Source organism: Pseudomonas sp. NPDC088322, from assembly GCF_044740745.1.
GTDB classification, from domain to species: Bacteria; Pseudomonadota; Gammaproteobacteria; order Pseudomonadales; family Pseudomonadaceae; genus Aquipseudomonas; species Aquipseudomonas shirazensis.
Window position 1 is genome coordinate 115,344 of record NZ_JBIURK010000008.1, and the last position, 57,671, is coordinate 173,014.

At 63.6% G+C, this 57,671-nt stretch carries 45 protein-coding genes and 2 pseudogenes (2 of these 47 cut by a window edge); 18 read left to right on the plus strand and 29 right to left on the minus strand.

What is annotated here, in order from left to right:
* The 5 genes and pseudogenes from nthB to ACIOAU_RS20565 form a co-directional block, all read left to right on the plus strand.
* Positions 1–10: the 3' portion of a nitrile hydratase subunit beta gene (gene nthB, locus ACIOAU_RS20545; protein ID WP_401184300.1), read on the plus strand. The gene continues 653 nt to the left of window position 1, outside the view; the window shows 10 of its 663 coding nt (coding positions 654–663); its start codon lies beyond the left edge, outside the window; the stop codon is at positions 8–10.
* On the plus strand, positions 7–1,263 hold the full coding sequence (locus ACIOAU_RS20550; RefSeq protein WP_150571257.1) for a GTP-binding protein: 1,257 nt from the start codon (positions 7–9) through the stop codon (positions 1,261–1,263). The genes nthB and ACIOAU_RS20550 overlap by 4 nt, the downstream gene beginning before the upstream one ends.
* 349 nt (positions 1,264–1,612) lie before the next feature.
* Positions 1,613–2,275, plus strand: a pseudogene (locus tag ACIOAU_RS20555) (PAS domain-containing protein); the annotation flags it as partial.
* A gap of 30 nt (positions 2,276–2,305) precedes the next feature.
* Positions 2,306–2,560 (plus strand): annotated as a pseudogene (locus ACIOAU_RS20560) (methyl-accepting chemotaxis protein); the annotation flags it as partial.
* A 61-nt stretch (positions 2,561–2,621) separates the two neighbouring features.
* The gene (locus ACIOAU_RS20565) at positions 2,622–4,262 is read left to right on the plus strand and encodes an AMP-binding protein (RefSeq protein ID WP_401184303.1); all 1,641 of its coding nucleotides are present in this window, start codon (positions 2,622–2,624) and stop codon (positions 4,260–4,262) included.
* 155 nt (positions 4,263–4,417) lie between these two features.
* On the opposite strand, the gene dctA is transcribed toward ACIOAU_RS20565, so the two are convergent.
* Positions 4,418–5,725 (minus strand): C4-dicarboxylate transporter DctA, encoded by a 1,308-nt coding sequence (dctA, locus tag ACIOAU_RS20570; RefSeq protein WP_150572289.1) that lies wholly within the window; start codon positions 5,723–5,725, stop codon positions 4,418–4,420.
* Positions 5,726–5,827: 102 nt separating this feature from the next.
* Entirely contained in the window at positions 5,828–6,997 is a 1,170-nt protein-coding gene (locus ACIOAU_RS20575) for a mandelate racemase/muconate lactonizing enzyme family protein (RefSeq protein WP_181107836.1), read from the minus strand.
* Positions 6,998–7,097: 100 nt separating this feature from the next.
* On the opposite strand from ACIOAU_RS20575, the gene ACIOAU_RS20580 reads away from it, so the two are divergent.
* Positions 7,098–7,985, plus strand: a complete 888-nt coding sequence (locus ACIOAU_RS20580; protein ID WP_150572290.1) for a LysR family transcriptional regulator — start codon at positions 7,098–7,100, stop codon at positions 7,983–7,985.
* A 145-nt stretch (positions 7,986–8,130) separates the two neighbouring features.
* On the opposite strand, the gene ACIOAU_RS20585 is transcribed toward ACIOAU_RS20580, so the two are convergent.
* Positions 8,131–9,126, minus strand: coding sequence for a 5'-nucleotidase (locus ACIOAU_RS20585; protein ID WP_401184307.1), 996 nt, complete (start codon positions 9,124–9,126; stop codon positions 8,131–8,133).
* Between the two features lie 68 nt (positions 9,127–9,194).
* The gene (locus tag ACIOAU_RS20590) at positions 9,195–11,084 is read right to left on the minus strand and encodes a DUF262 domain-containing protein (protein WP_401184310.1); all 1,890 of its coding nucleotides are present in this window, start codon (positions 11,082–11,084) and stop codon (positions 9,195–9,197) included.
* Between the two features lie 872 nt (positions 11,085–11,956).
* Here ACIOAU_RS20590 and ACIOAU_RS20595 point away from each other — a divergent pair.
* Positions 11,957–12,325 (plus strand): hypothetical protein, encoded by a 369-nt coding sequence (locus ACIOAU_RS20595; protein ID WP_401184313.1) that lies wholly within the window; start codon positions 11,957–11,959, stop codon positions 12,323–12,325.
* Here ACIOAU_RS20595 and ACIOAU_RS20600 read toward each other — a convergent pair.
* Positions 12,322–13,173, minus strand: coding sequence for an exonuclease domain-containing protein (locus tag ACIOAU_RS20600; RefSeq protein WP_401184315.1), 852 nt, complete (start codon positions 13,171–13,173; stop codon positions 12,322–12,324). The genes ACIOAU_RS20595 and ACIOAU_RS20600 overlap by 4 nt on opposite strands.
* A 140-nt stretch (positions 13,174–13,313) precedes the next feature.
* On the opposite strand from ACIOAU_RS20600, the gene cysC reads away from it, so the two are divergent.
* Positions 13,314–13,877 (plus strand): adenylyl-sulfate kinase, encoded by a 564-nt coding sequence (gene cysC / locus ACIOAU_RS20605; protein WP_259078840.1) that lies wholly within the window; start codon positions 13,314–13,316, stop codon positions 13,875–13,877.
* A 42-nt stretch (positions 13,878–13,919) separates the two neighbouring features.
* Here the strand turns inward: cysC and ACIOAU_RS20610 are convergent, their stop codons facing one another.
* The 12 genes from ACIOAU_RS20610 to ACIOAU_RS20665 all read right to left on the minus strand — a co-directional run bounded on the left by ACIOAU_RS20610 (position 13,920) and on the right by ACIOAU_RS20665 (position 35,789).
* Positions 13,920–15,416 carry a TolC family protein gene (locus ACIOAU_RS20610; protein WP_401184318.1) on the minus strand — a complete coding sequence of 499 codons (1,497 nt, stop codon included), beginning with the start codon at positions 15,414–15,416 and terminating at the stop codon, positions 13,920–13,922.
* A 52-nt stretch (positions 15,417–15,468) separates the two neighbouring features.
* A complete protein-coding gene (locus ACIOAU_RS20615; RefSeq protein ID WP_401184321.1) occupies positions 15,469–23,370 on the minus strand; it encodes an Ig-like domain-containing protein in 7,902 nt (2,633 codons plus the stop codon).
* A 127-nt stretch (positions 23,371–23,497) separates the two neighbouring features.
* Positions 23,498–24,082 carry a phage tail protein gene (locus ACIOAU_RS20620; protein WP_101322212.1) on the minus strand — a complete coding sequence of 195 codons (585 nt, stop codon included), beginning with the start codon at positions 24,080–24,082 and terminating at the stop codon, positions 23,498–23,500.
* A 60-nt stretch (positions 24,083–24,142) separates the two neighbouring features.
* A complete protein-coding gene (locus ACIOAU_RS20625; RefSeq protein WP_401184324.1) occupies positions 24,143–24,631 on the minus strand; it encodes a GNAT family N-acetyltransferase in 489 nt (162 codons plus the stop codon).
* A gap of 173 nt (positions 24,632–24,804) precedes the next feature.
* Positions 24,805–25,788 (minus strand): sulfotransferase family protein, encoded by a 984-nt coding sequence (locus ACIOAU_RS20630; protein WP_401184327.1) that lies wholly within the window; start codon positions 25,786–25,788, stop codon positions 24,805–24,807.
* Positions 25,776–26,576, minus strand: coding sequence for an aspartyl/asparaginyl beta-hydroxylase domain-containing protein (locus tag ACIOAU_RS20635; protein ID WP_401184330.1), 801 nt, complete (start codon positions 26,574–26,576; stop codon positions 25,776–25,778). Before ACIOAU_RS20635 ends, ACIOAU_RS20630 begins: the two co-directional genes overlap by 13 nt.
* Positions 26,577–26,603: 27 nt before the next feature.
* Positions 26,604–28,700, minus strand: a complete 2,097-nt coding sequence (locus tag ACIOAU_RS20640) for a biotin/lipoyl-binding protein (protein ID WP_401184333.1) — start codon at positions 28,698–28,700, stop codon at positions 26,604–26,606.
* A complete protein-coding gene (locus tag ACIOAU_RS20645) occupies positions 28,697–30,010 on the minus strand; it encodes an efflux RND transporter periplasmic adaptor subunit (protein WP_401184336.1) in 1,314 nt (437 codons plus the stop codon). Before ACIOAU_RS20645 ends, ACIOAU_RS20640 begins: the two co-directional genes overlap by 4 nt.
* Positions 30,007–30,789 (minus strand): efflux RND transporter periplasmic adaptor subunit, encoded by a 783-nt coding sequence (locus tag ACIOAU_RS20650; protein ID WP_150571271.1) that lies wholly within the window; start codon positions 30,787–30,789, stop codon positions 30,007–30,009. The genes ACIOAU_RS20645 and ACIOAU_RS20650 overlap by 4 nt, the downstream gene beginning before the upstream one ends.
* Before the next feature lie 353 nt (positions 30,790–31,142).
* Positions 31,143–32,540 (minus strand): GABA permease, encoded by a 1,398-nt coding sequence (gene gabP / locus ACIOAU_RS20655; RefSeq protein WP_101322219.1) that lies wholly within the window; start codon positions 32,538–32,540, stop codon positions 31,143–31,145.
* Between the two features lie 507 nt (positions 32,541–33,047).
* Positions 33,048–34,415: a glucarate dehydratase gene (gene gudD / locus ACIOAU_RS20660; RefSeq protein ID WP_401184509.1), complete on the minus strand. Its 1,368-nt coding sequence runs from the start codon at positions 34,413–34,415 to the stop codon at positions 33,048–33,050.
* Positions 34,416–34,439: 24 nt separating this feature from the next.
* On the minus strand, positions 34,440–35,789 hold the full coding sequence (locus ACIOAU_RS20665) for an MFS transporter (protein WP_101322220.1): 1,350 nt from the start codon (positions 35,787–35,789) through the stop codon (positions 34,440–34,442).
* Between the two features lie 326 nt (positions 35,790–36,115).
* Here ACIOAU_RS20665 and ACIOAU_RS20670 point away from each other — a divergent pair, with 326 nt between their 5' ends.
* Positions 36,116–36,829 (plus strand): FadR/GntR family transcriptional regulator, encoded by a 714-nt coding sequence (locus ACIOAU_RS20670; RefSeq protein WP_101322221.1) that lies wholly within the window; start codon positions 36,116–36,118, stop codon positions 36,827–36,829.
* A 144-nt stretch (positions 36,830–36,973) separates the two neighbouring features.
* Here the strand turns inward: ACIOAU_RS20670 and ACIOAU_RS20675 are convergent, their stop codons facing one another.
* The 4 genes from ACIOAU_RS20675 to ACIOAU_RS20690 form a co-directional block, all read right to left on the minus strand.
* Entirely contained in the window at positions 36,974–37,984 is a 1,011-nt protein-coding gene (locus ACIOAU_RS20675) for an NAD(P)-dependent alcohol dehydrogenase (protein ID WP_150571272.1), read from the minus strand.
* 40 nt (positions 37,985–38,024) lie between these two features.
* Positions 38,025–38,615, minus strand: coding sequence for an HAD family hydrolase (locus ACIOAU_RS20680; RefSeq protein WP_150571273.1), 591 nt, complete (start codon positions 38,613–38,615; stop codon positions 38,025–38,027).
* Complete coding sequence (tesB, locus tag ACIOAU_RS20685) at positions 38,612–39,481, minus strand: acyl-CoA thioesterase II (protein WP_101322224.1); 870 nt, start codon at positions 39,479–39,481, stop codon at positions 38,612–38,614. The genes ACIOAU_RS20680 and tesB overlap by 4 nt, the downstream gene beginning before the upstream one ends.
* 96 nt (positions 39,482–39,577) lie before the next feature.
* Complete coding sequence (locus ACIOAU_RS20690) at positions 39,578–40,147, minus strand: GNAT family N-acetyltransferase (RefSeq protein ID WP_401184342.1); 570 nt, start codon at positions 40,145–40,147, stop codon at positions 39,578–39,580.
* 126 nt (positions 40,148–40,273) lie between these two features.
* Here ACIOAU_RS20690 and ACIOAU_RS20695 point away from each other — a divergent pair, with 126 nt between their 5' ends.
* Both ACIOAU_RS20695 and ACIOAU_RS20700 read left to right on the plus strand, forming a co-directional pair.
* On the plus strand, positions 40,274–41,188 hold the full coding sequence (locus ACIOAU_RS20695; protein ID WP_150571274.1) for a histone deacetylase: 915 nt from the start codon (positions 40,274–40,276) through the stop codon (positions 41,186–41,188).
* A 152-nt stretch (positions 41,189–41,340) separates the two neighbouring features.
* Positions 41,341–42,579, plus strand: a complete 1,239-nt coding sequence (locus tag ACIOAU_RS20700; RefSeq protein ID WP_401184345.1) for a TIGR03862 family flavoprotein — start codon at positions 41,341–41,343, stop codon at positions 42,577–42,579.
* Between the two features lie 46 nt (positions 42,580–42,625).
* Here the strand turns inward: ACIOAU_RS20700 and ACIOAU_RS20705 are convergent, their stop codons facing one another.
* The 3 genes from ACIOAU_RS20705 to ACIOAU_RS20715 all read right to left on the minus strand — a co-directional run bounded on the left by ACIOAU_RS20705 (position 42,626) and on the right by ACIOAU_RS20715 (position 45,454).
* Positions 42,626–43,957, minus strand: a complete 1,332-nt coding sequence (locus ACIOAU_RS20705) for a DEAD/DEAH box helicase (RefSeq protein WP_103435085.1) — start codon at positions 43,955–43,957, stop codon at positions 42,626–42,628.
* A 210-nt stretch (positions 43,958–44,167) separates the two neighbouring features.
* Positions 44,168–44,647, minus strand: a complete 480-nt coding sequence (locus tag ACIOAU_RS20710) for an NYN domain-containing protein (protein ID WP_101322228.1) — start codon at positions 44,645–44,647, stop codon at positions 44,168–44,170.
* A gap of 54 nt (positions 44,648–44,701) precedes the next feature.
* Complete coding sequence (locus tag ACIOAU_RS20715) at positions 44,702–45,454, minus strand: DUF2076 domain-containing protein (RefSeq protein ID WP_181107854.1); 753 nt, start codon at positions 45,452–45,454, stop codon at positions 44,702–44,704.
* A 153-nt stretch (positions 45,455–45,607) separates the two neighbouring features.
* On the opposite strand from ACIOAU_RS20715, the gene ACIOAU_RS20720 reads away from it, so the two are divergent.
* The 3 genes from ACIOAU_RS20720 (at position 45,608) to ACIOAU_RS20730 (ending at position 48,048) form a co-directional block, all read left to right on the plus strand.
* On the plus strand, positions 45,608–46,264 hold the full coding sequence (locus ACIOAU_RS20720) for a YciC family protein (RefSeq protein WP_401184350.1): 657 nt from the start codon (positions 45,608–45,610) through the stop codon (positions 46,262–46,264).
* Between the two features lie 65 nt (positions 46,265–46,329).
* A complete protein-coding gene (locus ACIOAU_RS20725) occupies positions 46,330–47,427 on the plus strand; it encodes an endonuclease/exonuclease/phosphatase family protein (protein WP_150573697.1) in 1,098 nt (365 codons plus the stop codon).
* Between the two features lie 108 nt (positions 47,428–47,535).
* Positions 47,536–48,048, plus strand: coding sequence for a hypothetical protein (locus ACIOAU_RS20730; protein ID WP_401184353.1), 513 nt, complete (start codon positions 47,536–47,538; stop codon positions 48,046–48,048).
* 10 nt (positions 48,049–48,058) lie between these two features.
* On the opposite strand, the gene hrpB is transcribed toward ACIOAU_RS20730, so the two are convergent.
* Positions 48,059–50,587: an ATP-dependent helicase HrpB gene (gene hrpB / locus ACIOAU_RS20735; protein WP_401184355.1), complete on the minus strand. Its 2,529-nt coding sequence runs from the start codon at positions 50,585–50,587 to the stop codon at positions 48,059–48,061.
* 116 nt (positions 50,588–50,703) lie between these two features.
* On the opposite strand from hrpB, the gene ACIOAU_RS20740 reads away from it, so the two are divergent.
* Complete coding sequence (locus tag ACIOAU_RS20740; RefSeq protein WP_101322234.1) at positions 50,704–51,123, plus strand: polyribonucleotide nucleotidyltransferase; 420 nt, start codon at positions 50,704–50,706, stop codon at positions 51,121–51,123.
* A gap of 22 nt (positions 51,124–51,145) precedes the next feature.
* Positions 51,146–52,015: a cation diffusion facilitator family transporter gene (locus ACIOAU_RS20745; RefSeq protein ID WP_401184358.1), complete on the plus strand. Its 870-nt coding sequence runs from the start codon at positions 51,146–51,148 to the stop codon at positions 52,013–52,015.
* 178 nt (positions 52,016–52,193) lie between these two features.
* On the opposite strand, the gene ACIOAU_RS20750 is transcribed toward ACIOAU_RS20745, so the two are convergent.
* Entirely contained in the window at positions 52,194–53,018 is an 825-nt protein-coding gene (locus ACIOAU_RS20750; RefSeq protein ID WP_181107859.1) for a DUF6515 family protein, read from the minus strand.
* 390 nt (positions 53,019–53,408) lie between these two features.
* On the opposite strand from ACIOAU_RS20750, the gene ACIOAU_RS20755 reads away from it, so the two are divergent.
* Together ACIOAU_RS20755 and ACIOAU_RS20760 are read left to right on the plus strand one after the other, a co-directional pair.
* Positions 53,409–53,885: an Lrp/AsnC family transcriptional regulator gene (locus ACIOAU_RS20755; protein WP_101322237.1), complete on the plus strand. Its 477-nt coding sequence runs from the start codon at positions 53,409–53,411 to the stop codon at positions 53,883–53,885.
* Positions 53,886–53,940: 55 nt separating this feature from the next.
* Positions 53,941–54,144, plus strand: a complete 204-nt coding sequence (locus ACIOAU_RS20760; RefSeq protein ID WP_101322238.1) for a DUF2788 domain-containing protein — start codon at positions 53,941–53,943, stop codon at positions 54,142–54,144.
* 18 nt (positions 54,145–54,162) lie between these two features.
* Here ACIOAU_RS20760 and ACIOAU_RS20765 read toward each other — a convergent pair whose 3' ends face one another.
* The 3 genes in view from ACIOAU_RS20765 to ACIOAU_RS20775 are tightly spaced (at most 58 nt apart) and all read right to left on the minus strand, a layout consistent with a single transcriptional unit that may run on beyond the window.
* Positions 54,163–54,795: a pseudouridine synthase gene (locus ACIOAU_RS20765; RefSeq protein ID WP_101322239.1), complete on the minus strand. Its 633-nt coding sequence runs from the start codon at positions 54,793–54,795 to the stop codon at positions 54,163–54,165.
* Positions 54,796–54,801: 6 nt separating this feature from the next.
* Positions 54,802–56,289 carry an AMP nucleosidase gene (gene amn / locus ACIOAU_RS20770; protein ID WP_178080798.1) on the minus strand — a complete coding sequence of 496 codons (1,488 nt, stop codon included), beginning with the start codon at positions 56,287–56,289 and terminating at the stop codon, positions 54,802–54,804.
* Positions 56,290–56,347: 58 nt separating this feature from the next.
* A protein-coding gene (locus tag ACIOAU_RS20775; RefSeq protein ID WP_401184363.1) for an acyl-CoA dehydrogenase family protein crosses the window boundary here: on the minus strand, positions 56,348–57,671 show its 3' portion. Its footprint extends 329 nt past the window's final position; the window shows 1,324 of its 1,653 coding nt (coding positions 330–1,653); the start codon falls outside the window, past its right edge; the stop codon is at positions 56,348–56,350.

The following is a 57,671-nucleotide window of genomic DNA, read 5'->3' on the forward strand; positions in this document are numbered from 1 at the left end:
GCACGCATGACTGCCGGCGCCCAGGCAGGCCGACTGCCGGTGACGGTCCTTTCCGGCTTCCTCGGCGCAGGCAAGACCACCCTGCTCAACCATATCCTGCGCAATCGCCAGGGTTTGAAAGTGGCGGTGATCGTCAACGACATGAGCGAGGTCAACATCGACGCCGCCGAGGTCCAGCGTGATGTAACGCTGCACCGTGGCCAGGACGAGTTGATCGAGATGAGCAACGGCTGCATCTGCTGCACCCTGCGCGCCGACCTGCTCGAGCAGATCAGCGCGCTGGCGCGCCAGCAGCGGTTTGATTATCTGCTGATCGAGTCGACCGGCATTTCCGAGCCGATGCCGGTGGCCGAGACCTTTGCCTTTCTCGACACCGAGGGCTTCAGCCTCAGTGAACTGGCGCGGCTGGATACCTTGGTCACCGTGGTCGATGCCAGCCAGTTTCAGGCCCTGCTCGACTCGCCGGCAACCGTCGAGCGGGCCGACGCCACTGCGCCGCGGCGCCCGTTGGCTGACCTGCTGATCGAGCAGGTCGAATACGCCAACGTGATTCTGGTGAACAAGTGCGACCTGATCGACGACACGCAATACCAGACGCTGCGGGCGGTGCTGGCCGGGCTCAACCCCGGCGCGCAGATCCTGCCGATGGTCGCTGGCAATGTTGAACTGTCCACCATCCTCGGCACCCAGCTGTTCGACCTGCCCAGCCTGGCCGCGGCGCCCGGTTGGATGAAGCAGATGGACGCCGACGACACTCCCGCCGCCGAGTCGGACACCTACGGCGTGACCTCGTGGGTCTATCGCGAGCGTGCCCCGTTTCACCCGCAACGCTTGCTCGAATTTCTCTCCCGCCCCTGGAGCAATGGCCGCCTGCTGCGCAGCAAAGGCTATTTCTGGCTGGCCAGCCGCCACCGCGAAATCGGCCTGCTGGTGCACAGCGGCAAGCAGTTCCAGTGGGATTACGTCGGCCACTGGTGGAACTTCATCGACCCCTCGCAGTGGCCGCAGGACAAGTACCGCCTGCAAGGGATCATGGCCAAGTGGGACAGCATCGTCGGCGATTGCCGGCAGGAGCTGGTGTTCATTGGCCAGGACCTGGACACCGCAACGTTGCAACGCGAGCTCGACCACTGCCTGTTGAGCGCAGACGAAATCGCTACCGGCCCGTCGGCCTGGCCAGCACTGCCCTGGGCGAACGCCTTCGACAGCCTTGCCTTGTCGACCAGCCAGACGCCGCCATTACCGGCTGCTGCCGCTATCTAGTTGGAGATGTAGCATGCTGTTTTTCAATCGCACCAGCCGCTGGGTACTGGCCCCACTCGCCGACCGCCTCGACCAGCCCGATCAGCCGAGTACGCCGCTGTCGTCGCGCAACCCGCTGCTGCGACGCATCCTTACCGGCGTCGAGCAGTTGCTGCAGGAGCGGTGCACGCTCAAGGAGCAGGCTCGCGAACTCGCCGCGCAGGTGCGCCAACTGCAACAGCGCCTGGCTGAGCGCGACGAACAGGCGCAGCAGTTGCAAGCGCGCTGGACGCTGGTCACCGAAGGCGCCGATGAGTTGTTCTGGCAACTGCATTTGCCTGCCTCAGGCACGCCTGCGCCAGACTGCGCGATGGAGTGGACGGGCTCGGCCGCGATCCATGCACCACATCTGCCTGAGCTAGGCCAGTGGCACGAACAGCTGCATCCGGCTGATCGCCACGCCCATCAGCAAGCCCTCGCCCGGCACCTCGCCGACCGCAGCGGGCGCACACCGTTTGCGCTGGACCTGCGCATGAAATTCACCGCCGGCGGCGACTATCGCTGGTGCCGGGTCAGCGGCAGTTCGCTGCGTGACGCCAACGGCGTTGCCATCGCCACGGCGGGCACCCTGCGGGACATCCACCAGCAAAAGTTGCACATCCAAGAGCTTGAGCTGGCCGCCGAGCGTTTCGACATTTCCCGCGAAATGCTCCACGACGGCCTGTGGGATATCGAAGTCGTCGCCGGCGACCCGGCCAACCCGAGCAACACCATCTGGTGGTCGTCGCAGATGCGCAGGCTGCTCGGCTGCAGCACCGTCGAAGAATTCCCCAACACCCTGGAAAGCTGGACCTCCCGCCTGCACCCCGACGACAGCGCCCGCGCCATCGCGGCGTTTGTCGCCCATGTCGACGATCGCAGCGGCAACACCCCGTTCGATGTCGAGTATCGCCTGCGCCACCAAAGCGGCGCCTACCGCTGGTTCCGCGGCCGCGGGCAAACCCGGCGTGCTGCTGATGGCGCGCCGTTGCGGGTAGTTGGGGCTATAACTGATATCCATGCCCGCCATGAAGAAAGCACCATCCGCGAGGCGCAGGCGCAACAACACCAGGTGATGCAGGAGACCCTGGGCAAACTGACCCACATCGTCGCCACCATCCAGGGCATCGCCAGCCAGACCAACCTGCTGGCCTTGAACGCCGCCATCGAAGCGGCCCGCGCAGGCGAAGCCGGGCGTGGCTTTGCGGTGGTGGCCGACGAGGTGCGCAAGCTGGCCACGCGCACCAGTCAGGCAACGCAACAAGCAGCGCAGATGATCGACAGCTAACCCAGCGCCAGCGCGGCGTTAAAGATTCCAAACAATAACAATCAGGTACTTTATGCGCGATTACGACTCAGCAGTGACCTCCTTCAATTACCACCAGTTGGCCGCGCAAGACCTGCACGGCGAGCTGGCCGCGATGAACGCCTGCATCGAATGCTGCGACCGCCACGCCTACAGTGACGCGGTGGCGTTGTACTGCGAAACCCGCGATGGCCGTGCTACCCAGCACACCTTCAGCGAGCTGCAGATTCAGGCCTCGCAATTCGGTAACTTCCTGCGCAGCCAGGGCGTCAAGCCCGGCGACCGCGTCGCCGGGCTGATGCCGCGCACCGCTGAGCTGTTGATTGCCATCCTCGGCACCTGGCGCATCGGCGCGGTCTATCAGCCGTTGTTCACCGCGTTCGGCCCCAAGGCCATCGAACAACGCCTGAGCTGCTCGAAGGCGCGCTGGCTGCTCACCGACCCGCACAACCGCTCCAAGCTCGACGAGATCGCCGACTGCCCGAACATCATCGTGGTTGGCGCAGACCGGCTGGACCTGGACGACTTCGATTTCTGGGACGTGCTGTCCCAACATTCGGCTGACTGCCCGCCGGCGCTGCTCGACGGCAACGCGCCGTTTCTGCTGATGTGCACCTCCGGCACCACCGGCCCGGCCAAACCGCTGGAAGTGCCCCTGCGCGCCATCCTCGCGTTCAAGAGCTATATGCGCGACGCGATAGAGCTGCGCGACGACGACCGCTTCTGGAACCTCGCCGACCCCGGCTGGGCCTATGGCCTGTACTACGCCGTCACCGGCCCGCTCGCCTGCGGCCAGGCCACGCTGTTCTACGACGGCCCGTTCTCGGTCGAAAGCACCAGCCGCCTGATCAACAAATACGCGATCAGCAACCTCGCCGGCTCACCCACCGCGTACCGCTTGCTGATCGCCGCGGGTGCTGAATTCTCCGATGCCATTCGCGGCAAACTGCGCGCCGTCAGCAGTGCCGGCGAGCCGCTCAATCCGCAGGTGATCCGCTGGTTTGCCGAAGAGCTTGGCGTGGTGATTCACGACCACTACGGCCAGACCGAAGTCGGCATGGTGCTGTGCAACCACCACGGCCTCAGCCACCCGGTCCGCGAGGGCTCAGCCGGTTACGCCGTGCCGGGTTGTCGCATCGTGGTGCTGGATGAACAGCGCCGCGAGCTGCCACCCGGTCAGCCGGGCGTGCTCGCAGTCGACCGCAAGCGCTCGCCGCTGTGCTGGTTCGACGGCTATTACGGCATGCCGACCAAGGCCTTTGTCGACCACTATTACCTGAGCGGCGATATCGTCGAGTTGAATGACGACGGCAGCATCAGCTTTGTCGGCCGCAACGACGACGTGATCACCACCTCCGGTTATCGCGTCGGCCCGTTCGATGTCGAGAGCGCGCTGATCGAACACCCGGCGGTGGTTGAAGCCGCCGTGATCGGCAAACCCGACCCGCAGCGCACCGAGTTGATCAAGGCGTTTGTGGTGTTGCACAGCGGTCATGTTCCTAGCCCTGAGCTGGCCGAAGTGCTGCGCCTGCACGTACGCAACCGCCTGGCCGCACATGCCTACCCGCGTGAGATCGACTTTGTCGAGCAACTGCCGAAGACCCCGAGCGGCAAGTTGCAGCGGTTCATCTTGCGTAATCAGGAAATCGCCAAGCAGCAAACCGTCGAGAGCTGAACTCCAGGTATGAAGCGGTCGGCGTAGGAGCGGCCTTGTGTCGCGAAAGGCCAGCGCAGCTGGCCCGGCGATGTTGGCGGCGAAGCTGAGGGTTTGGGGCCGCTACGCGACCCTTTCGCGACACAAGGCCGCTCCTACACACACACGCGTGCGGCTTACTTCTGCGCCAGCAGGGCTTTCCTCGCCGCCTTCTCTTCCTTCATCGCAGCAATCTCGCGCTCACACGCTGCCACATCAAACGAGTTGTCCCACTTGGCAATCGCAATCGTACCAATCCCATTACCAATCAAGTTGGTCACTGCCCGCGCCTCGTTCAGGAAGCGGTCAATCCCAAGCAGCAACACCAGCCCCACCAACGGTATCGAATGAATCGTGGTCAACGTCGCCGCCAGCGTCACAAAGCCTGCCCCCGCCACCCCGGCCGAGCCTTTCGAGGTCAGCAGAAACACCCCAAGCAAGATCATCTGATCCATGAACGTCAGCGGCGTATTGGTCGCCTGGGCGATGAAGATCGCCGCCATGGTCAGATAGATGCAAGTGCCGTCAGCATTGAAGGTATACCCGGTCGGCAACACCATCCCCACCACCGATTTCTTGCAGCCAAGCTTCTCCAGCTTGACCATCATCCGCGGCAGCACGGCTTCGGTTGAGCAGGTGCCGAGGGTGATAAGGATCTCGTCCTTGAAGTAACGCAAGAACATCATCAGCGGCATGCCCGACCATCTGGCAACGGCCCCGAGCACCACCACGATAAAGATCAGCGTGGTGATGTACAGCGCGACCAGCAACTGCCCAAGCGAGAGCAAGGTGCCAATGCCGTACTTGCCGATGGTGAACGCCATGCCGGCACCGGCGCCGAGCGGGGCCAGGCGCATGACCATGGCAACGATCTTGAACAGGCCCTGCAGGAACAGGTCGATGGTGTTGATCAGCGGCTTGCTGGTTTCGCCCATCTGCACCAGCGCCACACCCATCAATACCGAGAGCAGAATGACCTGCAGCATCACCCCATTGGAGAACGCGCCGACGAAAGTGCTCGGGATGATATTGAGGAAGAAGTCGACGGTGCCGCCCTGCTCGCTGGCAGCCTGGCTGTATTTGCTGATGGCGCTGCCATCGAGGCCGGCGGCATTGATGTTCATGCCTTCGCCGGGTTTGACCAGGTTGACCACGATCAGGCCAACGACCAGGGCGATGGTCGAGAGGATCTCAAAGTAGATCAGCGCCTTGACGCCGATGCGGCCGACTTCCTTGATGCTGCCCATCTTGGCGATGCCGACTACCACCGTGCCGAAGATGATCGGCGCCAGCAGCATCTTGATCAGTTTGATGAAGCCGTCGGCAAACGGCTGCAGCTTGGCGCCGATGTCGGGCACGAAGTAACCGATGGCGGCGCCGATGACGATGCCGATCAGCACTTGCACGTAGAGTTGGCTGTACCAGCGGGACTTGGACGTTTCCACGAATGCACCTCATTTTATTGTTGTGATGGGCGTGTGGCGTGGCGTCGGCGGGCGACGCCGGCGGCTGCGGTCTCTGTCGCGAGACCGCAGCGCGGGGGTGGCTCAGCCCTCGCCCAGTTCGCGCATGACGGCGTACAGCGCGGACTTGGCTTCAAAGCCCACGCCGGGGATATCCGGCAGGCCGACATAGCCGTTTTCAACCTGGATGCCATCGGCAAAGCCGCCGAATGGCTGGAACACGTCGGGGTAGGATTCGTTGCCGCCCAGGTGCAGGCCGGCGGCGATGTTCAGCGACATCTGGTGGCCGCCGTGGGGGACCACGCGGCGCGATGACCAGCCCAGGTCTTCCATCACTTTGAGGGTGCGCATGTACTCGACCAGGCCATACGACAGCGCGCAGTCGAACTGCAGGTAGTCGCGGTCGGGGCGCATGCCGCCGTGGCGCAGCAGGTTGCGTGCGTCCTGGTGCGAGAACAGGTTTTCGCCAGTGGCCATCGGCAGTTCGTAGTGGTTGGCGAGTTCGGCTTGCAGGGCGTAGTCGAGCGGGTCACCGACTTCCTCGTACCAGAACAGGTTGTACTTCTTGATCGCCTCGGCATAGGCGATACCGGTCTGCAGGTCGAAGCGGCCGTTGGCGTCGACCGCCAGGCGCTGGCCATCGCCGACCACTTCGAGCACGGCTTCGATACGGCGGATGTCTTCGTCCAGCGGCACGGCGCCGATCTTCATCTTGACCACGTCGTAGCCGCGGTCGAGGTAGCTTTGCATTTCGGCTTTGAGCTTGGTCTGGTCTTTACCGGGGTAGTAGTAACCGCCGGCGGCGTAGACCCACACCTTGTCGTCGGCAACGCCATTGCGGTAGCGGTCAGCCAGCAGGCGGTACAGCGGTTTGCCTTCGATCTTGGCGACGGCATCCCACACGGCCATGTCGATGGTGCCAACAGCAACCGAGCGCTCGCCGTGGCCGCCGGGCTTTTCGTTGGTCATCAGGGTTTTCCAGATGGCGAACGGGTCGAGGTTGTTGTTCTCGTGGTCGATCAAGGTCTCCGGGTCGGCTTCGCTGATGCGCGCGAGGAAGCGATCGCGCATCAGCGCGCCCTGGCCGTAGCGGCCGTTGGAGTTGAAGCCGTAGCCGATCACTGGTTTGCCATCGCGGATCACATCGGTGACCACGGCGACCACCGAGCAGGTCATTTTCGAGAAGTCGATGTAGGCGTTGGCGATGGGCGAGGCAATCGAAACGGTTTTTTCACGAATGTCGACGATGCGCATGGCGGGGTTCCTGTTGTTGTTTGTGGCCCCACGTTAGGCGTTGCGAGGGTACCCGCCCAATGCTATTAATGCCGGACCCTATGCACAGGAGGCATGGCCCTTGGAACTGGTTTGGCTGGAGGATCTTTCCGCGTTGGCGGAGTACGGCAGCTTCGTCCGCGCCGCCGAAGCACGCCACGTTACCCAGCCGGCGTTCAGCCGTCGGGTACGGGCGCTGGAGAACTGGATGGGCGTGCAACTGTTCATCCGCACCCCTCAGGGCGCGACCTTGACCGAGGCCGGCCGGCAGATCCTGCCCAGCGCCCAGGACGCCGCCCGGCGCCTGTACCGCATGCGCACCGAGGCCCAGGAAGTGGCCGGCATGGCCGCCAAGTCGCTGCACTTTGCCGCCACCCATTCGCTGTCGTTCACGTTCTTTCCGAGGTGGCTGCGCAGTGCTGAAAACGGCGCGCCGATCGAAGCGGTGCAGCTGCATTCTGACAGCATGGCGGTGTGCGAGCAGATGCTGATCCATGGCCAGGTGCAGTTCATGCTCTGCCACCGCCATCCCGATGTACCGCCGCTGCTGGCACCGGACCAGTTCGTCAGCAAGAAGGTCGGCGAGGATGTGCTGGTGCCGCTGGCGAGTGCATCGGCCAACTTTGGCACCTCACCTGAGGCGCTGCCTTATCTGGCTTACACCCATGAGTCGGGCCTGGGGCGCATCGTTGCCCATCGCTTGCGCGGCAAGGAGGAATACCTGCACCTGAAGCCGCTGTTCAGCAGCCACCTGGCGGCGGTGCTGATGTCGATGGCGCTGGAGAGCAAAGGCGTGGCCTGGCTGCCGCGCAGTTTGACCGAACAGGAAGTGACCGATGGCCGCCTGGTGCGGGCGCTGGATGAGAGCTGGGATATTCCGCTGGAGATTCACCTGACCCGGCCAACCGGGCCGATCAGTCAGTCGGCGCAGGAGTTCTGGGGGAAGCTGGCAGATCAGGCTGGGGCTTGAATGGCCTGATGATCCAGAAGGCTGAACCTTTCGCCTACCCAATACAGCGCTTATGCACATTTCCGCCACTGGTACTGCGAACTCGTCCATAACGACGGCATCAACTACAGCGATTTCGGCCGCGAACTGTCCCGGCAATCCTCATCTATGCAACCGACCCCTGCAAAGCCTGAGCTTGAGCAGGCAAATCTTCGAGCGGCGTTGACCTTGTCAAATAAGGCACTTTGCCAGAAGGCACTAGGCTGGCGGCTCCTTCCAGATGCACATCCTGATCATCAAAGAAAATATGAGGATTAAATGCTCTGAGTACTTTGGACTTGCCGACCCCGCCTAGGAAAAATGCTTCGTCAACATACACACCCCAGGCGCGTAGGGTATTGATCACACGCATTTCTGATGGAGAGTTTCTCGCGGTGACAATTGCAATTCTGATGGGTGAGTCCTTACCACCAGTTGGCAGACGCTCCTGCAACCGTGCCAACTTCAACAACAGACTGGCATAGGGGCCTTCATCCATGGGCGTATGTTGCAAGGCATCTTCCCGTGCCTGAAAAGCGTCCAGTCCCTCCTTCTTGTACACCAGTTCGCTGGCATCGGAAAACAGCACTGCGTCGCCATCGAATGCAATCCGGACCTGGCCCTGCGGAATTTGCGGAGCGTTCGCAGGCGGCGCTTTCAGGATCGCGGCAGCACATTGCCTGGAATCGATGACCTTTTGCGCATCATCCACATTGGTCGTTAGAAACAAGTCAACGTCGAATGCATCCATGTAGTCGGCCACCGATTCTCCGCCAGTAAACGCGGATCGGGTGATGGCCAATTTGTCCCGGCGAATGGTTTTGAGCACACGTATCCCCGTATCGGGGCTATTCCGCGACATCACTACCACTTCCACCAATGGCGAAGAATCCTCAGATTTCATATGCTGGTTCAGATCCAGCAGCGCCTTGACCAGATGGTAGCCGGTGCCGGGCGTCAACGGATCATCCTCACGCTGCTGCATGTACTGGCGGTAATTTTCGATAACACTTTCCGGGTCCGCTTCAAGGGCAGCCTTGAACATCTGATCGGATTCACTCATATCAAAAAGCGCAGTCGCGGAGATACCGACGACCAAGGTATTGCTCAAATCAAACGCCATATATTCTCTCCACCTACGCACCAGCTTCAGCGGCGCCGACAAGGATCACGACTGCGGAACGATACAGATCAGCCCTTCTTCGCCCAAACTTGCAGCGCAAGGTGCCCAAGCTGCTCACCCCGTTCCGCAATCTGTACTTCATCCCAACCAGTCTTGCTGATCAGCGGCACATTCAGGCGCAGACTGGTATGAGCGATAAATTCATCTTGTTTTCTAGCAAAAGCGTAGTTTTGCACGGAACGGTTGACGCTCAGGTTCAGCAACGTGAGATTGCCCAAGGTCGCTATCGCCTTCTTACGCTGGCCGATTTGAACTTGAACCGGAGACAGCGCCCCTCCCATGAGCAGCAACTCATCTACGGATGTGACCTCTGCATCGGTAACCATGGTGCCGCCCGGAAGCGGCCAGTGGGTGAACCAGGACTGAGGCATAAGATGGTCGATGTCCAGACTGGAAAGATCAGGGGACACCGGCTCTTCGCACTTTACCGTCAGGCGCAGCGCACCTTCCAGCTCAGTCAGCAATGAACGCATGCGGGGTGCGTCCAGGCGACCAGGGAACAACGAACCGCAGGTACAGGCATTGAAAAACTCCGCGTCGCTCGGCCAACGCGATGCTTCCCCACCCAGCGCGTTGAGGTTGTTGCGCAGCTCCTGCGCCGATACGCAGGTTCTAGATAAGTGACGCAGGGCATTCATGAAGACATTGTTGTAATTCTTGGAGGTCAGGCCACAGATCGCACGACGTACGACGTACGAGACCAAGTCGTCATACATCGCCGTTTTTTCAGCGTCAGCGTTGTCGGAAACGGAAATGAGCAGGGCGAGTGGATGCAACGTGGTGACATCGTAGGCAGCTATCCGCTGCGCCAGCCGCCCGATTGGCGACGTCGCAGACGCCTTGATCAGAGCCTTGTAGTGGATCGCATAGCGATTGAGCGCCATTACTTGCTGATCGGCCTTCGGCGACGGGGATGTAGTGGCTACATAACGCCGATATTCATTGTACAGCCTTGATAAATCGATCTCGCAGCCCATCTCGGCCTGAAGAGTCGCGTGAATCAGCCACTCCATCCGCGGTTTGCTCAACCGCCCCCGTCGCTGCCTCTCAGACCAGTAGCTGTCCTCGAATCCCTTCCACTGTTCCTCATACAAGGCCGTGGCGTGTACCCCGTCGTGTTCAGCTCGCATAAAGATGTAATTGCGAATCAAATCGGTAGCGTGGAGTTCAGCACCTCGGCCATTTAGGGTTTCGAAGATCACTTGAGCATCATCCTCTGCCTCAAGACAGATACTGACCAGTTTGAGGTCTTTGAGTACGGCCATGATCAATGCTTCAGCATTGCGCTGAGGTGAAGCGTTATCGGAACGGATCCACTTTACGAAGGTTCGGGTGAAGAACCACAAGGCTTCCAGCGACGGCGGATGAGCATGGTGCACTCGCAAGGAGCCGTGCTGCGTAAAACTGTCCGGAAAAGCTTTGCACAGTTCATCAAGACTCTGGGCAGCTAGGCTTCTGACGTAGTGTTGTTCATCCCTGAATGTAGGCCACAGCTTGAACCGCTCCACTGCGGGGTTGCGCATCGTTCCTTCGTTGCTGTTTTGCATACAGCCCAGCAAGGCTGGCTGGAACTCACAGAGCCCGGTCGCCTCAAGTGCCAGATACAAGGAAGCCAGGATGTACTGCAGGGTTGTCAGGCGTTGCTGCCCATCAATGATGTGCAGTGTGTCTACCCCCATCAGCCCCTCTTTCACCTGCGGCTCGAGTACTACCGCTCCGAGAAAATGCGGGGTGATCGCCATGCCCTGAACGCGAGCTAGTGCCTTTTCGTGGATATCTTCCCACAACGCTGTCCACTGATTACGCAGGGTCCATACGTAGGCCCGCTGATAAAAAGGCACGCAGTACTGCCGGCGGTCCTGAAAAATCTGCTGAACGGTCAACGTCTCTGACTTCATGTCCTTCCTCTATCCATCGTCTTAATTGTCATCTGAAGCCTGAGTCAGAGCCCATGACCGCCTGCCGAACCAACACAGCTGTTCACCCTGGAAAAATCGTATCGATTGGGCATGCTAGATCTGCAAATCTTCCCGGGTATCCCAAACGCCCTTTGTTATCAATTCGCAATCAAATGCTAATAGAACAAGATAGCTTTTGGCCACCCTGCATCCGCTCCTCGTTACGCTTACTGGGCCAGTCAAACCACTCATGGCCAAGCCTGCCTGTCGACACTGAAAGATCATTGTAAAAATATCTCGCAGGTAAAGACATGTCGTTAATAACTACATAAAAACCAAAACCTGACCGTTTGAAGTGGATCGCCCATCTAGGTACAAACCAGAAGACGCCCAACGCTATAGATTTGATGCCCCAACTAATGCGGACCAGTTGTGCTGTTTAGCCGACAGGGTTAAGAAACGTTGCTGAAACCTTGTTCTAGGCGGGTTGGCACTCACAAACCCCACACCCACCCTCACCTGCCCACCCCCAGCCACTCACGACCGCGCTGGCCCTCCGTGCAGCCTGGGTCAACCACGACCGTGCTGGTATCAACCCGCTATAACAGAACGGCGCGCTGCGCGACTTGATGCACGGCATTGAGCGTCAGGTCTGACGACGCCAGCGGTATCGACAAAACCCCGTCAAGTCATTAAGGCCGCTGAAATAGTCAAGATAGCGTCTGTCACGCCTATTTCTACAATTAGATTGGTCAAAGCCAATGCGTTGAATATCTGCCCCGGCCCAGCTGATTTCGATACCATAACCGCCAATTCAGGAAGGACCGATTGCTGGCATCACCCAATCCAGCAGCGCAGAGAAAGGACAAAAAATGCTTATTCAACGCAAGTTAAGTGAACCTACCAGAACCGATCTGAGCCACCAGGAAATCTGGAGCAGCTCGGACCAAGGCTTGATCAGATGCTGGGAAATAGGCCGTCAGCGCGCGACAGAGAAGCCTGACCTCGCACTCCAATGCAAGAGCGGCGAGCTGCCAGTACTTGGCTGGAAGGGCGGGGTCAGCCGCAAGTTGCTCAAGTCGGAAAAGTACGGTTCGCTGAAGTACCTGGCACAGTGGCAAGGCCTTCGGGGCGAAGACCTTGAGGTCGACCTCACCGCAGAAATCTCGCTAACGTGCTCGAAGACTGAGATGACCGTCACATTTACCCCTGACCAAGCCAAGTACATCGCACAGGTCTAGACCGGCTGCAACATTGCCTGGAAGTCGCTTTCACCCAGGATTCGAATGCTCTGGCCTTTGGCGATCAGCTCCTCAGCTTTGACATGTTTCGTGCTTTTGTCCTTTCCAGCCAGGCGGCTGATGTCCTGGTCGCCCACCACTAGCAGTGTGGTGTGCCTGGTCACGCCGGCGCCGACCTCACACCCATTCGCCGCCGCCAGTGCAGAAGCATCCCGCCTAGGAATTGATAGCGCTCCAGTGAACACCACTACATCGCCGCAAAGGACACCGTCCTGCGCAACGGTGAGCTCAGTAGTCGGCCTCGCCGGTGATAAAGGCGTAATAGCGCGAGCACACCATTCAGCTGCGCAAACGCCAGTATCAGCGATTGCACGAAGCAGAACTTCACCAGCGGCCCGTGCGTCCTCGAGCGCATCGTGATGCTGGAAGGTAATACCGAACGTCGCACAAAGGTTTTTCAGACCGTATCCAGAACGAGAGAACTCACCCCACGCCCTGCGGGCTACTCGCGCGGTATCCAGCCATGAACAATCGAAATGCTCCAGGCCGGCGCTTTGACAAGCTCGCAGCGTGGCAGTCCGGTCAAAAGGCATGTGACTGGCAACAATACGTCCAGTTACGAATGGCAAAATCAGTGGATAGACTTCCTGCCACGATGGAGCAGAGGCAACCATCGACTCATCAATGCCGTGCACGGAAACATTCATCGGATGAAAATAGTCGTTGGGATTGACCAGTGAGCTCCAGCTCTCAACCAGCATCCCACCTCGAAAGACCACGATGCCAACTTGGCAAATACTCGCCAGGTTTGGATTGGCTGTTTCGACATCGATGACTGTGAAATCCATTTCTGCTCTCCCTATGGCAATTCGCCCTTGGCTCACGATCTTTTTGTGTAGATTGCCTCAGCCAGCAGTTGCTCTGCCACCGCCAACTCAGCAATAGTCCAGTAAGCTCAGCATGCTCACCGGGAATGGAATCCAGCCAAGTGCAAACTGTCGCCACACCCCCTGCTGCTACCCCCCGCCGCCACCCCGGCGCGGTGATCTGGCTAACCGGCCTCTCCGGCGCCGGCAAGTCATCCCTGGCCACCGCCCTCGCCGAACAACTGACCGCTCGCGGCTACGGTTGTTACGTCCTCGACGGCGACGCCCTGCGCACTGGCCTTAATGCCGACCTGGGCTTCTCCCCCGCCGATCGCAGCGAAAACGTGCGCCGTGCCGGTGAGGTGGCGGCGTTGTTCGCGGATGCCGGGCTGATCTGCATCGCAGCGTTCATCTCACCCTACCGAGCAGATCGGGCGGCGGCGCGGCGGGCGTGCAAGGCGGGCTTTCATGAGGTGTATCTGAGCGCGGATCTGCAAGCGTGCGAGGGGCGTGACCCGAAGGGTTTGTATCGGCGGGCGCGGGCGGGCGAGCTGCCGGCGTTTACCGGGATCGATGCGCCGTATGAAACGCCCGAGCAGCCGCAGTTGCAGTTGCAGACGGGCGCACAAACGCTTGGCCATTCGGCCGAGCGCTTGCTGGCTTACGTGCTTGAAGCTTTGGTTTGAGGCTGGCTGCAACCCTGCACGAACAGGGTCGCAGGCCGGGCCTTACAGACCTGGGGTGATGTCGCCCTGCTGCCAGCGGCTTTCATTGCTGCTGAGGGCCTGGGCGATGTCGGTCAGCGAGTCCGAGCGCAGTTTGGTTGGCAATGGGTCGAGGCCGGCGCTGGCGAAGACCTGGCCGTAGCTGTTGCGCAGCTCGGCGTAGGCGAGGTCGCGGCGCAGGTCGGCTTGCAGGGCATTCAGCTCGCCCTGGATCAGCTCCAGTTCACCGATGCCTTGGGCCTGATGGCGGTTGCGCAGTTGCTCGACGATCTGCCCATCCAGCGACACCAGTTGTTGGCTGGTGGCGAACTGGCGGCGAGCTTCGTTGTAGTTGGCGTTGGCCACGTATAGCTGGGCGAGCACGGCCATCGACATGGCCTGACGGCGGGCTTCGACCACCTGTTCGCCGGCCTTGGCGACGTTGATCGCGGCGGGCGCGGAGATCACGTTGAACAGGTTCCAGGTGATCTTGACGCCGTAGTCGGCCCAGCTCTGATTGCTCAGGAAGCTGTTGCTGTCGTAATGGCCGCCGGCCGAGAACTCGAGGCCGGGGAGCATGCGCAGCATCGACTTGCGCACTTCGGCGGCGCTGATGCGCGCCTGGTAGTCCTGCTCGCGCAATTCAGGGCGCGAGGCCAGGGCTTGCTGTTCGAGGGTGGCGAGGTCGACCTTGAGCTCGGGCACGCTGTAGTCGTTGCTGGCGGCCAGGGTCAGCTTGGTGCCGGGCGCCAGGTTGATCAGAGCACCGAGCTCGGTCTTGGCCAGCGACAGCGCGCGGCGCTGTTCTTCGAGCTGGCGGGTGGCTTCGATCAAGGCGCGCTGATAGTTGAGCGTGGCGATCTGATCGCCCAGGCGCTGTTCGCCCAATTGCTGGCTGTTGGCCTTGGCCTGGTCGACGCGCGCCATCAGCGCGTCGATCTGGGCCAGCAGGCGTTCGGCGGCAACGGCACGCCAGTACGCCGAGCGCACATCCTGAATGATGGTCTGGACCACCTTGCGCCGGCGCTCCTGCACGATCAGACGCTGGTCGCCCTGCTGCTTGGCGTTGACGTAGCTGACGCCAAAGTCGAGCACGTTCCAGACCATGGTCAGGTCCGCCACATCGCGGTCGCGGTCCTGTGAGGTGGACGGTTCCAGAGACTGGGTATTGGTGAGAATACTCTGGCTGCTGGAGGCGCTGACATTGCTGCGCCCGGCGTAGCCTGCCGACATGGCCATGCGTGGCAGCATGTCGAAGGTGGCGAGGTCGACCTGGCGCTGGGCCAGGGCTTCTTCCATGATTTTCAGGCGCGCTTCAAGGTTGTACTTGACCGCACGCGCCATGGCTTCGTGCAGGGTCAACGGGCCTTGCAGGGCCTCCTGATCCTTGAACATCTTGGCCAGATCGGATTTGGCCCGCTGCTCGCTGACGCCCGGCTCGATCGGCTGGGTCTTGACTGCGCAGCCGGTCACCGCCAACGCTAGAACACTTACCGCAAAAAACCTCGATGCTTTGCTCATCCCTGTCCGCCCCCTGGTACGGCACATATGAATCCTATGACTGCTTGCCCGCTCACACCTGAGGTACGCGTGCGTTGATCTGCCCCAGCGCCTGCGCCAGTTCCCTGGTCGGGCGTTGTTGATTGTCGGTGATGCCTTGTAACTGTTGGCCCAGGCTTGGCGCCGAGGTCATGCCCCTGCCCGCCCCGCCTTCGCCGCCCTGGCGCCACGGCTTGCCGCCGCTGAGTTCGTACTGGCCGCCGTCGTCGGGCATGGTCTTGCTGAAGATGCTGGCCAGGCTGCTGCTGCCGAACGCGTTGCCGTCGCTGCCGGCCAGGCCGAATACACCGCCAGTGGCCGGCGTGCCGCTGCTGCTGGCGAATACCTGCGCCAGGTAGCTGGGCGCCAGCGCGCCGTTGTGGATAAAGATACTGCCCAGCGTGGCTACGCCGTTGCCCAGGGTCGGCACCTCGAACAGCGGTGCTGGCAGCAGCGGCGAGCGTGCGTCCATCGACGTCGCCAGCGGCACCTGCGGCACCAGCAATGGCTGCGCAGGTGCCAGCGGGCTGACCCCGGCGTTGGCGCGGAACTCGGGGTCGCCGTCGTTGGCGACCATGCTCTGGCCCTGGCTGCTGAAGCCGCCGCTGATCGGGTTGCCGGCGTTATCGGTAATCGTGCCGGCCGTGCCGTTGAGCGCCAGCGCCAGGCTGCCGGAGCCGCCCGTGCCGATAACATTGACCTGCCAGGTACGCGCATCGATCTGCACCAGCGACTGCAGGCTGCCGCTGGCGTTGCCGGTGGTGAGCAGGCTGAAGTCGGACAGTTGCACGCCGTTGACGGCTTCGCTGAAGGTCACGGTAAAGCTCATGCTGCCCGGCGCCGAAGGCGCGGCGACGATCGACTCGACCTGCGGCGCATCGGTATCGACGGTCACGCCGCTGCTGTCGGCGACATTGTTCAGGGCCAGTTGCATGGCGTTGCCGGCGGCATCGCGCAGGCTGCCGCCGTTGCTCGACAAGCCGACCACCTGAATGCCGTTGGCGTCGTTGTCGCCGGCTTGCACGGTGTACTGGAACACCAGCGTCGAGCTACCCGAGCCGGCGACATAGTTGGCGAATACGGTGCGCCCGCCGATATCCAGCGCCAGCTGCGGCGTGCCGTTGACCAGCACGGTTTCGCTGGTGTTGACCACGAACGACAGGTTGTCGCCGGCGCTGTAGGTAACCCCGACCGGGACCGTCACGCCAGTGGTGACTGGCGCCACACGGTCGACGTTGTAACCCCCGCCGGTGATGCCGCCGCTGAGGGCGTTGCCGGCCTGATCGGCAATGCCGCTGGCAGCGCCGTTGAGGTTCAAGCTCAGGTTGCCGCTGCCGCTGATGCCACTGACGGTGACCACATAGGTGTTCGCATCCAGGCGTTGCAGACTGCTCAACGTGCCGCTGGCGTTGCCGGTCGCGAGCAGGGCGAAGTCGGCCAGGTCGACGCCGTTGACCGCCTCGCTGAAGGTCACGGTGAAGCGCACGCTGTCGGGGGTGTTCGGTGAACTGTCGACGCTGCTGACGGCTACGGTCGGCGCGCGACTGTCGACCGCAAAGGCATTCGAGACGCTGCTGCCAGCGCCGCTGTTGCCAGCCTGATCGGTCACGCCGGCGTTGTTCAGGCTGACCAGGTTGCTGGCAGCCTCGACGCCTGCGGTGGGGGTCAAGGTTGCGGTCCAGGTAATCCCGCCGTCGCTGCTGGACAAGTTGGTAAGTGCGCCATTGGTGACGCTGAAGTCAGCCAGCGTCAACCCGCTTACGGGCTCGTTGAAGGTGATTGTGACCAGGCTGCTCTCACCACCGGTCAGCGTGCTGTCGGCGACCACGATGGTTGCGTTGGGGCGCACGGTGTCGATGCTGAACGCCGGCGAAGCGCTGCTGCCGGTCCCGCTGTTGCCTGCCAGGTCGGTGTAGCGGCTGTTGTCCAGGCTGATCAGGTTGCCGGCTTGCTCGACATTACTGGCGGGAGTGAACGTCGCCGTCCAGGTCACGCCGCCATCGCTGCTGGAAAGGTTGCTCAGTTGGCCATTGCTGACGCTGAAATCATCCAGCGTCAAACCGGTCACCGCTTCGCTGAAGGTGATGGTCACCTGCGAGGTCTGCCCTGCCGTCAGTACCGAGTCGGAAAGGACGATGGTCGAGGTCGGGCGCTGAGTATCGACGGCGAAGGTATTCGAGTCGGTACTGCCGATGCCGCTGTTACCGGCCTGGTCGGTGACCCCAGCGTTGTTCAGAACAACGACGTTGCTGGTGTTGGCGATGTTACTGGTCGGGGTCAGGGTGGCAGTCCAGGTAACCCCGCCATCGCTGCTGCTCAAATTGCTCAGCAGGCCAACGGTGACGTTGAGGTCGGCGGTGGTAAAGCCGCTCACCGCTTCGCTGAAGGTGATGGTGACTGTCGACGTTTCGCCGATGCTCAAGGCGTTGTCCGCGACTACGATAGTGGCGGTCGGGCGCTGGGTGTCGATGGCGAAATTGTTCGAGTCGGTGCTGCCGATGCCGGTATTACCGGACGCCCCCATCACACCGGTGTTGTCGAGGGTAATCAGGTTGGTACTGTCATCGACGTTGCTCGATGGCGTGAACGTGGCTGTCCAGGTAATACCTCCATCACTGCTGCTGACAGTGCTGAGCGTACCGTTGGCAATGCTCAAGTCGGCATTGGTGAAGCCGCTCACCGCCTCGCTGAAGGTGATTGTGACCAGGCTGGTTTCGCCGACCGCCAAGACCGTGTCGGCAACCACGATGGTGGCCGTCGGCAGCACGGTGTTGACGGTGTAGTTAGGCGAGTTGGTCGTGCCAGTACCGCTGTTGCCGGCCAGATCGGTGATGCCGCTGTTGTTCAGGGTGATCAGGTTGGTGCCGTCCTGTACCTGCAGCGTCGGCGTGAACAACGCCGTCCAGGTGATGCCGCCGTCGATGCTGGTTACATCGCTGAGGGTGCCGTTGGCCACGCTCAGGTCATCGTTGCTGAAGCCGTTCACGGCCTCGCTGAAGGTGAAGGTCACCAACGTGCTCTCGCCAGCGCTCAGCGCCGTGTCGGCCATGCTGATCACCGCAGTCGGGCGCTGGGTATCGACAGCGAAGGCGTTCGACTCGGTCGTGCCGCTGCCGTTGTTGCCGGCCAGGTCGGCGACGCCAGTGTTGTCCAGAACAATCACATTGCTGGTGTTGGAGATGTTGCTGTCGGGGGTCAGGGTGCCAGTCCAGGTCACCCCGCCATCGCTGCTGATGAAATTGCTCAGCTGGCCAACGCTGACACTCAGATCGGCCCGGGTAAAGCCGGTCACCGCCTCGCTGAAGGTGACGGTGACGGTCGACGTTTCGCCGACGCTCAGGGCGCTGTCAGCGACCACGATAGTCGCAGTCGGGCGCTGGGTGTCGATGACGAAATTGTTCGAGTCGGTACTGCCAATGCCGGTGTTACCGGACGCCCCCGTCACACCGCTGTTGTCCAGCGTGATCAGGTTGCTGCTGTCCTCGACATTGCTTGTCGGGGTCAGTATCGCGGTCCAGGTGATGCCGCCATCACTGCTGCCGAGCCCGCTCAGGCTGCCGTTGGCAACGCTCAGGTCGGTGAGGGTAAAACCCGCCACCGCCTCGCTGAAGGTGATTGTGACCAGGCTGGTTTCGCCGACTGCCAAGGCCGTGTCGGCAACCACGATGGTTGCGGTCGGCAGCACGGTGTTGACGGTGTAGTTAGGCGAATTGGTCGTGCCAGTACCGCTGTTGCCGGCCAGATCGGTGATGCCGCTGTTGTTCAGGGTGATCAGGTTGGTGCCGTCCTGTACCTGCAGCGTCGGCGTGAACAACGCCGTCCAGGTGATGCCGCCGTCGATGCTGACTACATTGCCGAGGGTGCCGTTGGCCACGCTCACGTCAGAGTTGTCGAAGCCGTTCACAGCCTCGCTGAAGGTGAAGGTCACCAGCGTGCTTTCGCCAGCGCTGAGCGCGGTGTCGGCCATGCTGATCACGGCAGTCGGGCGCTGGGTGTCGACGGCGAAGGCGTTCGACTCGGTAGTGCCGCTGCCGCTGTTGCCGGCCAGGTCGGCGACGCCAGTGTTGTCCAGAACAATCACATTGCTGGTGTTGGAGATGTTGCTGTCGGGGGTCAGGGTGCCAGTCCAGGTCACCCCGCCATCGCTGCTGATGAAATTGCTCAGCTGGCCAACGCTGACACTCAGATCGGCTCGGGTAAAGCCGGTCACCGCCTCGCTGAAGGTGACGGTGACGGTCGACGTTTCGCCGACGCTCAGGGCGCTGTCAGCGACCACGATAGTCGCAGTCGGGCGCTGGGTGTCGATGGCGAAATTGTTCGAGTCGGTGCTGCCGATGCCGGTGTTGCCCGCCTGGTCGCTGACACCGCTGTTGTCCAGGCTGATCAGGTTACCGGTGCTGGTGATATCTGCGTCGGGGGTGAAGGTCGCCGTCCAGGTAACGCCGCCGTCGCTGCTGCTGACGCTGCTGAGCGAACCGTTGGCGACGCTCAGGTCAACGTTGCTGAAACCAGTGACGGCTTCGCTGAAGGTAATGGTGACCAAGCTGGTTTCACCGGCCCGCAGCGCCGTATCAGCAACCACAATGCTGGCGGTGGGCCGTGCCGTGTCGACGCTGTAGGCCGGCGACGGTGCCGAGCCGGTGCCGGCGTTGCCGCTCAGATCAGCAACCCCCGCCAAGTTGACGCTGACCACATTGGCGACGCTGGTCGAGGCTGCGGTCGGGGTCAACAGCGCGGTCCAGGTGATGCCGCCGTCGCTGCTGCTCAGACCACTCAAGTCGCCGTTGGTGGCGCTCAGGTCGGCCAGGTTGAAGCCGCTCACGGCCTCGCTGAAGGTGATGGTCACCACGGCGGTCTGGCCCGCGAGCAAACTGCTACTGGAGAGGCTCACGACTGCCGTCGGACGCTCGGTATCGATGGCGTAATTATTCGACTCGGTAGTACCGACGCCGGCATTGCCGGCGGCGTCGGTGACCCCTGCGTTATTCAGGGAAATCAGGTTGCTGCTGTCGGTGGTGGCGCTGCTGGGCGTGAGCGTGGCGGTCCAGGTGATGCCACCGTCGCCGCTGCTGAGGTTGCTCAATACGCCGTTGGCCACCGTGAAGTCGCCAACGGTCAGGCCGCTGACCGCCTCACTGAAGGTGATGCTGACCAGGGTGGTTTCACCGGCCAGCAAGGTGCTGTCGCTGACAACGATGGTTGCGGTTGGCGGCACGGTCTCGCGCACGGCAACCACGACGTTGGCGACGCTTGAGGTCGCGCCGTCACCATCGCTGACGGTCACGCTGAGCGTGCGGCTCGCCTGGCCAATCGCGTTGCTGGCATTGCTGTTGTCGTAGGTCAGGTTGCGCACCAGCGCTTCGACCGCAGCGGCGTTGGCATTGGCGTTGAGGCTGACGACCAGGTTGCTGCCGCCGCTGCCGCCGCTGAGCGTGCCGATCACGGTGCCGCCGTAGCTGACGTTGGTGCCGCTGACGCCGATTTGCCCGACGCCGTTGCCTTGGTTGCGAATCGCCAGGCGATCTTCGCCCGGCGCGGCATTGCCCGAGACCGACACGGTCAACGCACCACCGGCAAAATCGGTCGAGTCGCTGTCGCTCACCGTAGCGTTACCGCCGGCATCAATCAGCACCGCGCCGCCACCTTGAGTGAAGGCGGCACTGTCGCCGTTGAGGTTGCCGATCACCGGCGCCGCATTCAGCGGCTGCACCACCACCAGCGCGGTGCGCGCGGTGCTGCCCATGTCATCGTTGACCTGCACGGTCACGCTGCGAGTGCCCGCGGTATAGGCCGGCGTGCTGTTGCTGTACTGCACTGCGGCCAGCACGGCGCGGTACTGGGCCAGCGTGGCGACACCGCTGAGGGCCAGTGTCGAGGTGCCCGAGCCGGTCACGCTGATGCCGTAGCTGGCAGCGGTAGCGAGCTGGCCGGCGCTGAGCAGCAACACTTCGTTGTTGCCATCGAGGCTGCCGCTCAAGCTAAGGCTGGCCCCGCTGACCTGGGTGTCGCCGTCGCTCTGGGTGATGACGATGTTCGGCAGCAGCGTCACCGCGCTGCCGTTGAAATCGACGCTGCTGTCGTTACCGCCTGTAGTGCTGTCGAGGTCGACCAGCGGTGCGCTGTCGTACAGCACCTCGTAGGCACCGATATCCACCGCGCCGCCGCGCGGGCGCTCGAAGCCACGCAGGTCGGTGGTGGGGGCGCCCGTACTGGTGCCCTGGTTGATCGCATTGCTGGCGCTGGCCGCCAGGCGCAGGTCGCCATTGGCGGCGTCGACGAAGTTGACGGTGGTGCCAATCAGGTTGGTGGTGTTGGTGTAGGCGGTGCCAGCTTGCAGATTGGCATCAACGCTGTTGACCGTATTGCCGCTGATGATGGTGTTCTGCACGGCGATCAGGCCCGTCGCAGTTCCCGTCCAGCCGAGGCCGGCGCTGCTGATGCCGCCCGCGCCGGTATAGGTAAAGACGTTGTTGGCAATGGTGCTGTTGACGATCTGCACCGTGGCCGAGTTCAGGATCAGGATCCCCCCTGAAGCTACTGTGCCGCCGCCGGCATGGGTACCACTGTTGTTGTAGATCGCAACGTTCTCGAGCACATAACTACCGGTGCCGGCCAGCCGCACCAACGAGCTCATGGCGGTTGCCCCAACGATCGTGCTGCTGTTGTCGTGCAAGGTGCTGTTGCGCAGCGTGATGGCGGTGCCCACCGCCGTGGTGGAGTTGATCACGGTGCCCGAGTTGTTCTGGAAGTTCGAGTCTTCAACCGTCAGCGCGCCGCCGTTGGCACGCAGGACGCCGCCGTTGATGTTTCCGGAAAACCCGCGAAAATCCAGATTGCGCACCGTCAGTGCGCCGGAATTAATGGCGAGGCCGGAGGACTCCAGCGCTTCACGCGAGCCGTTGTTGTTGACGTCACCACTGAGGATGATGTCGCCGACGCCGTCGCCGTCGACATCACCGTTGATGGTGATCGTGCTGGTCACGGCCAAGGCGGTCGCAGATGACCAGCGAATGGTCTGGCCCTTGAGGTCCTGGTGGAAGACGATGATGTCACTGCCGCTGCCGGCCGCTGAGCCATCCACCGAGACATCGCCGTTGGCGGCCTGGATGGCCTCGGCGAGCGAGACCTTGCCGTTGACCACGGTCGACGAAGCATCGGTGTCGGTGACGGTGATGGTTGCCAGCGAGGTAGTAAACGCCGACAGGTCGCCGCGCTGTACGCCAACCCCGCTGGCGACTGCGCCAGCGACGGTTTCCAGCTGCCAATCCTCACCGGCACGGTTGCCGGTGGAATCATTCGAGGCGCCGACATCGGCGCCGGTCAGGCGCGACACTTCGTTGACGAACTGCTGGCCCTCGGCGCCTGCGCCGGTATTGCAGGCGAAGAAGCGCACATCGCCGCCTTCGGCCAGGCTGGCACCGATGCGCGCCAGGTCGGCCGCATGGGCGTCTAGCTGATTGGTCCAGATCGCATCGCCGGCCAGGTAGATATAGCCCGCGTCGCCATGGCTGATGATATCGATCGAGGCAATGTCCTTGCGCCCGTCGAGGTAGTCGGCGATCTGCTTGAGGCCGTCCTTACTGTTGTCCAGCACCACCACTTCGACGCCTTCGGGCAGGCCGGCGATCAGCTTCTGGTAATCGCTGACCGCCGAGTCGATGAACACCACTTCATGGCCGCCGGCGACATCCGCCGATGCGGTGGCCGGCGCTGCTGTGGCAGGTGCGGGGTCATGCTCGCTGGCGGCATCCTGGCTGCTGGCCGGGTCGTGCCCCGCGGCAGCGGCTGCGGCTTCGACGGCCAGCGCCGCTTGGTCGGCAACCACCGGCACCGAGGCGTCGAACATCATGCGCGGTTCGAGGGCCTGAATCAGGCTCGGCGAACTCACGGAAACGGTAGGTGGGGTGGTGCGCGTGCCGCGTTTCCAGAATGCCATGATGTCCTCGCTCAGCCTTGTGCTGGTGTTTCCAGCCGGCCTCCTGACGAAAACCGGCAATGTCCTTGGGAAGTTCAGGGCGCCTGCCGCAGCACCCTTGCTGCGGCAGGCGCCGTACCAGCCGGGCTTAGTTGCGCGACGGGAAAATACCTTCGGTCGCAATGATCATGCTCACGCCCAGATAAGGGTCGCGCAAGCTGACCGGGATCGATGCGCCGCCAATCGTGGCCACCCCGGACAGTGGCGCCTGGAACGGTGCGAGCGTGGTCGTGGCGGCGCTTTCGCTGTAGATACTCACATTCACACCACTACCGTCGGCATCCACCGATTTGGCCAGCACACGGTTCGTCGCAGGCAGGTTGCTGTCAGCGTCACCGTTGGATACCGGCACAGCAACTGTGGCTCTCACCGCAGCCAGGTTGACTGCCATCGGCGGGAAGTTGTTCGCGGTGAGGCTCACCGATTCGCTGCCCGCTTTTTCGCCGATGTCGACGCCAGCCAAGCCAGGGCCTTGGCCGGTGCCGATCGGCGAACGACCGCGCAAGTCGGGCAAGCCGAAGGTGTTTACACCGTCGCCACCGTAAGCGGTGCCCAATAGAGAGAACAACGCCGTGTACTGCCGAATTGGCAGCAGTTGCCCCTGGCAGAATGCCCAGCCACGTGGCGCGAAATTGCCGGCAAACATTCTGACTTCACCAAGAAACGGATCCATTTACTGCGCTCCTTTGACTGCATGGGAAACCCGGGCCAGATGGCCCGCAAAAATGATTACTTACGCTGCGCTGAGCAAAGGTTGGCGCTGCATGTGCAGATACAAGCCGTCATCCGCGCTCGCTTGAAAACCGTGACGCAGGTACAGCCGCTGTGCCGGATTGCCGGCCAGCACTTGCAGGCTGACGAGCAAGCCGCTGGCATCGGCGCGGGCCAGCCATTGGCCGAGCAGCCGGGTACCGATGCCCTGCCCTTGCCAGGCCGGCAGCAAACTGATGTCGATGATGTGCAGCTGGGCTGCGCTCCAGTGCAGATAGGCGCGGCCGACAGGTTCACCAGCCGCCTCGATGATCATCTGCTGGGCGTCGCCATAGTGGCTTAGGTAGTGCTGCTGCTGAGCCGCGAATTGCTGGGCAACAAAGGCCTCGACCGCAGCCGCTGGCCAGCCCAGCTGGGCCATTTCAGCCGAGCGGGTGTGCGCGTACAGAGCACTCAGGAACGCCAGGTCGGCGTCCACACACGGACGAAGAGAAACCTCGGGCGATGACATGGCGGGATTGCTTCCGTGCAATGTTTCCCCAAGCCGGGGCGCGCTTCCATGATGGACTGTCAGACAATATGGGCGGCAGCGTAGCCGAACTGCCAGCCCGCCTGCTAGCGCAGAAGAAGCCAAATGCCACTATTTTATCAAACGCCTGTTTGAGGCCTTTTTGACACCTTGTTTCAGCTGCGCTGCAAGCGAATGGATTCCAAGGAAATATACGCATCAGCCGCCCAGCGAGTGACCGCCTGACGTACCTCGGGGCTGGCGTCATCCCGCTTGCGCTGGCTGTCCGCCGCGAAGGCCATGTACGGCTGCTTGGCATCGAATGCGGCAGTCTGCTGCAACTGCGCGTGGTCCTCGGCAGTGACCGCGAACAGCGGCGCGAGTCGCCCCCAACAGGCGTGCGGCAGCTCGTTGTAGTTGACCGCGACCGCACCGTGGCGCTGGCACAGCTCAAGGCCCGCGCACAGCACTTCGGCGATCATCCGGCAGGTGTACTGCAGCGGGTCCAAGCCTGCTGCGTCCGGCAGCAGTTGATCCAGCGCGGTCACGCCGAGCAGGCCTGGCACCCGCTGCATGCCGGCCTGACGCATCTGCGAAACGACGATTTCCAAGGGGTCGCGGTAGAGAAAAATCCGTGGTGTGTCTGGGTACAACGTGCACAGTTGCGCGCCCTCGAACACGTTCCAGGCATCCAGTTTGATCAGCAACTGCTGCTCGTCACCGCGGCGGCGCTGGCCATAGGCAGACAACAACGCCGACAGCGCGCGCGGCTGCCAGGCGCTGGCGTCGGCATCCACAAGATGCGCGCGCAGCAGGTTGTCCAGCGGTGGTGGCTCTGACAGCACGATGTTGCGCTCAAGCCCCGCCAGCAGTTGTGCGATCAGCGTCGAGCCACACCGCGAGGCATGAAACACCAGCGCGCTGGGACCGATGCCCGGGCTGCGCTGCTGCCAGTCGAGCAACGCCTGGAGGCCGGTTTCGCGGCGAAACGCCTGGTTGAACGGCAGGCGCAGCGCGGCATCGACGTCGTCACGCAAAAACGGTCTGGTCAGGCGCTGCTGGCCAAACCAGCACCAGTCAACCCGCCACTCGCCGGCGCGCTGCCAACTGCGGATCGGCAGCCAGCCGGTAAAATCCAGTTCGGGGTTCACACTCGCCATTGGTCGTTCCATGCTTGTTTGCCTTGGCGCATCGCGCTGCGCACGTCTGCCTCGGCGAAATACAGGCCCGCTGCGGCGCCCATCTGCCGGGTTTGTTCGATGAATGCCTGCGGCTCGGTCAGCGCCTGCAGGCTCGCGGCCAGCTCAGGCCGCGCCGTCAGCAGCAGCCTGAACTGGGCAAAGGCTTGCCCGGCGCGACTCGCCTGCAACTGCGGAGTTTGCTCAAGGCCTTGCTCGATCAGGCTGAGCAAGGCTGGCGTTGGCTCGCAGTCGAGGACCAGATTGATCCGCTCGGCCTCGCTGCAGTTGTCGACCCGATGCGGCCGCGACAGGTCGAGGAACCAGCATTCACCAGGCTGCATCGGCACCTGCTGGTCATCGAGCAAAAACTCCACCCCGGCCGGGCTGAGTAACGGTACATGCAGGCGCAGGCAGCCGTCGGGGCGACCAAGGTCAGGGTCGCGGTGCTCATGAATCCGCGCGCCCGGCCCCAGGCGCAGCAACCGCGCCGCGCGCAAATCACTGCCCAGGCTTTCGCGCAGGCTATGCCAGGCGGGCTCGTGCTGCCAGGTCTGCTGCTGCACCGGCGCACCGGCACCGGGCGCCAGCGGCAGGTGCGCATCGGCGGCGGCGATCAGGTCGATGCCACTCCAGTCACCCTGGTGATAAGCGGTGTTGAAGTGGCCTCGCCAGAGGCCACTGTCGACTTGCGCCAGGGCCTGCAACAGCGCCGCCAGATCTATCGCCAGCGGCAACCGCGAACACAGGGGCAGCGGGACTTCAGGCATGGTCACTCCTTACCGTTGAGCACAACTCTAGAAACCGCTTTCGCGCACACCCAGCGCTGCCAGGCGTCGCCACAGACCACCGAGCAACGACTCGCCAGCACCCTCCAGCACCACCACGCCGCGCCGTGGCTGGTCGACTTCCGCTATGTCACTCAGCGGGCTCAGGCGCACGCCATATTGGGCCTGGACCGGCTCGGCGCGGTGCTGAGTGTCGCGGCGTACGGCAATCGGGCCGTGATGATCGGAGGTGAGCGCTTCAAGCTCGACATACCTAACGCCGGTGGCGTCGATTGTGTCCAGACGCACCTCGATAGCCGCCCGCGCCGGATCATCGGCAATGAAGCGCCCGGTGCTGCCAGGCGCGACCCGCCACAGCGAGGCTTCGGCCAGATAACCCCGCAAGCGCACGCCAGGCTCGACGATTCGGCCGAGGGTCTGGCTCGGGCTGAGCCACAGCCCGGGCGTCAACTCAGGCGGCAGGTCGCGCATTACCCCCGCTTGCGGCGCGCGGATCTGCAGGCGCTCGCGCTGAGCCGCCAGGCCGCGGTACTCGGCGACCGCCTCGGCCAGTTGCTGCTCCAGAATGCCCGCATCACCTGCGGTTTCGCTGCGGCTGGCCTGACGCCGTGACAGCAACTGCAGAATCTCGATTTCCCGGCGTACGATCACCTGCCGTGAATCCAGATCGGGCGACTCCAGTTCCAGCAGCAACTGGCCTTGGCTGACTACCTGGCCATCCTGCACATGCAGCGCGGTCAGGCGGGCGGCGACCGGCGCGTGCAATGCCGAAGTTCGTGAGGCTTCCAGCACTGCCGGCACTTCGACTGCGGTGCGCCACGGCAGCACCAACACCGCCAGCACGGCCAGCAAACCGGCGCCTAACCAGAACAACTTGTGCGGGGTCGCCTGAGCGCGCCGCTGCCACCAGTGGCGCAGCTCTTTGTACACCGGCAGGCCGATGAACCAGACCAGCTCCACCGCCATCAGAAATATCCCCAGCACCTTGAAGAACAGGTGATAGACCGCCAGGGCGATACCAAAAAACAGCACTGCGCGCCAGATCCACGAGCAGTAGCCCCACACCAGCAAACGTCGGCGCATCAACGTCGGCCACGGCTCCGGCGCAGGGTCGCCGTAGCCGAACAGCGTCTCGCGCAGCTGCCAGCGGCACAACGCAAACGAGCGGTTCTGCAGGTTCTCCACGCCCCACAGGTCGCTGACCAGAAAATATCCATCAAAGCGCATGAATGGGTTCAGGTTGATCAGCAAAGTCGTCACCCAGGTTGCAGTGGCCAGCATGAATGCCGCCGTGCGCGCCGGTCCGTCCGGCAGCAACGACCAGGCCAGCAGGGCCAACACTGCCAGCACCAGTTCGGCAAACACGCCACCGGCATCGATCAGCAAGCGCGAGCGACGGTCACTGACCCGCCAGGCATCGCTGACATCGGTGTAGAACATCGGCAGCAACACCATGAACGCCAGCCCCATGCTCTGCACTCGACAGCCCGCGCGCTTGGCCATGAACGCATGGCCAAATTCATGCAGCAGCTTGGCGAACGTCAACGCCACGCCAAACGCCAACACCCCGCCGAAGCTGAACAGGTGCGGAAAGGTCGCGATAAATCGCGACCAGTCACGCATCACCAGAAACAGGCCGAGGATGAACAGCAGCGGCAGGCAATAGCGCAGGATCCAGCCACCATTACGCTCAAGCACTGGCCAGGCACGATTGAGGAAAGCATCCGGACGCCACAGCGGGATGCGGAAAAACAGGTACTGGTGCAGCACCCGGGTACCCAGGCTCTGCCGGCTACCGGCGGCCTTGAGGCCATAGCTGGCGCGCTGGCGCGGGTCGAGTGCGGCGATCAGGTCGTGCTGGCCAAGAAATGTCAGCAGCTCATCCAACAAGCCTTCCTGCAGGGGGATCCCTGGCTCGGCATTGGCAGCTGCCAACACCCGCTGCGGATCACCCAGCGCCCAGTGCCGCAGCAACCGCACCGCCGGGCTGCCCAACTTGAAATAACGCCCGCGCAGCGGGTCGGCCAGGGTCCATTGCGGCGCGCCATCGAACGCCGGGGCGGCCGCTGACAGCTGCAGGTCTGCACGCAGTGCCGGCAGCATCAAACACCCAGCCCTTGGCGCAGCGCGGCCAGCGGTTTACGCAGCAGGTAATACACCAGCGGCGCCCGCGCGCCATAAAGCTTGGCTGTGCCGCGCAGGCCAATGCGCGGCGGGCTGTCGGCAAAACTTGCATCCAGCCGATAGGCCAGTTGCCCGGCGGCGGTCAACTGCGCTTCATAGGCCGCACGTTCCAGGCTGGCGACGTGACGCTGCAACGGGTCACTGTCGAGAAACAGCGCCACTTCAGCGCCGGGCTGCAACGCGATGGCATCGCCCACCGGCAGCTCCATACGAAGCTGCGCCTGATTGGGGTCGGCAATCTGCATCAGCCGTTCACCGGTCTGCACCGGCTTGCCAGTCCAGCGCTCGGCATCGGCAAATACCGCGATGCCGGCGCGTTCGGCGCGAATCTCGCTGCGCGCCAGCAGTTGCCGGGCATAGTCGAGCTCGGCGCGTTTCTGCTCTACCCGCGCGGCGAGCAGATCGAGGCGGGCATTGGACTGCGCATCGGAGAACGCACGCTGGGTGCTGGCCTTGAGTTCAGCCTCGGCCACGTCCAGCGAGCGCTCGGCGACATCGGCCTGGGCCTTGAGGGTGGTAGCGTCGAGCCGCGCCAACAGCTCGCCCGCCTCCACCCGCTGGTTGGGTTTGACCAGGATCTCGGCCACCACCCCATCCAGCGGCGCGGCCACCACACGGCCGCCCAACGGCACCACTTCAGCGGGGGCCAGCACGGCCTGGCGCACCGGTACCAGTAGCACCAGCAAAGCTGCGCCAAGCACCATGGCAATGCGCCGCCGTGGCCAGCGCAGCCGCCACGGCTTGCCCGGGCGCAACGCCAACCAGGCATGCGCGTATGTCTCGGCCAGTTGCCCGAGCAAGGTCAGCTCGGCCTCGCTGAACGGCTGCTCGCGGGCCAGCCAGAGGCCACCGAAGGTTTCCCCCTGGCGATCGTTCAGCGGTAACCAGCAGGCGTGGGCGGCTGACAGCGCCTGCCACCCACCGACCGTCTGCTCGTCCAGCTCAGCCGGATCAACCGGCCCGGCCTCGGCGCCACGGCTGTGCAAGCTGGCGGCGGCGCGCTCGACGAACGCCACGAACGGCGCGTTGGCCTCGACCACGCTGATGCCGGTCAGCGCCTGCACCTTGCCCGCGATCAACAGCGCGGCATGGCGAAAACCAAACAAGGCCTGGCCATCGTTGACCATGGTGAAGCCCAGCTGCTCGGCCGTGGCCGCCTGCCGGGCCTGGCGCTGCAAGCCGAGAAATACAGCGAACGCGCGCTCGACAGCGCCGCCCGCCGCCGCGGTCATTGCAGCTCCGCGAAGTGCGCCGAACCGCTCATGCCCGCCAGCAACCCGGGGGCCTGTTGCGGCAATGTGCCGATCAGCAGCAAGGTCTGGCTGCCTTCATCGATGCGCGCGCCAACCCGCTTGACCTGGGCCTGCAGCGGCTGGCCGGTTTCATCGGGGACGAACTCAAAGGCTTGCCCAGGCTTGAGCCGGCCGAGCCAGCGCGACGGCACCAGCAACTGAATTTCCAGCGAGCGGTTGTCGACCACTTCCAGTAGCGGCGTGCCGCTGGCGACGCTTTCGTGCGGCTGGGCGCGGCGCTGCACCACGCGGCCATCGAACGGCGCGGTGATCACGCAGCGTTTGACCTGCACCTGGTAGACCTGCGCCTCGGCCTGCGCCTGCGCTTGCTTGGCTTCGGCCAACGACACGGCAAACTGGCCGACCGACTTCAGCGCGGCCAGTTGCTTGTTGTGATTGAGTTCTTCGCGGGCGGCGCGCACGGCAGCCTGAGCGGCATTGAGCTGGGCTTGATAGGCGCTGCAATCGAAGCGCGCCAGCACACTGCCCTTCTGGAACGCTTCACCGTCGCCGTAAGGCATCTCGACGATGCGCCCGGCCAGTTCGCTCGACAGCACCGCCTGGTCGCGCGCCCTGAGCACGCCGCGGGCGCTGGCCGGTGCCGCTTGCGCAGTGGCCTGGGGCGCGTCCAGCAGCGGATCTTTTGCAGGTTCGCTGGCCAGCGCCGGCACCAGATACAACATACCCATAACCACGGCCAATCCAGCAGCACGACGCATGTTGCGCACTCCATTGCGAACTCAGTGCGCGGAGTGTACGAAAAAAGTGATGGCACGGATACATCACGGCCATCGACTCTTTACGCCTGTTATCAGGGCAACTGCGATGAAGATGATCACCAGCCAGGTCAGGTCCGGGGGCAATCGCCGCATGAGTTCTGGGGGCAAGCTGAGGGCACTGACAAAGCCGCTCCAGACCGCGCACAGCAATGCCATGCACGGATCCCTGTAGGAGCGGCCTCGTGTCGCGAAAGGGTCGCGTAGCGGCCCCAAATTTTCCGCTTCGCCGCCAACATCGCCGGGCCAGCTGCGCTGGCCTTTCCGACCGGTCCGGCGCTCCGGCAAGGCCGCTCCTACAGGGGCAGCGCCTTGGCTGCGGCGGTGCGGGCGTGGCCGCGGGTAGTGATGATGCCAAGGAACGAGATGGCAATTGCCAGGCCCAGGGTTGCCGACACTTCAGCGCGGTGCTCGGGGGTGTACATCATCACGCTCAAGGCCGCGGCGATGAAGATGATCACCAGCCAGGTCAGGTACGGGAACAGCCACATGCGGAACTTGAGCTCGGTGTTCTCCCGCTCCAGGCGGCGGCGCATGCGCAGCTGCGAGATGGCGATCACCATGTACACCAACAGCGCAATCGCCCCAGAGCTGGCCAGCAGAAACTCGAACACACCGGCCGGAGCGAAATAGTTGAGGATCGCAATCGCCGCGCCGATCAAGGTGCTGCCGAACACAGCGGCACGCGGCACGCCGACCTTCGAGGTGTTTTTCAGCAGAGCCGGGGCGTCACCGCGTTTGGCCAGCGAATACATCATCCGTGAGGCGATGTAGATCGACGAGTTCATGCAGCTGGCCACGGCGACCAGCACCACGAAGTCGACCATGAACGCAGCGTTGGGGATGTTCATGATTTCCAGGGCGCGCTGGTACGAGCCTACCACCGCCAGTTGCGGGTCATTCCACGGCACGATCGAGATGATCACGAAGATCGACAGAATATAGAAGGTGCTGATCCGCCAGATCACCGAGCGGGTGGCCTTGGCGATGTTGCGCGACGGGTCGCTGGACTCGGAGGCGGCGATGGTTACGGCCTCGGTGCCGATAAAGCTGAACATCACGGTGATGAACGCGCCGATCACGGCCGACCAGCCTTTTGGTGCGAAGCCGCCGTACTCGTCTACCAACGTGCTGAGGCCGCTGACTTCGCGGTTGGGCAACCAGCCCAGCAACGCAGCAAAGCCCAGCCCGATAAAGCCAAGAATGGCCACAACCTTGAGGATGGCAAACCAGAACTCGAACTCGCCGTACTTGGCCACGCTGAACAGGTTGGTGCCGGCCAGCAGAATGATCGAGGCCAGGGCAAAGATCCAACTGTCCACCTGTGGGAACCAGGCGTTGAGCACATGCCCGGCGGCAAGGGCCTCGATGGGGATCACCAGGACCCAGAACCACCAGTACAGCCAGCCGATGGTGTAGCCGGCCCAGCGACCGATGGCCTGGTCGGCGTAAGTTGAAAACGAACCGGTGTCGGGGTGCGCGACGGCCATTTCGCCGAGCATGCGCATCACCAGCACCACCAGGGTACCGGCAACGAAATAAGAAATGATGGTGGCTGGGCCGGCTGCCGCAATGGCATGCCCGGAGCCGACGAAGAGCCCCGCTCCGATAATGCCGGCGATGGACAGCATCGTGACGTGACGGGGTTTGAACCCTTGCGCGAGGTTACTTCCAGCAGATCCCACGGTGTTCATTGATCTTGTTCTCTTTTTGCTGACACAAGGAAGGACGGGCAGGCGTAGGCGAAAATAATCTCCTTCGAATACAAGGGGGTAGGCACATTTCTTGTGCTCTTGGCGGGACGTTTTACACGCTTTGCAGAGCAGCGCGCCAGCTCGAATGCACATCCATTTAACCGGGCCAGAGCGGCTGGAAATTATGCGAGACCGCCTTGCAGGTGCGCGATCACGACAGCGGATATCGAATCGCGGCAAATGTCGTGAATGGCATATCTGATTGCGCCATGGCGCGCTGGAGGGGTAGCAACGGACAGGGTTTTCTGTCGGGTACAGCCGTGGATTGCCGATGATGCGCGGTCTGTGTAGGAGCGGCCTTGCCGGGGCGCCGGACCGGTCGGAAAGGCCTGCGTAGCGGGCCCAGATCTGAGCTTCGCCGCCGATGTCGCCGGGCCCGCTTTGCGGGCCTTTCGCGACACGAGGCCGCTCCTACAAAGACGCGTCGCCCGGATGCTACACGGTCTTCTAGCGCACCAGGCAAGGCCGCTTGTTATCAAACTTCCAGCCCGGAATCAGGTACTGCATCGCCACCCCATCATCCCGCGCACCCAAACCCATATTGCGATAGCACTCATGCGCCTTGGCCAACTGATCTTCATCCAGCTCCACCCCCAACCCCGGCCTTGCCGGCACACGCACATGGCCATCGATAATCCGCAGCGGCTCACGGGTCAAACGCTGGCCGTCCTGCCAGATCCAGTGAGTATCAATTGCCGTGATTTCCCCCGGCGCCGCGGCCGCGACCTGAGTGAACATTGCCAGGGAAATATCAAAGTGGTTGTTCGAATGCGAACCCCAGGTCAGGCCCCAGTCATGGCACATCTGCGCGACGCGCACCGAGCCTTGCATGGTCCAGAAGTGCGGATCGGCCAGCGGGATATCCACCGACTGCAGCTGGATCGCATGGCCCATCTGCCGCCAGTCGGTGGCGATCATGTTGGTCGCGGTCGGCAGCCCGGTGGCGCGGCGGAACTCGGCCATCACCTCCCGCCCGGAGTAACCGTTTTCGGCTCCGCAAGGGTCTTCGGCGTAGGCCAGCACATGGTGCTGGTCACGGCACAGGGCAATCGCTTGCTTGAGTGACCAGGCGCCGTTGGGGTCGAGGGTGATGCGCGCTTGCGGGAAGTGTTCGGCCAGGGCGGTAACCGCTTCGATCTCATCCTCGCCGCGCAATACCCCACCCTTGAGCTTGAAGTCGCTGAATCCGTAGCGGGCCTTGGCGGCCTCGGCCAGGCGCACGATCGCTTCTGGGGTCATGGCTTTTTCGTGACGCAGGCGCAGCCAGTCGTCATCGGCATCGTGTTCGTTACGGTAGGCCAGATCGGTCTGCTGGCGGTCGCCTATGTAGAACAGGTAGCCGAGCATCTTCACCGCATCGCGCTGCTGGCCTTCACCGAGCAAGGCGGCGATGGGCACGCCGAGGTGCTGGCCGAGCAGGTCGAGCAGCGCTGACTCGATGGCGGTCACCGCGTGTACGGTAATGCGCAGGTCGAAGGTTTGCAGGCCGCGGCCGCCGACGTCGCGCCCGGCAAAGGTCTGGCGTATGGCGTTGAGCACGCGCTGGTAATGGCCGATGGGCTGGCCGACTACCAGGCTGCGGGCGTCTTCGAGGGTCTGGCGGATGGTCTCGCCACCAGGTACTTCGCCCACGCCAGTGTTGCCGGCGCTGTCGCGCAGCACGACGATATTGCGCGTGAAGTACGGGCCATGGGCGCCGCTGAGGTTGAGCAGCATGCTGTCGTGGCCGGCTACCGGCACCACGCGCAAATCGGTGACCACGGGGGTGCCATTGTGAGCCTGAGTGGCGTTCAAGGTGTCTGCTGGGTTATGCATAGTCATTATTGTTGTCCTGCCGGGTCAGTGGGTCTGGCTCAGGGCCGACTGCGGTTTGAGGTCATTGGGCGTGTTGGCCTTGGGGCCGGTGCGCACGAAGAACACCACGATCGCCGCCAGTACCGAGGTCACCGCCAGGCCATACAGGCCGCCCTGGATCGAGCCGGTGTGCTGCTCGAGCAAGCCGAAGGTGGTTGGCGCGACAAAGCCGCCGAGGTTGCCGACCGAGTTGATCAAGGCGATCACCGCCGCGGCGATGCGCGCATCCAGGTAGCCCTGCGGGATCGGCCAGAACAGCGCCGAAGCCGACTTGAAGCCGATGGCGGCAAAGCACACCGCGACAAAGGCGAACACCGGGCCACCGGTGGTGGACATGAACATGCCGATGGCGGCGATGATCAGCGCAGCGGCGACCCACGCTTGCTGGAACTTCCAGCGGGCAGAACCGGCGGCGAAGGCATACATGGCGATGATCGAGATCAGCCACGGGATCGAGTTGAAGAAGCCGACCTGGATGTCGGACAGATCACCCATGCGCTTGATGATGCTCGGCAGCCAGAAGGTCGCGGCGTAAATGGTCAGCTGGATACAGAAGTAGATGCCGCAGAACAGCAGAATCTGCCGGTCCTTGAGCAGGCGCCAGGCCGAGGTCTTGACCACCCCGCTCGCCTCGCGCTCACGCTGCTCGCGGTCGATGGTCTCGACCAGCGCGTCCTGCTCGGCACGGCTCAGCCACTTGGCGTCGTGGGGTTTGGAGTCGAGCCAGAACCACACCACAAAGGTCAGGCACACCGAGGCCATGCCTTCGATGAACAGCATCCATTGCCAGCCATGCATGCCGAAGCCCTGAATCTGCATGAGCATGCCGGCCAACGGCCCGGAGATCAGCGAGGCGACTGCCGAACCACTGAGGAATATCGCAATCGCCTTGCCACGCTCAGCCGCAGGCAACCAGCGGGTGAAGTAATAGATCACCCCCGGGAAGAACCCCGCCTCGGCCACGCCAAGCAAAAAGCGCAGCACATAGAACTGGGTTTCGGTCTGGACGAAGGCCATGGCGGTTGCCACCAGGCCCCAGGTGAACATGATGCGGGTCAGCCACACACGGGCGCCGACGCGCTGCAGGAGCATGTTCGACGGCACCTCGAACAAGGCGTAGCCGATAAAGAACAGCCCGGCGCCAAAGCCGTAGGCGGCGGCGCTGATGCCGAGGTCGCTCTCCAGGTGCGGGCGGACGAAGCCGATATTGACGCGGTCCAGGTAATTGACGATGAACATGATGACGAACAGCGGCAGGACGTGGCGTTTGACTTTGGCCACGGCGCTGGTCAACACGTCGTCACGCCGTGCGGACGGAGCGAGGGTGTCGTTCACTGCAGAATCTCCCACTAATTGTTTTTGTGCGGGTCGATGGCGGTCACGGCGGCGGGTAGCGCGCTTGGTTGTCTGACATGCCAGTGGAGGCCAGAATAGGCCTCACGCAGTTGTACGACAAGATGCTGAACGGTTAGCAAAAAGCGAAATACAAGCTTATAAAGTGAATAAAATCGGCAAAAATAATGAATAGGGTTTAAACAACGACAGCACCTGTCTGATTTGTGCCGATGAAAATAATTTGAAATTTCAACTTGTCAGACAAGCTCTGGTGCTAATCTCGCCGCGAGCCCCTGGCACTTGTCTGAACCGTTGCGGAGCCGCCCATGACCGCCCCCGAAGCCATCGATCCCCCGCGTAAACGTGGCCACAGCCGCGCCCATGATCTGGTCTCGAGCCTGACCCAGCAGATTCTGCTCGGCACCTTCAAGCCCGGCGACAAGCTGCCCTCGGAAAACACCCTGGTACGCGAGCACGCCGTCAGCCGCACCGTGGTGCGCGAGGCGTTATCCAAGTTGCAGGCTTCCGGCCTGGTCGAGCCGCGCCATGGCATTGGCACTTTCGTTATCGAACGCCAGGCACAAAGCGGCCTGCGCGTCGGCGCCGAAAGCGCAGCCAGCGTGCGTGATCTGCTGGAATTACGGATTGGTCTGGAAGGCCAGGCTGCGGCGTTGGCCGCGCTGCGCCGAACTGACAGCCAGTTGCAGCGCATGCGCCAGGCACTGGATGACCATCAGGACCTCGCCGCCGCCGGCGACAGCTGCATCGAACCCGACCGGCGCTTTCACCTGCTGATCGCCGAGGCCACCGGCAACCTGTATTTCAGCGAGACCATGGCGCAACTGGGCAGCGGCTTGATCCCGCGCAACCGCATGGCGGCCGATGAGCGCTCGGGCGCCAAGCTGGCCCGGCATGCCTACCTGGCCAACCTGGAACATGAGGCGATCCTCAATGCCATCCGCCGGCAGGACCCGGATGCGGCGCGGGCAGCGATCTGCCTGCACCTGTCCAACAGCCGCGACCGCTTGCTGCCCGAGTGAAGAGTCGGGGACGCCGGGGGCGCTTCGCGCCCCTTTCGCGACACAAGGCCGCTCCTACAGGTGACCGCGTAAGTCGTTGGTACGCGGTCGTCTGTAGGAGCGGCCTTGTGTCGCGAAAGGGCTGCAAAGCAGCCCCCAACGTCCTCAAAACGTCAGGCAGATCTTGCCGAAGTGGCGATTGCTTTCCTGATGCTGAAACGCCTCGACGATCTGTTCCAGCTCGAAGTGCTTATCAACCACCGGCCGCAAGCCATTGGCGTCGATAGCGCGAACCATCGCCTGCTGCTGCGCGCGGCTGCCGACCAGCACGCCTTGCAGACGAATCTGCCGCACCAGTGCCTGCACCAATGGCAACTCCCCAGCGACGCCGGTAAGAATCCCGATCAGCGAGATATGCCCGCCAATCCGCGCCGCGATCATCGACTGCTCAAGGGTGGCCGGGCCGCCGACTTCAATCACATGATCGACGCCGCGATTGTCAGTCAGCTTGCGCACCTGCTCGCCCCAGGCCGGGGTGCTGCGGTAGTTGATCACATGATCGGCGCCCAGCGCCTTGAGCCGCTCCAGCTTGGCATCGCTGGACGATGTAGCGATCACCGTAGCGCCGGCCAGCTTGGCGAACTGCAGGGCAAAAATGGATACGCCACCGGTGCCCTGCACCAGCACGCTGTCACCCGGTTTGAGCTGATCATCGGCCATCAATGCACGCCAGGCAGTCAGCCCAGCCGTGGTCAGGGTAGCGGCCTCGGCATGGCTATAGCCACTGGGCGCACGGGTGAACGAGGTCGCGCGCGCAGTAACCTGCTGGCGCGCATAGCCATCGATACCATCGCCAGGCACGCTGGCAAAACCCTCGACCAGCGGCTGGCCGTCGAGCCAGTCGGGGAAGAACGTGCTGACCACCGCATCGCCGACCTTGAACTCGGTGACGCCCGCGCCCACCGCCGTCACTTGCCCAGCGCCATCGGCCATCGGAATGCGCCGCTCGCTCGGCCCCCACATGCCGCTGACCACGGCAAAGTCATGGTAGTTGAGCGAGCTGGCGTGCAGGCGCACGCTGATCTCGCCGGCCTGCGGCGCGGCAGCCTCGCAGGTGCCGATCTGGACGTTGGCGTAACCGCCGCCGGGCTGAACGTAGATGGCCTTGCTGGTCATGACAGCTGTTCCTCTGTGAGTGGTTGGGGGGCTGTGCAGCTTAGCCGAGCATCGCCTGCAGCTGGCGGCAGTCGGCGGCGTGCCAGTCGGTCAGCTCTGGCCAGGGGTTGTCCGGCAGGTTGACCAGTACCGTGCGTGCGCCCGCGGTGCGGCCACATTCCAGGTCGATGCGGTAGTCGCCGACCATCACCAGCTCGCTGGGATCGACGTCCCAGGCCTGGGCGATTTTCAGCAGACCATCGGGGCTTGGCTTGGGCGCGGCTTCGTCGCGGCCGAGCACCAGCTCCTTGGCAAAGCAATCGGCCAGGCCGATGGCCTCGAGGGTGACGTGGGCCAGCTCGCGGGCATTACGGGTGAGGATCGCCAACTGGCAACCACGCCCGGCCAGCTCGCGCACCAGCTCGACCGCGCCCGTTGCGGCAGTCGACGCCACGGCCAGGTCACGCTCGTGTTCGAGCAACCAGGCGTGCTTGGCTTCGGCCTCGGCAGCAGGCAAGGCGGCCAGATGGGTAAGAATATCGTTCTCGGGCGGAATGCCCAGCGCTACCCGGATGGCGGCAAAATCATGCACCGCCACGGTCAGCGTGCCGTCCATGTCGAACACCCAGTTGCGTACTGTCGAGAGGCTCATGACCAGTCCTTGCGATGGCGAATCAGGCCTTCCTGAGCCGATGAGGCAACCAGTTGCCCGGCGCGGTTGTAGATGCTGCCGCGGCAGAAGCCACGGGCGTTGCCGGCCCACGGGCTGTCGGTGGCATACAGCAGCCAGTCATCGGCGCGCAGGTCACGGTGGAACCACAGCGAGTGGTCGAGGCTGGCGATCTGCATGTCCTTCTGCCACACCGACTTGGCATGGGGCAGCAGCGCGGTGGTCAGCAGGCCAAAGTCGGAGGCGTAGGCAAGCAGGTATTTGTGCAGTGCGGGCACGTCCGGCAGGCTGCCGCTGGTGCGGAACCAGGCGTATTTGACCGGGTCGCCGGGCTTGGGGTTGAACGGGTCGCGCTCGGTTACCGGGCGCACTTCGATCGGCCGATCACACAGCACCTTGTCGCGGATGCGCTCGGGCAGTTGCTCGGCCATGGCGCTGGCCAGTTCGACTTCGCTGGGGAGGTTTTCCGGGCCGACCACATCGGGCATCTGCGCCTGGTGCTCGAAGCTTTCTTCGTCGTACTGGAACGAGGCGCTGCAGGTAAAGATGGTGTGGCCTTTCTGGATCGCAGTCACCCGACGGGTGCTGAAGCTGCCACCGTCACGCACGCGATCAACCGAATACACCACCGGCAGGCTGGCATCGCCCGGGCGCAAGAAATAGCCATGCAGCGAATGCACATGCCGGGCGTCTTCGACTGTCTGGCTGGCAGCCGACAGCGCCTGGCCGAGCACCTGGCCGCCGTACAACTGGCGAAAGCCCAGGTCCTGGCTGCGGCCACGGAACAGGTTTTCCTCGATCGCTTCAAGGCTCAACAGGTCGACCAGGTCGTCCAACACGTGGCTCATGGGGGTGTTCTCCTAACTAGGCAGCACGGCGCTACAGCATTTTTGAAAGACAAGATGATACAGAATTTGTCATCAGCGCTACGCATGCAGCGCCATTCAGCCGTGCAGGGTGTCCTGCCAGTGGGCGCGATCGATGCGGTACAGCACGTGCCGGCGCAGCGGGTCATCGGCGGCAAGCTTGGGGTGGTCGAAGCTGCCGTCGAGGTCCTGCTGCATGCCGATGGCCTGCATGACCTTCTGCGACGCCAGGTTGCTCTCGCTGGTGAACGACACCACCTGCTCCAGACGCAGCTGGGCGAAGCCGCAGCGCAGGCAAGTCCAGGCCGCTTCGCTGGCAAAACCCAGGCCCCAGTGCCGGCGGGCCAGGCGCCAGCCGATTTCCACCGCGGGGGCGAACGGCGCGTCGAAGTTGACGTTGAGCAGGCCCGTCATGCCGATGAACGCGCCGGTGTCCTTGCGCTCCAGCGCCCACAGGCCGTAGCCGTATTCATTGAAGTGACCGCGCACCCGGCCGATCAGCGCAGCGGCCTCGACCCGGCTCAACGGCGCCGGGAAGTAACGCATTACCTGGGGGTCAGCAGACATCGCGGCAAACTCGGCGAGGTCTTCGTCGTGCCACTGGCGCAAGATCAGGCGGGCGCTCTCAAGTTTGGGGATCAGCGTCATCAGCCAGCTCCGAAAAGGTCGTATCGCATCTTACAGGGTAGGCCCAGCAACGCGGCGGCGCCCGGCAATAGCCCAACGGCCACCGGAGCTGGCACTATCCACACACATCTCTAGTGCGATCCCATCATGCCGTTGCCGCTGATCTACCACGACGACTACAGCCCGGAGTTTCCCGCCGAGCACCGCTTCCCGATGGACAAGTTTCGCCTGCTGCGCGACCACCTGATCGACAGCGGCCTGACCCGCGACGAAGATTTGCTGCGCCCCGATATCTGCCCCAACGACATCCTCGCGCTGGCCCACGACCGTAGCTATATCGAGCGCTACATGAGCGGCGAGTTGTCCCGCGAGGACCAGCGCCGGCTTGGCCTACCCTGGAGCGAAGCGCTCGCCCGGCGCACCGTGCGGGCGGTCGGTGGCTCGCTGTTGAGCGCCGAGATGGCCCTGCGCGACGGCGTCGCCTGCCACCTCGCCGGCGGTACTCATCATGCCCACTACGACCACCCGGCAGGCTTTTGCATCTTCAATGACCTGGCGGTGATCAGCCGTTATCTGCTGGAGGCCGGGCGCGTGCACCGGGTGCTGATCTTCGACTGCGACGTGCATCAAGGCGACGGCACCGCACGCATGCTGCAAGACACGCCGGAGGCGATCACCGTGTCGCTGCACTGCGAGCAGAACTTCCCCGCGCGCAAGGCGCAGAGCGATTGGGACATCCCGCTGCCGCGGGGCATGGGCGACGCCGAGTACTTACAGGTGGTGGATGACGCGCTCAACTATTTGCTGCCGCTGTACCAGCCCGACCTGGTGCTGTACGACGCCGGAGTGGATGTGCACAAGGACGACGCGCTGGGTTACCTGCAACTGACCGACGAAGGCCTGGCGGCGCGCGATGAAAAGGTCCTGCGGCATTGCCTGGGGCGGGATATCCCGGTGGTCGGGGTGATTGGTGGCGGCTACAGCAAGGACCGCCTGGCCTTGGCCAAGCGCCATGGCATCCTTCATCACACCGCAGCGCGTGTCATCAGTTGTTCACAATGACTGTGGAACCGCCTGTGGATAACCTGCTGGCAACCCGCTGCAGGCCTCTAGCTGTATGGCCTGCAAAGCACTGATCATTTTTTGAGCAGTGCTTGCGAAAGCGTGCTTGGGGTAGAATGCCGGCTCTTTTCCACAGCCCGTTGCCGCCGACCATGTCTGATCTTCACCCTGCTCGCCCTCCTCTGGTTGCCGTTATCGGTGCCGGCCCTGCCGGGCTGATGGCCGCCGAAGCCCTGGCGGCGTCGGGCGTAGCGGTGCAGGTGTTCGACGCCATGCCGTCGGTGGGGCGCAAGTTTCTCCTGGCGGGCGTTGGCGGGATGAACATCACCCATTCCGAGCCCTACCCCGCGTTTGTCGGCCGCTACGCCGAGCGCAGCCGCGAGATCGACGCGCTGTTACGTGACTTTGATGCCGACGCGCTGCGCCAGTGGATACATGATCTCGGCATCGAGACCTTTGTCGGCACCTCAGGGCGGGTGTTCCCCACCGATATGAAAGCCGCGCCGTTGCTGCGCGCCTGGCTCAAACGCCTGCGCGACAGCGGCGTAGTTATCCACACCCGGCATCGTTGGCTGGGATGGAATGCCGAGGGCGCGCTGCGGATAGCTTATCCACAGGGCGAACTGAGCGTACAGGCTGATGCCGTGGTGCTGGCGCTGGGTGGCGGCAGTTGGGCACGGCTTGGTTCGGACGGCGCCTGGCTGCCATTGCTGGCAGAGCGGGCTGTGGATATCTCGCCATTGCAGCCGAGCAACTGTGGTTTTGAAGTAGCAGGCTGGAGCGAACTGCTGGTGAGCAAGTTTGCCGGGGCACCGCTGAAGAACATCGCTCTGGCCATGCCCGGCAGCCCGCCGCGCAAGGGCGAATTCATCCTCACCGCCCAAGGCGTCGAAGGCAGCCTGGTGTATGCCTGGTCGGCGCCGGTACGGGAGGCGATCAACCGCCAGGGCCGCGCTACCCTGCTGCTCGATCTGCTTCCAGACAAGCCTGTGGACAAAATCGCCCAGGCCCTGGCCAAGCCACGTGGCTCGCGCTCGATGGCCAAGCATCTGCACAGTCAGTTGGGCATCGATGGCGTGAAGGCGGGGTTGTTGCGTGAGCTGACCGATCAGGCCACGTTTGCTGACACGCAGGCACTGGCGGCGGCGATCAAGGCGCTGCCGATCGAGCTGGTACGCACGCGGCCGCTGGACGAGGCCATCAGCAGTGCCGGTGGGGTGCGTTTTACTGGGCTGGATGAGGGCTTGATGCTGCGTCAGCTACCGGGGGTGTTCTGCGCTGGCGAGATGCTCGACTGGGAGGCACCGACCGGCGGCTATCTGCTCACGGCGTGCTTTGCCAGTGGCTTGCGTGCGGGCAAGGCTGCGGCCGAGTGGCTCAACGCCCGCTGATGGCGAGTCGAGCCGAACGCAGGGTCTGCGCTCGGCTCTGATCAGCCTACGGCTTGCGCTTGCGCGGGCCACCGTTGAAGCTCGGCACCTTGCGCACGGCTTTCACCGCTGGCTTGGCGTCGGCCGAATCAGTGCTATCCATCCATTTGCCCAGACCACGCTTAGCGCTGTTTTCCTTGGGCTTCTTGGGCTTTTTCGGTTTCTTGATCACTTGCCCGCTGGCGTCGGTCAGCGGCACCCGGTGCTCGGGGATAAAGTCCGGTTCTTCGTGGCGCGGCAGGGTCTGGCGGATCAGCGTTTCAATCGCCGAGAGCATCTGCACTTCATCGGCGCATACCAGCGAAATCGCCTCGCCTTTGTTGCCGGCCCGGCCGGTACGGCCAATCCGGTGCACGTAGTCTTCGGCGACGATTGGCATGTCGAGGTTGACCACCAGCGGCAGGTCGTCGATGTCCAGGCCACGGGCGGCCACGTCGGTAGCAACCAGCACCTGAATCTCGCGGGCCTTGAAGGTATCCAGCGCGCGCTGGCGAGTCGCTTGCGGGCGATCGCCGTGGATGCCGTCGGCCACTACGCCTTCGGCGAGCAGGCGCTCGACCAGTTGATCGACACCGTTACGGGTCTTGGCAAACACCAACACCTGCTTCCAGCGCTGCTTGCGCAGCAGGTAGCAGAACAGGTCGGCCTTGCGCTTCTTGTCGACCGGCACCAGCCACTGTTTGACGGTATTGGCAGCGGCGTTGCGCGGGCTGACTTCGATGCTCAGCGGGTCGTTCAGGGCGAGGCCTGCGAGCATGCGGATCTGCTCGGAGAAGGTCGCCGAAAACAGCAAGGTCTGGCGCTTGCGCGGCAGTGCGGCGTACACCGATTGCAGTTCTTCGGCAAAGCCCAGATCGAGCATGCGGTCGGCTTCGTCGAGCACCAGCATCTGCACCTGGCCGAACTTGACCGCTTTTTGCCGGAACAGGTCGAGCAGCCGGCCTGGGGTCGCCACCAGCAGATCGACACCACGGCGCAGGCGCATCATCTGCGGGTTGATGCTGACCCCGCCGTACACGGCGTAGGTCGAGACCGGCAGGTTTTCGGCGTATTGCTGGACGTTGGCATGGACCTGCTCGGCCAGCTCGCGGGTCGGCACCAGGATCAGCGCGCGGATCGAATTGCTGGCGACCTTCTCACCTTCCAGCGCCAGCCGCTGCAACACCGGCAGGGCAAAGCCTGCGGTCTTGCCGGTGCCGGTCTGGGCGGCGGCCATCAGGTCGCGGCCAGCCAGCACGGCGGGGATGGCCTGGGCCTGCACGGGCGTCGGGGTGGAGTAGTCGCGCTGCTGCAAGGTGCGCAGCAGCGGTTCGATCAGGCCGAGTTGGGCGAAATTCATTTCAATACCGTCAGGGGGGTTCAGCGAAGGCGGCAGTTTAACCTGCGAACACCGCTGCCTGACAGATCGAACACGATCCCCGTAGGAGCGGCCTTGTGTCGCGAAAGGGCTGCGCAGCGGCCCCGACTATTTGTGATGCGGCATAAAACCTGGGGCCGCTACGCGACCCCTTCGCGACACAAGGCCGCTCCCACAGGGGACCGCGTACGATCAGTGGCGCAACAACAGATGCCCCTCGATCGGCACATAACGGCTGGCCGCGCGTATCAACGACAGTGCCGTCAACCCAGGCGTGCCATACACCACTGCTTCTACCCCATGACGCTGAATCGCCCGCTCCAGCAGCAGATCAAAGTCACCATCGCCAGACGCCAGCACCACCTGGTCGACCCGGCTGGCCGCTTCGATCACATCCAGGGTAATGCCGACATCCCAATCGCCCTTGGCCGAGCCATCGCTGCGCTGGATATACGGCTTGAGGCGCACCTCGAAACCGAGGTTGCGCAGAATCTGCTGAAACTGCTGTTGCTTGCTGTCGCCGCGATCAATCGCATAGGCCACCGCTTCGACAATGGTGCCTTCGCGGCTCACTTCGGCCCACAGCGCTGCATAGTTGAAGTGGCAGCCGTGGGCCTGGCGGACGGTGTAGTAGAGGTTCTGCACGTCGGCGAACAGCGCGATTTTTTTCATCCAGGCCTCGGCTGAGCGGGCAGGCGCCCGCAAAGCTGAGCAGTATGCCAGCTGTCAGACGAAGCTGTCGTCGTCGCTGAAGAAGCCGCCATCGTCGCTGCCGTAGTCAGTGTCGGCGTAGCCGCCCTGGTCAGCGCCGTAGCCACCGTTGTCGGCCACCTGCTGCTGCGCACCCTGGTCCTGCCAGCCGCCGCTGTCACTGGCCGGCGCCGGTTCTTCCTTGATCACCTCGACCACTTCGTCTGGCTGCGAGTTGTGGTGGAACATGCTGCTGATGCCCTGCGCCAGCAGCACGCCACCGGCAACTCCGGCTGCCGTCTGCATGGCCCCACCGAGAAAACTCGATGCACCCGAGCGGGCCGGCGCGGCATTGAACGCCGATTGCTGCTGCGGTTGCTGGGCTGGTGCTGGCGCGTTGTACGCAGCAGGCGCAGGGTCACGCCAGCCGCCGCCAGACGTTGCTGGAGCTGCCGGGCGCTGCGGCTGCGGATCAGGGCTGCGGCTACCGGCACCAAAGATGCTCGACAGGAAGCCACCGCTGTTGGTGTTGCTGCTGCGGGTCGCATCGACCTGGGCGCGGGCCTGCTTCAGCTCGGCCTCCAGCTGCTTGTTCTTTTCATCCAGCTGCTTGAGCGCAGCCTCCTGCACCAGGATCGCCTGGGCCATGTAGTACGGCGCCGCCGGTTGCGTGCGCAGGTGCGCTTCGATGCAGGCCTGGGCCTGGGCATCGCGCGGCTGGTTGGGGTCTTCGGCTTGCTTGATACGGCCAAACAGGCCATCGATCAGCGATTGTTCTTCGGTATTCATGCTTACCTCACGCGCTGGGCGGGACATCGGATGCGTCAAAGATGGGGGGTGGCGGCGCGGGATTCAATCGGCGCACGGGTGAAACTTTTTTCAGCAAGGGCCGGAGTGGGCTAAAGTTACGCCCCTGCTATTACTGCCATGCGATGTTGACTGATGAATCCGCTGAGCGTTCTGCGCGACTCCCTGTACTTTTTCCGCCGCCACCTGGCGAGCATCGTCCAGCTCTGCCTGCCGTTGATCGTGCTCGAGGCACTGGCCACCCAACTGCTCTATCGCCAGCTCGGCGACAGCGCCTCCCCGGTCTACGGCATGCTTGTCAGTCTGCTGCTGTACCCGCTGTACAGTGCGGCGCTGATCCTCTACCTGGACACCCGCAGCCACGACCAGCACATCGCCAAGCGCGATCTGTTTGCCCGCGCCGTGCAGTTGTGGCCGCCGCTGGCCTTGCTGATCATGATCAGCACCTTGTTGATCATGGCCGGCCTGGCACTGTTCGTGTTCCCCGGCATCTGGATCATGATCAACCTGGTGTTTGCCGAGTACCTGCTGGTGCTGCGCGGCATGCCGTTGATGCAGGCCATGCGCGAAAGCGCGCGGATGACCACTGGCCATTTCATGCGCATTCTGGTCTGCGTGTTCGTTTCGCTGGCACCGGCATGGTTGCTCGACGGCCTGTTGCTGATGGCCTTCCCCGACCCCGCCGGTGGCGTGCAATTGGCCATGGACAGCCTCAGTGGGCTGCTGCAGTTGTTCAGCAGCGTGGTGCTGTTCCGCATCTTCATGCTGCTTGAGGCCAATGCTGGCGCCTGAGCCACGCTGACACGGCGCCACCACCTTGGGTATGCTGGCGCCATTCGCACCGACAAGCCGAGCCGATGATCCGACTACTGCGCAACGTCCTGTTGTTGATTTTCCTGGCGCTGGCCTTGCTTTGGTTGCTGGCCAACCATCTGGGCTGGCAACCTGCCCCGCGTGAAGCGCTGCCAGTCGCCTGTCAGAACCCGGCGCCACTCTTGCAAGCCGGCCAGCCGCTGAAAGTGATGAGCTGGAACGTGCAGCACCTGGCCGGCAAGCGCTATGTGTTCTGGAACGACCAGGGCCAGGGCAGCGATACCCGCGCCACCGCGGAAGACCTGGCGTTCACCCTCGATGAGGTTGCGCGGGTGATCCGTGCAGAACAGCCTGATGTGGTACTGCTGCAGGAGCTGGACAAAGACGCCAAGGCCAGCGATTACCAGGACCAGCTCGGCCTGCTCCACGAGCGTCTGGCCGACCTCTACCCGTGCAGCGTGCAGAGCTATCAGTGGCAGGCTGGCTTTGTCCCCGACCGGCATATCTTCGGCAGCGTGGGCCGCACCCTGGCTACCCTCAGTCGCTACTCGATCGCCAAGGCCGAGCGCCTGCAACTGCCCAATGACGTGAGCGGCCCGCTGAGCCGGCTGCTCGAGCAGCAACCGGCGTTGCAGGTCAGCTATCTGCCGTTGAGCGACGGCAGCCGGCTGGCGGTGCTCAACACCCAGCTGTCGGCCTACCGCGCCGGCAGCGACCTGCAAAGGCGGCAGATGAACCACGTCAGCAAGGTCGTCGACCGCCTCGAAAGCCAGGGTACGCCGTGGCTGCTCGGCGGCGACTTCAAGCAGTTGCCGCTAGGCCAGTATCGCCGCCTGCCGCCTGCCCAGCGTGGCAGCTACGCCCCGGACAGCGACCTGCACCTGCTCTGGGACAAGTACCCGATGATCCCCAGCAATGCTGAAGCCAGCGGCGCCGAGCGGGCACTGTGGCTGACCCACTTCCCCAACGACCCGGCCCTCAGCGGGCCCGATCGCAGTGTTGACTTCATCTTCCATAGCCCGCGCCTGCTGCGCTTGCAGGCCTATGTGCTGGGCAACGGCACCGAGCAGATTTCCGATCACCTGCCCGTACGCGCCGACCTCGCCATGCCTGGGCCGCAGCGCCCGCCTCGGGGTGAATGAGCACAGCCAGGAAAGGCTTCAGGCTCCGTTGAGCTGAGCTCGCAACCTAAGGTGTAACGCCGCCCGGAACCGTGCGGCCCATACCCTAGGCACTGCGAGGCACACTCCATGAACCCAAGCATCATCGATACATACGCCAATTCATTTCGCGCCAGGCTGTATCTGCATGAAGAGGGTCGAAATACGCCACTGCGGCTGAGCCAGCCGAACGATAAGTTCTCTTGGGGCGTGAGCCCAGAAAACGACTGGCTGCAAACGGGGGGCAATGAACCTTCATTGATCATCTCCTTCGACTACCACTCCATGGAAGACAACCGCTTGCACTATCACTTGCACATCCCTGGCCGGAGCAAGCAAGTCCCCGGCCCGCAGGTACCGCGCAGACTGGGAGTCAGCACGAACGGCTATCTGGGCTTCTACTGGATCGCAGAGGTGACCGATTACTGGAAAATTGAACCCCTGCAAGAGACCGACGAAGGCCTGCTGTGTCATCTGCGCGACCACCTCGGACACAGAGTCGGTACCTTGGAAGACACTCCCCATCACCAATCTGGCCGGTTCAACTACCTGAATATCAGCGAAAGTGAGATCGCCACCTTCCTCCTGCAAAAAACCAGCTAGCCCTCACTGCTCAGGTCCCTCGCGGTTTGACCCGCGCGGTGGCCTGCGCGATCAGCGGATCATCAGGCCAGTAGTGCTTGGGATAACGGCCTTTAAGGTCTTTCTTCACCTCGGCATAAGTCATGCGCCAAAAGTTGGCCAGATCCTGGGTCACCTGCACTGGCCGGCGTGCCGGCGACAGCAGGTGCAGCTTGACCTGCTGGCGGCCCTGGGCGATGCGTGGGGTGTCGGCCAGACCGAACAGCTCTTGCAGGCGCACCGCCAGAATCGGCGGCGTCTCGCTGTAGTCCAGGCGGATGCTCGAGCCGGAGGGCACATCCAGATGCTGCGGCGCCCACTCTTCCAGCCGCTGCGGCAGCGGCCAGGGCAGCAGATTGCGCAGGATCGACGACAGATCCAGCTGGGCGAAATGGCTGAGCCGCGAGACTTTGCCCAGATATGGCTGTAACCAAGCTTCGAGGCTGTCGAGCAGGGCCTGGTCAGACAGATCGGGCCAGTCGCTGGCGCCGTTCTGCGCCATATCAAGCTGGCGCAGCAGAGCCACCCGCGCTTGCCACTGGCGCAGCTCCGGGGTCCACGGCAACAAGGCCAGGCTCTTGCGTCGGACCAGCCCGAGCAGCGCCTGCGCGCGGGCTTCATCGTTGAGCCCCGGCAGGGCTTCACGGCTCAGCACCAGCTCACCGACCTTGCGCTGGCGCTCGGCGCGCAGGACCTGCTCGCGCTCATCCCAGTCGAGCAGGTCGAGGGTTTGCACCTGTTCGGCGAGCACGCCGTCGAACAACTCAGGGTCGAACTCGGCAGCCAGATAGATCCGTTCTTCACGCTGGCCCTGGCGGCTGCCGAGGTCGGCAATTACCAGCCACGGGCACTTCATCAGCCCATCGACCTCGGCAAACAACGCTGCGCGACCATTGGCCAGACGGTACTCGGCACTGCCTTCACGGCGCTGTTGGGCAACCCGGTCTGGATACGCCAGCGCCAGCAGTGCACCGAGCCAGCGTGGATGCTGCGGGTCGACGACCGGCGTCTGCGCGCTGCCACGCAGCAGACCGCGGTATTGGCGCGCCAACTGGCGGGCACGCTGCACGCCGCCTTGCGCACCGCGCACTGCTTTGCTCTGGCCGCTGAGCAGTGCCAGCCGGCTGTGCAGATCAGCGCCGCCACCGCGCTGGATGTCACGCTCGCCCAGCAGCGCGGCGACGTCACAGGCCATTTCGCTCAGACCCAGTTGCTGCCCGCGCAGCAACAGATGGGCGATCCGTGGATGCGCGGGCAGTTCGGCCATGGCCTGGCCATGACTACTCAGGTTGCTGCGGCTGGCCGGTTTAAAGGCGCCAAGCCGGGCCAGCAGGTCTTGCGACTGGGCGTAGGCAGCGGCAGGCGGCTGGTCGAGCCAGCTCAACTGGTCCGGGCCCACGCCCCAGCGCGCCAGTTGCAGCGCCAGCCCGGCCAGGTCGGCCTGGAGAATTTCTGCGGTGCCGTGGGCGGCCAATTGTTCATGCTGCGCTTCGGACCACAGCCGGTAGCACACGCCCGGCTCCAGCCGCCCTGCCCGCCCGGCGCGCTGGGTGGCGCTGGCGCGGGAGATGCGTTGAGTGTCGAGGCGGGTCATGCCGCTGCCCGGGTCAAACCGCGGCACCCGCGCCAGGCCGGCGTCGATCACCACCCGCACGCCATCGATGGTCAGGCTGGTTTCGGCAATGTTGGTCGCCAGCACCACCTTGCGCTGGCCCTTGGCCGGCGGTTCGATGGCGGCGCGCTGGGCGTTCAGGTCAAGCTCGCCGTGCAGCGGGCAGAGGATGATGTCGGAACGCTCGCCGACGGCTTCCTGCAGGCTTTGCTGGACTCGGCGGATCTCGGCCTGGCCGGGCAGAAACACCAGCAGGCTGCCGCTTTGATCGGCCAGCGCCTGCAGCACGCAGTCGACCACCCGCGGCTCGACGAACTCACCCGGCTGCATCGGCCGGCCCCACTGGATCGTTACCGGGTGCATGCGGCCCTGGCTGCTGACCACCGGAGCGTCGTCGAGCAGGCGCGCCAAGCGCTCGCCTTCGAGGGTTGCCGACATCAGCAGGATTTTCAGCGCTGGCTCGTCGCGCAGCAGCGCCCGCCCGTTGAGGGTCAGCGCCAGCGCCAGATCGGCGTCCAGTGAGCGCTCGTGAAATTCGTCGAAAATCAGCAGGCCTACACCTTCCAGCGCCGGGTCCGACTGCAGCCGGCGGGTCAGGATGCCTTCAGTGACCACTTCGATGCGGGTGTTCGGCCCGACCTTGCTGTCCAGCCGAATCCGATAGCCGACCGTTTCCCCGACCTGCTCGCCCAGCTCGCTGGCGAGCCGCTCGGCTGCGGCCCGGGCGGCCAGGCGGCGTGGCTCGAGCATGATGATGCGCTGGCCGGCCAGCCACGGCTCGTCGAGCAGGGCCAGCGGCACGCGGGTGGTCTTGCCGGCGCCAGGCGGCGCTTCCAGCACGGCTTCGTGGCGCGCGCTGAGCGCCTGGCGCAGGGCGGGCAGTACGGCATCGATTGGTAATGAAATCATGGTGGTCCTCGAACGAGGCGCCGAGTATAACGGCGAACCGGGCGAGGCCCGATAGGTCATACTATCGGCAGCAGGCCGCTGGCCTGTTTCGTTGCGATTTTCCATCGGAGATTTACATGCGCATTCATTCCCGCGTCATCGGTGGCGCCCTGGTTGCCACCCTGCTGACTCAGCTGACGGCCTGCGGCACGTTGTTCTATCCAGATCGCCGTGGCCAGATCGAAGGCAAGGTCGACCCGGTGATCGTCGCCCTCGATGCCATCGGCATTCTGTTCTACGTGATCCCGGGCCTGATCGCCTTTGGTGTCGACTTTGCCACTGGCGCGATCTACTACCCCGGCGGCACCACCGCCCAGGTCGACCCGGCCAAGCTCAAGCCGGCGGTGAATGCCGATGGCAGCATCGACAACAGCAAGCTGCAGGCTATTCTCGAAAGCGAACTGGGCCAGCGCCTGCCGCTCAACGACCCGCGCCTGATCCAGCACCGCGGCAGCGTCGAGCAGTTGGCCAGCTACGGCCTGATCCCGGCCGCCTGACACTTCGCAGGATGCTCAACGCATGACGCCCACTGCCGAACAGCAACGCTTGCTCCGCCTGGCCACTCGCGCTTCGCTGGCGGTGGCCTGCATTCTGGTGGTAAGCAAGGCGATTGCCTGGTGGCTGAGCGACTCGGTCAGCCTGCTGGCCGGGCTGACCGACTCGGCGCTGGATGCGGTGGCCTCGCTGCTCAACTTGCTGGCAGTGCACTACGCCCTGCGCCCGGCCGATGACGATCACCGCTTTGGCCATGGCAAGGCCGAAGCGCTGGCCGGCATGGCCCAGGCCCTGTTCATCGGCGCCAGTGCGGTGCTGATCGGGGTGCAGGCGGTGAGTCGCCTGCAATCACCGCAGCCGCTGGGCGACACGGCGGCGGGTATTGGCGTGATGCTGCTGTCACTGGTGCTGACCGTGGCCCTGCTGGCGCTGCAGCGCAAAGTGATCAAGGCCACCGGCTCGACCGCAGTGCGTGCCGATTCCCTGCATTACCGCTCCGACCTGCTGCTCAACGGCAGCATCCTGCTGGCGTTGCTGCTGGCCGGTTATGGCTGGCCGCAGCTGGACGCGCTGTTCGGCCTGGGCATTGCCTTGTATATCCTCTGGAGTGCAGTGCAGATTGCTCGGGAAAGTACGGCGATCCTGATGGACAAGGAGCTGCCCGGCGATGTGGCCGAGCAGATGCTGGCGCTGGTCACGGCCATCCCCGGGGTGCTCGGCGCGCATGATCTGCGTACGCGCGTGTCCGGCAGCTACTGGTTTGTGCAACTGCACCTTGAGCTGCCCGGCACGCTGTCACTGCATGATGCCCACGAGCTGTGCGTGCAAGCCTCGGCAGTGATCCGCGAGCACTATCCGCAGGCGGATGTGATGGTGCATGCCGACCCGCTGTGATGTCAGTCAGGACGCCGGGGGGCGCTCTGCGCCCTTTCGCGACACAAGGCCGCTCCTACAGGGACCGCGTAACGCCTGGCTTGCGCGGTCAACTGTAGGAGCGGCCTTGTGTCGCGAAAGGGCTGCAAAGCAGCCCCCGACATACTCGAATAAGACAAAACATCAGAAACGAGCGCTATCAGTTGATGCTGTACCCACGCCCACTAAGGCACGCCCCAAGCGAGCGCCGATACAGGTCGGCGACATTTGCCGCCGGCGCATAGCTGGCCTGGGCCGGATCGAAGCCGGACTGCTCGACAGCCCAGCGATGGCACTGATAGCGGTCCTGATCCTGCTGCTGTTGGTTTTGCCCGTAGCTTGGGTAAGCAACCACGTCATAACCACTGTTGGCCTGCAACGGTGGCACAGGCTGGCTGACCGGTGGATTCACCACCACGTACTCGCGACTGTCGGCCAGGTATTGGTAGTAGGTGTCAGCGACCAGAAAGAACAGCGCACCGCCGCGCCAGACTTCTCGCGCATACGGCGGCAGGTAGCCGACGCGCACGCCGTAAGGTGGGCGCACCACTACGTAGCGCGGTCCCTGCGGCTGATACCAGTAGCCCCCGGAGTAGAAATAATCGCGGCCGCGATAGGGCACTTTCCAGTGCTGCTCAGGGAAGCGGTCGATCGCCTGCCCGGGGTGGTACTGCGGGCCTGGCCCCCAACCATTGCCGTGACCATCGGGGCGACCTGACCAGTTGTCACCGGGGCGCTGACCGGGGCCGCCCGCCTGCCAATGGCGATTGTCGGGGCCACGGCGCGGGATGTCCTGGTAATAACCCTGACGGGGTTGCTCGGTCTGGCGTACTTCATCCCGAGAATTCAATGACGAGCCGGAACTACCGCCGCCATTCGGGTCTTGTGGCCCACGGCCATCGCCAGGCCCTTGCGCCTGCACTGCGGCGCTGATAGCCATTGCCAGCACACCTACCCCTGCCAACTGCCAGCCGCGCGACCTCATGGTATTCCTCTCGACAAGTAAAACCGCAACTGCCGCCAGTTTACCGCGCAGCATGCGTGGGCAGATGAAAATCCAGCCATAAAAAAGGGAGGCCAAGTGGCCTCCCTTTGCAATTGTCGTCCGTGCTCGGCACTTGTGGCGCCGGCTCACCTCACCCCGTCTGGTAGACAGAGCGTAGCCCGGGGGCCGGCTGATCGTGTTGATCGCGGGCCGCGAGCGGCCTCCTGGGCCGGTCGCCGTGGACTGATGTCCGGGCAGTGATTCTGTTGATAAAGATACCGGCCAGAGCCCGGCACAGGATTGCGAAGATTGCTCAGATAAATAGCACTTGCGCAATTTTTAACCCTGGATTGATAATTCGCCGCAATCCGAACAGAAAAGGCCCCTTTCATGAGCAAGCTCGACCGCTACGACCTGAGCATCCTTGCCGAATTGCAGCGCGATGCGCGCATCTCCAACCAGGAACTGGCCGAACGCATCGGCCTGTCGCCCTCGCCGTGCTCGCGTCGGGTCAAGCAACTGGAAGACGACGGCTACATCTCGCGCCAGGTTGCACTGCTGGACCGCAAGAAGCTCGGCTTGAGCCTGACCGCCTATGTTTTGATCGGCATGGACCGGCATACCCCTGAGCGTTTCGAGACGTTTGAAGCCGCCGTGCGCAGCCTGCCGCAGGTGCTCGAGTGCAGCCTGGTGACCGGCATGGATGCCGACTATCAACTCAAAGTGGTGGTGCCGGACATGGACCATTACCAGAAACTGCTACTGGGCAGTCTGACCCGCATCGAAGGCGTTACCAGCGTGCGTTCCAGCTTCGTGCTCAACCAGGTTCTGGCCAGCACCGAGCTGCCATTGACCCACCTGCGTTAACAGCTGAGGGGCCCGGGCGTATACTCCGCCGCTTGAGCCTGCCTGGAGCGCACAGATGGATCCTGAAAAATTCGAAGAATGGATGATGATCATCCTGGTGACCATTCTCATCGGTTTCATGGGATTCATCGTCTGGGACCTGGCGAAAAAATCCAAGGCAGGCCGCTTCGGCACGCTGATCCTGTTCTTCGTGCTCGGCCTGGGCGTGCTCGCGTTCATCATCAAGAGCGTGGTGGTGGGAATGATCGAGGGCGTCTGACGCACACGCCCTGCTCATCTACAGCTTGGGCGGTGCGTCGCGCCAGCAGCCCTGATCCAACCCGTCCAACGTCCAGTCGCCGATCTTCACCCGCACCAGACGCAATGTCGGCAAGCCGACCGCAGCGGTCATGCGCCGCACCTGACGGTTGCGCCCTTCACGAATCACCAGCTCCAGCCAGGCCGTCGGCACACTCTTGCGAAAGCGCACCGGCGGCTCGCGTGGCCACAACTGCGGCTCGGCCAACAGCCGCGCCTCGGCTGGCAAGGTCATGCCGTCATTGAGCTCGACGCCCTGGCGCAAGCGCTGCAACTGCTCCTCGCTGGGCTCACCTTCAACCTGGACCCAATAGGTCTTGGCCAGCTTGTGCTTGGGGTCGGCAATCCGTGCTTGCAGGCGACCGTCGTTGGTCAGCAACAGCAAGCCTTCGCTGTCGCGGTCCAGGCGCCCGGCGGGATAGATCCCGGGGATATCGATGAAATCCTTGAGGGTGGCGCGGCCGTCGCCGTCACTGAACTGGGTCAGTACGTCGAACGGCTTGTTGAACAGCACCAGGCGCGGCTCGGCCGGTGGCGCCTTGGCCGGCCGGCGGGGGCCGGCAGGCCGCGGCGCTGGGGTGCGGCGCGGCTTGGAACGGGGTGGCAGGGGCATGGATCCTCAGCGGAACGGCGGCTCATCGAAGCTGCGCAGTTTACGCGAGTGCAACGAATTGAGCTCGGTACGCAGCAGATCCAGCGCGGCGATGCCGATTTTCAAGTGCTGGCTGACCGCGCGGTTGTAGAACGCATTGGCCGAACCTGGCAGCTTGATCTCGCTGTGCAGGGGTTTGTCCGACACGCAGAGCAAGGTCCCGTAAGGCACCCGCAGGCGATAACCCTGGGCGGCGATGGTGCCGCTTTCCATGTCGACCGCCACCGCTCGCGAAAGGTTGATCAGCGGCCGTTCCTGGGCCCAGCGCAGCTCCCAGTTGCGGTCGTCGTAGGTCAGCACGGTGCCGGTGCGCAGGCGTTTTTTCAGCTCGTCGCCGCGCTCGCCGGTGACTTGCGCCGCCGCTTCCTGCAACGCCATCTGCACCTCGGCCAGGGCCGGGATAGGAATGTTCGGCGGCACCACTCGATCAAGAATGCCGTCGCGGCGCATGTAGGCGTGGGCCAGCACGTAATCGCCGATGGTCTGCGACTGACGCAGGCCGCCACAGTGGCCGATCATCAGCCAGCAATGCGGGCGCAGCACGGCCAAGTGGTCGGTGATGTTCTTGGCGTTTGACGGGCCGACGCCGATGTTGACCAGGGTCACACCGTCGCCATCGGCGGCGATCAGGTGATAGGCCGGCATCTGGAAGCGGTGCCAGACCACGCTGGCCACCAGCGCCTGGGTCTCGCCTTCGTTCAGGCCTTTTTCGATGACCACGTTGCCGGGCAAGACCATGCGCACAAAGCGCGGGTCGTCACGCAGCTGCTCAAGGCCATGGGCAATGAACTGGTCAACGTAGCGGTGGTAGTTGGTCAGCAGGATCCATGGCTGCACATGGCGCCAGTCGCTACCGGTGTAGTGCACCAGGCGGCGCAGCGAGAAGTCCACGCGGGCGGCGTCGAACAGCGCCAGCGGCAGATTGTCGGCATTGCTCCAGTCCCACAGGCCGTCGGCGATATCGTCGGTGGCAGCCGACAGGTCGGTGCTGGGGAACACCCGCGCCAGGGCGGCGGCGGTGATGCCGGTTCCGGCCAGTTCATCGCCCTGCTCGACCACGTACGGGTAGGGGATGTTCTGCTCGCTGACGCCGACTTCCACGGTCACCGTGTAGTCGTGCATCAGGGGCCGCAACTGGTCGAGCAGGTAACTGCGGAAGGCTTCAGGCTGGGTCACGGTGACGCTGTAGGTGCCAGCGACCTGGACCTTGCCGTAGGCACGGGTGGTGGCCGCGACTTCGCCGTTGCTGTAGTAGGTCAGGCGCAAGGCTGGGTAGCGGTACAGGGCGCGCTCTTCGGCGTCCGGTTCGGTGCGGTCCTTGAGGTAACGCTTGAGGGCCTGACTGAGGGCACCGGTGGCCTGTTCATGCAGGGCCGCCAGACGGTCGACGGCCTGTTCGGGGGTATCAACGACTACAAACGCTTGGCTCACGCTGGGCTTCCTGTTTTCTGTCATGCGTGCAGCCATCTTGCCTTGCTTCGGTAGCAAATACACCCCTGCGGATGCATTAGCCTCAGCACGGCCACGGCGGCGTCGCCCGCGCGACCAGCGCCTGCACGTCGACACCGCGCGGCAAGGCGCCGTAGACCCTGCCCGAGCCGTCCAGGCGGCTGGCGATGAAGCCATCGCTGACCTGCGCATTGCCCGCTTCGAGGAGTAGTTTGGCCTGCACCGCCAGGGCAATGTCTTCGCTCAGCTGGCGGGCGCGGTACTGGATGTCACTGGTGTCGGCCAAGGCGCTCTTGAGCCTGGCAATATGCGCCGCCAGCCGCGGTTCGCCGTGGCCATCGCCCAGCTCGGCGAACAACGCGTCCTGAATACCGGGCTCCTTGCTCAGTGCACGCAGCACATCCAGACACTGCACATTGCCCGAGCCCTCCCAGGTCGAGTTGACCGGCGCCTCGCGGTACAACCGCGGCAGGATACTGTCTTCGACGTAGCCCGCGCCGCCCATGCATTCCGCCGCTTCGTTGATCATCGCCGGGGCGCGCTTGCAGATCCAGTATTTGCCTACCGCAGTCATCAACCGGGCGAAATGCGCCTGCTGCGGATCTTCGAGCTGGTCCAATGCCTGGCCCATGCGCAGGCTCAGCGCCAGCGCGGCCTCGCTTTCCAGGGCGAGGTCGGCGAGGACGTTCTGCATCAAGGGTTGCTCGCCCAGTAGGCGCCCACTGACCTGGCGATGGGCGCAGTGGTGCGCGGCCTGGGTCAGCGCCTGGCGCATCAGCGCGCTGGAGCCGACCATGCAGTCGAAGCGGGTCATCGCCACCATTTCGATGATGGTCGGCACGCCGCGGCCCTCTTCGCCGATCATCCACGCCAGGGCGCCGCGCAATTCGATTTCGCTGGAAGCATTGGAGCAGTTGCCCAGTTTGTTTTTCAGGCGCTGGATATAGAACTGGTTGCGGCTGTCATCGGGGCGATGGCGCGGCAGCAAAAAGCAGCTCAAGCCTTTGTCGGTCTGCGCCAGGGTCAGAAACGCATCGCACATCGGCGCCGAGCAGAACCACTTGTGCCCGACCAGCTCGTACGCCTGGCCGGGGCCACCGGCGCCGACCGGATAGGCCCGCGTGGTGTTGGCGCGCACGTCGGTGCCGCCCTGCTTTTCGGTCATGGCCATGCCGAGGGTGACACCGGCCTTGTGCCGGTCGCCGACATTGCGCGGGTCGTAGTCGCGGGCCAGCAGCTTGGGCAGCCAGTACTCGGCAAGCTCCGGCTGCACACGCAGCGCAGGCACCGCGGCAAAGGTCATGGTCAGTGGGCAGCCGGTGCCAGCTTCAGCTTGCGAGTGCAGATAGGTCAGCCCGGCGCGGGCAACATGCGCACCAGGCTGCGGC

What these genes read in the sequence shown, in the direction of transcription:
- ACIOAU_RS20550 (WP_150571257.1), top strand. Translation starts at nt 7, where the DNA reads ATGACTGCCGGCGCCCAGGCAGGCCGACTGCCGGTGACGGTCCTTTCC.
- ACIOAU_RS20565 (WP_401184303.1), top strand. Translation starts at nt 2,622, where the DNA reads ATGCGCGATTACGACTCAGCAGTGACCTCCTTCAATTACCACCAGTTG.
- ACIOAU_RS20575 (WP_181107836.1), bottom strand. Translation starts at nt 6,997, where the DNA reads ATGCGCATCGTCGACATTCGTGAAAAAACCGTTTCGATTGCCTCGCCC.
- ACIOAU_RS20585 (WP_401184307.1), bottom strand. Translation starts at nt 9,126, where the DNA reads ATGGCGTTTGATTTGAGCAATACCTTGGTCGTCGGTATCTCCGCGACT.
- ACIOAU_RS20590 (WP_401184310.1), bottom strand. Translation starts at nt 11,084, where the DNA reads ATGAAGTCAGAGACGTTGACCGTTCAGCAGATTTTTCAGGACCGCCGG.
- ACIOAU_RS20595 (WP_401184313.1), top strand. Translation starts at nt 11,957, where the DNA reads ATGCTTATTCAACGCAAGTTAAGTGAACCTACCAGAACCGATCTGAGC.
- ACIOAU_RS20600 (WP_401184315.1), bottom strand. Translation starts at nt 13,173, where the DNA reads ATGGATTTCACAGTCATCGATGTCGAAACAGCCAATCCAAACCTGGCG.
- ACIOAU_RS20610 (WP_401184318.1), bottom strand. Translation starts at nt 15,416, where the DNA reads ATGAGCAAAGCATCGAGGTTTTTTGCGGTAAGTGTTCTAGCGTTGGCG.
- ACIOAU_RS20615 (WP_401184321.1), bottom strand. Translation starts at nt 23,370, where the DNA reads ATGGCATTCTGGAAACGCGGCACGCGCACCACCCCACCTACCGTTTCC.
- ACIOAU_RS20620 (WP_101322212.1), bottom strand. Translation starts at nt 24,082, where the DNA reads ATGGATCCGTTTCTTGGTGAAGTCAGAATGTTTGCCGGCAATTTCGCG.
- ACIOAU_RS20625 (WP_401184324.1), bottom strand. Translation starts at nt 24,631, where the DNA reads ATGTCATCGCCCGAGGTTTCTCTTCGTCCGTGTGTGGACGCCGACCTG.
- ACIOAU_RS20630 (WP_401184327.1), bottom strand. Translation starts at nt 25,788, where the DNA reads ATGGCGAGTGTGAACCCCGAACTGGATTTTACCGGCTGGCTGCCGATC.
- ACIOAU_RS20635 (WP_401184330.1), bottom strand. Translation starts at nt 26,576, where the DNA reads ATGCCTGAAGTCCCGCTGCCCCTGTGTTCGCGGTTGCCGCTGGCGATA.
- ACIOAU_RS20645 (WP_401184336.1), bottom strand. Translation starts at nt 30,010, where the DNA reads ATGACCGCGGCGGCGGGCGGCGCTGTCGAGCGCGCGTTCGCTGTATTT.
- ACIOAU_RS20650 (WP_150571271.1), bottom strand. Translation starts at nt 30,789, where the DNA reads ATGCGTCGTGCTGCTGGATTGGCCGTGGTTATGGGTATGTTGTATCTG.
- gabP (WP_101322219.1), bottom strand. Translation starts at nt 32,540, where the DNA reads ATGAACACCGTGGGATCTGCTGGAAGTAACCTCGCGCAAGGGTTCAAA.
- gudD (WP_401184509.1), bottom strand. Translation starts at nt 34,415, where the DNA reads ATGCATAACCCAGCAGACACCTTGAACGCCACTCAGGCTCACAATGGC.
- ACIOAU_RS20670 (WP_101322221.1), top strand. Translation starts at nt 36,116, where the DNA reads ATGACCGCCCCCGAAGCCATCGATCCCCCGCGTAAACGTGGCCACAGC.
- ACIOAU_RS20675 (WP_150571272.1), bottom strand. Translation starts at nt 37,984, where the DNA reads ATGACCAGCAAGGCCATCTACGTTCAGCCCGGCGGCGGTTACGCCAAC.
- ACIOAU_RS20680 (WP_150571273.1), bottom strand. Translation starts at nt 38,615, where the DNA reads ATGAGCCTCTCGACAGTACGCAACTGGGTGTTCGACATGGACGGCACG.
- tesB (WP_101322224.1), bottom strand. Translation starts at nt 39,481, where the DNA reads ATGAGCCACGTGTTGGACGACCTGGTCGACCTGTTGAGCCTTGAAGCG.
- ACIOAU_RS20690 (WP_401184342.1), bottom strand. Translation starts at nt 40,147, where the DNA reads ATGACGCTGATCCCCAAACTTGAGAGCGCCCGCCTGATCTTGCGCCAG.
- ACIOAU_RS20695 (WP_150571274.1), top strand. Translation starts at nt 40,274, where the DNA reads ATGCCGTTGCCGCTGATCTACCACGACGACTACAGCCCGGAGTTTCCC.
- ACIOAU_RS20700 (WP_401184345.1), top strand. Translation starts at nt 41,341, where the DNA reads ATGTCTGATCTTCACCCTGCTCGCCCTCCTCTGGTTGCCGTTATCGGT.
- ACIOAU_RS20705 (WP_103435085.1), bottom strand. Translation starts at nt 43,957, where the DNA reads ATGAATTTCGCCCAACTCGGCCTGATCGAACCGCTGCTGCGCACCTTG.
- ACIOAU_RS20710 (WP_101322228.1), bottom strand. Translation starts at nt 44,647, where the DNA reads ATGAAAAAAATCGCGCTGTTCGCCGACGTGCAGAACCTCTACTACACC.
- ACIOAU_RS20715 (WP_181107854.1), bottom strand. Translation starts at nt 45,454, where the DNA reads ATGAATACCGAAGAACAATCGCTGATCGATGGCCTGTTTGGCCGTATC.
- ACIOAU_RS20720 (WP_401184350.1), top strand. Translation starts at nt 45,608, where the DNA reads ATGAATCCGCTGAGCGTTCTGCGCGACTCCCTGTACTTTTTCCGCCGC.
- ACIOAU_RS20725 (WP_150573697.1), top strand. Translation starts at nt 46,330, where the DNA reads ATGATCCGACTACTGCGCAACGTCCTGTTGTTGATTTTCCTGGCGCTG.
- ACIOAU_RS20730 (WP_401184353.1), top strand. Translation starts at nt 47,536, where the DNA reads ATGAACCCAAGCATCATCGATACATACGCCAATTCATTTCGCGCCAGG.
- hrpB (WP_401184355.1), bottom strand. Translation starts at nt 50,587, where the DNA reads ATGATTTCATTACCAATCGATGCCGTACTGCCCGCCCTGCGCCAGGCG.
- ACIOAU_RS20740 (WP_101322234.1), top strand. Translation starts at nt 50,704, where the DNA reads ATGCGCATTCATTCCCGCGTCATCGGTGGCGCCCTGGTTGCCACCCTG.
- ACIOAU_RS20745 (WP_401184358.1), top strand. Translation starts at nt 51,146, where the DNA reads ATGACGCCCACTGCCGAACAGCAACGCTTGCTCCGCCTGGCCACTCGC.
- ACIOAU_RS20750 (WP_181107859.1), bottom strand. Translation starts at nt 53,018, where the DNA reads ATGAGGTCGCGCGGCTGGCAGTTGGCAGGGGTAGGTGTGCTGGCAATG.
- ACIOAU_RS20755 (WP_101322237.1), top strand. Translation starts at nt 53,409, where the DNA reads ATGAGCAAGCTCGACCGCTACGACCTGAGCATCCTTGCCGAATTGCAG.
- ACIOAU_RS20760 (WP_101322238.1), top strand. Translation starts at nt 53,941, where the DNA reads ATGGATCCTGAAAAATTCGAAGAATGGATGATGATCATCCTGGTGACC.
- ACIOAU_RS20765 (WP_101322239.1), bottom strand. Translation starts at nt 54,795, where the DNA reads ATGCCCCTGCCACCCCGTTCCAAGCCGCGCCGCACCCCAGCGCCGCGG.
- amn (WP_178080798.1), bottom strand. Translation starts at nt 56,289, where the DNA reads ATGACAGAAAACAGGAAGCCCAGCGTGAGCCAAGCGTTTGTAGTCGTT.